This window comes from Mycobacterium aquaticum (assembly GCF_002086485.1).
In the GTDB taxonomy this organism is placed as follows: Bacteria; Actinomycetota; Actinomycetes; order Mycobacteriales; family Mycobacteriaceae; genus Mycobacterium; species Mycobacterium aquaticum.
Map to the genome: position 1 here is coordinate 1 of NZ_MVHF01000055.1, position 51,683 is coordinate 51,683.

82 protein-coding genes (1 of these 82 running past the window's edge) are annotated in these 51,683 nt (G+C 67.0%); 13 read left to right on the plus strand and 69 right to left on the minus strand.

Translation table 11 applies throughout. The features are described from left to right. Window positions 1-190 precede the first annotated feature (190 nt). The 3 genes from BST13_RS39990 to BST13_RS33425 are packed head-to-tail and all read left to right on the plus strand — an operon-like array spanning window position 191 to window position 2,090. The gene (locus tag BST13_RS39990) at window positions 191-1,126 is read left to right on the plus strand and encodes a tyrosine-type recombinase/integrase (protein ID WP_245839910.1); all 936 of its coding nucleotides are present in this window, start codon (window positions 191-193) and stop codon (window positions 1,124-1,126) included. Window positions 1,127-1,185: 59 nt separating this feature from the next. After that, window positions 1,186-1,413 carry a hypothetical protein gene (locus BST13_RS33420; protein ID WP_245839911.1) on the plus strand — a complete coding sequence of 76 codons (228 nt, stop codon included), beginning with the start codon at window positions 1,186-1,188 and terminating at the stop codon, window positions 1,411-1,413. Window positions 1,414-1,454: 41 nt separating this feature from the next. After that, a complete protein-coding gene (locus tag BST13_RS33425; protein WP_083169847.1) occupies window positions 1,455-2,090 on the plus strand; it encodes a hypothetical protein in 636 nt (211 codons plus the stop codon). A 55-nt stretch (window positions 2,091-2,145) separates the two neighbouring features. On the opposite strand, the gene BST13_RS39195 is transcribed toward BST13_RS33425, so the two are convergent. After that, the gene (locus BST13_RS39195; protein ID WP_158087245.1) at window positions 2,146-2,289 is read right to left on the minus strand and encodes a hypothetical protein; all 144 of its coding nucleotides are present in this window, start codon (window positions 2,287-2,289) and stop codon (window positions 2,146-2,148) included. Window positions 2,290-2,666: 377 nt separating this feature from the next. On the opposite strand from BST13_RS39195, the gene BST13_RS40270 reads away from it, so the two are divergent. From BST13_RS40270 to BST13_RS33465, 8 genes are all read left to right on the plus strand, one after another. After that, window positions 2,667-2,798 (plus strand): hypothetical protein, encoded by a 132-nt coding sequence (locus tag BST13_RS40270; protein WP_281254785.1) that lies wholly within the window; start codon window positions 2,667-2,669, stop codon window positions 2,796-2,798. Continuing rightward, complete coding sequence (locus tag BST13_RS33430) at window positions 2,791-3,063, plus strand: hypothetical protein (RefSeq protein WP_083169849.1); 273 nt, start codon at window positions 2,791-2,793, stop codon at window positions 3,061-3,063. The genes BST13_RS40270 and BST13_RS33430 overlap by 8 nt, the downstream gene beginning before the upstream one ends. Window positions 3,064-3,481: 418 nt before the next feature. After that, on the plus strand, window positions 3,482-3,895 hold the full coding sequence (locus BST13_RS33440; protein ID WP_083169851.1) for a hypothetical protein: 414 nt from the start codon (window positions 3,482-3,484) through the stop codon (window positions 3,893-3,895). Beyond that, complete coding sequence (locus BST13_RS33445) at window positions 3,882-4,136, plus strand: hypothetical protein (protein ID WP_083169853.1); 255 nt, start codon at window positions 3,882-3,884, stop codon at window positions 4,134-4,136. The genes BST13_RS33440 and BST13_RS33445 overlap by 14 nt, the downstream gene beginning before the upstream one ends. Next, the gene (locus BST13_RS33450; RefSeq protein WP_083169854.1) at window positions 4,133-4,318 is read left to right on the plus strand and encodes a hypothetical protein; all 186 of its coding nucleotides are present in this window, start codon (window positions 4,133-4,135) and stop codon (window positions 4,316-4,318) included. The genes BST13_RS33445 and BST13_RS33450 overlap by 4 nt, the downstream gene beginning before the upstream one ends. Beyond that, entirely contained in the window at window positions 4,311-4,496 is a 186-nt protein-coding gene (locus tag BST13_RS33455; protein ID WP_083169856.1) for a hypothetical protein, read from the plus strand. Before BST13_RS33450 ends, BST13_RS33455 begins: the two co-directional genes overlap by 8 nt. Continuing rightward, window positions 4,493-4,837 (plus strand): hypothetical protein, encoded by a 345-nt coding sequence (locus tag BST13_RS33460; RefSeq protein ID WP_083169858.1) that lies wholly within the window; start codon window positions 4,493-4,495, stop codon window positions 4,835-4,837. The genes BST13_RS33455 and BST13_RS33460 overlap by 4 nt, the downstream gene beginning before the upstream one ends. Beyond that, window positions 4,834-5,181 carry a hypothetical protein gene (locus tag BST13_RS33465; protein WP_083169860.1) on the plus strand — a complete coding sequence of 116 codons (348 nt, stop codon included), beginning with the start codon at window positions 4,834-4,836 and terminating at the stop codon, window positions 5,179-5,181. Before BST13_RS33460 ends, BST13_RS33465 begins: the two co-directional genes overlap by 4 nt. 311 nt (window positions 5,182-5,492) lie before the next feature. Here BST13_RS33465 and BST13_RS33470 read toward each other — a convergent pair whose 3' ends face one another. The 38 genes from BST13_RS33470 to BST13_RS33645 form a co-directional block, all read right to left on the minus strand. Then, window positions 5,493-6,053: a hypothetical protein gene (locus BST13_RS33470; protein ID WP_083169862.1), complete on the minus strand. Its 561-nt coding sequence runs from the start codon at window positions 6,051-6,053 to the stop codon at window positions 5,493-5,495. Window positions 6,054-6,071: 18 nt separating this feature from the next. Continuing rightward, window positions 6,072-6,581 carry a hypothetical protein gene (locus BST13_RS33475; RefSeq protein WP_142282898.1) on the minus strand — a complete coding sequence of 170 codons (510 nt, stop codon included), beginning with the start codon at window positions 6,579-6,581 and terminating at the stop codon, window positions 6,072-6,074. Window positions 6,582-6,681: 100 nt separating this feature from the next. After that, the gene (locus BST13_RS33480) at window positions 6,682-7,104 is read right to left on the minus strand and encodes a hypothetical protein (RefSeq protein WP_083169866.1); all 423 of its coding nucleotides are present in this window, start codon (window positions 7,102-7,104) and stop codon (window positions 6,682-6,684) included. 2 nt (window positions 7,105-7,106) lie between these two features. Further along, window positions 7,107-8,696, minus strand: a complete 1,590-nt coding sequence (locus tag BST13_RS33485) for a M15 family metallopeptidase (RefSeq protein ID WP_083169868.1) — start codon at window positions 8,694-8,696, stop codon at window positions 7,107-7,109. 3 nt (window positions 8,697-8,699) lie between these two features. Then, the gene (locus tag BST13_RS33490; protein ID WP_083169870.1) at window positions 8,700-9,056 is read right to left on the minus strand and encodes a phage tail fiber protein; all 357 of its coding nucleotides are present in this window, start codon (window positions 9,054-9,056) and stop codon (window positions 8,700-8,702) included. A gap of 85 nt (window positions 9,057-9,141) precedes the next feature. Then, entirely contained in the window at window positions 9,142-10,356 is a 1,215-nt protein-coding gene (locus BST13_RS33495) for a glycine-rich domain-containing protein (RefSeq protein WP_142282899.1), read from the minus strand. Continuing rightward, window positions 10,356-10,685, minus strand: coding sequence for a DUF7572 family protein (locus tag BST13_RS33500; protein WP_142282900.1), 330 nt, complete (start codon window positions 10,683-10,685; stop codon window positions 10,356-10,358). Before BST13_RS33500 ends, BST13_RS33495 begins: the two co-directional genes overlap by 1 nt. A gap of 15 nt (window positions 10,686-10,700) precedes the next feature. After that, window positions 10,701-13,112, minus strand: a complete 2,412-nt coding sequence (locus BST13_RS40275) for a hypothetical protein (protein WP_083169876.1) — start codon at window positions 13,110-13,112, stop codon at window positions 10,701-10,703. 3 nt (window positions 13,113-13,115) lie between these two features. Beyond that, window positions 13,116-14,255 carry a hypothetical protein gene (locus BST13_RS33510; RefSeq protein ID WP_245839912.1) on the minus strand — a complete coding sequence of 380 codons (1,140 nt, stop codon included), beginning with the start codon at window positions 14,253-14,255 and terminating at the stop codon, window positions 13,116-13,118. Continuing rightward, window positions 14,252-14,818, minus strand: coding sequence for a phage gene 29 protein family protein (locus BST13_RS33515; protein WP_083169878.1), 567 nt, complete (start codon window positions 14,816-14,818; stop codon window positions 14,252-14,254). Before BST13_RS33515 ends, BST13_RS33510 begins: the two co-directional genes overlap by 4 nt. Window positions 14,819-14,834: 16 nt before the next feature. Further along, window positions 14,835-16,577, minus strand: coding sequence for a Gp37-like protein (locus tag BST13_RS33520; RefSeq protein ID WP_083169880.1), 1,743 nt, complete (start codon window positions 16,575-16,577; stop codon window positions 14,835-14,837). Continuing rightward, window positions 16,574-17,680 carry a hypothetical protein gene (locus BST13_RS33525; RefSeq protein WP_083169882.1) on the minus strand — a complete coding sequence of 369 codons (1,107 nt, stop codon included), beginning with the start codon at window positions 17,678-17,680 and terminating at the stop codon, window positions 16,574-16,576. The genes BST13_RS33520 and BST13_RS33525 overlap by 4 nt, the downstream gene beginning before the upstream one ends. Next, window positions 17,677-21,801 carry a phage tail tape measure protein gene (locus BST13_RS33530; protein ID WP_083169884.1) on the minus strand — a complete coding sequence of 1,375 codons (4,125 nt, stop codon included), beginning with the start codon at window positions 21,799-21,801 and terminating at the stop codon, window positions 17,677-17,679. Before BST13_RS33530 ends, BST13_RS33525 begins: the two co-directional genes overlap by 4 nt. Before the next feature lie 101 nt (window positions 21,802-21,902). Then, the gene (locus BST13_RS33535; protein WP_083169886.1) at window positions 21,903-22,247 is read right to left on the minus strand and encodes a hypothetical protein; all 345 of its coding nucleotides are present in this window, start codon (window positions 22,245-22,247) and stop codon (window positions 21,903-21,905) included. Beyond that, the gene (locus BST13_RS33540; RefSeq protein ID WP_095533813.1) at window positions 22,240-22,986 is read right to left on the minus strand and encodes a hypothetical protein; all 747 of its coding nucleotides are present in this window, start codon (window positions 22,984-22,986) and stop codon (window positions 22,240-22,242) included. Before BST13_RS33540 ends, BST13_RS33535 begins: the two co-directional genes overlap by 8 nt. 3 nt (window positions 22,987-22,989) lie before the next feature. Next, window positions 22,990-23,445: a hypothetical protein gene (locus tag BST13_RS38495; protein ID WP_095533814.1), complete on the minus strand. Its 456-nt coding sequence runs from the start codon at window positions 23,443-23,445 to the stop codon at window positions 22,990-22,992. A 47-nt stretch (window positions 23,446-23,492) separates the two neighbouring features. Continuing rightward, on the minus strand, window positions 23,493-24,035 hold the full coding sequence (locus tag BST13_RS33545; protein ID WP_083169888.1) for a hypothetical protein: 543 nt from the start codon (window positions 24,033-24,035) through the stop codon (window positions 23,493-23,495). 20 nt (window positions 24,036-24,055) lie between these two features. After that, window positions 24,056-24,478 (minus strand): hypothetical protein, encoded by a 423-nt coding sequence (locus BST13_RS33550; protein WP_083169890.1) that lies wholly within the window; start codon window positions 24,476-24,478, stop codon window positions 24,056-24,058. Next, the gene (locus tag BST13_RS33555) at window positions 24,475-24,729 is read right to left on the minus strand and encodes a hypothetical protein (protein ID WP_083169892.1); all 255 of its coding nucleotides are present in this window, start codon (window positions 24,727-24,729) and stop codon (window positions 24,475-24,477) included. The genes BST13_RS33550 and BST13_RS33555 overlap by 4 nt, the downstream gene beginning before the upstream one ends. Next, window positions 24,729-25,424: a hypothetical protein gene (locus tag BST13_RS33560; protein WP_095533815.1), complete on the minus strand. Its 696-nt coding sequence runs from the start codon at window positions 25,422-25,424 to the stop codon at window positions 24,729-24,731. Before BST13_RS33560 ends, BST13_RS33555 begins: the two co-directional genes overlap by 1 nt. Before the next feature lie 3 nt (window positions 25,425-25,427). Then, window positions 25,428-25,856, minus strand: a complete 429-nt coding sequence (locus tag BST13_RS33565) for a hypothetical protein (RefSeq protein WP_245839913.1) — start codon at window positions 25,854-25,856, stop codon at window positions 25,428-25,430. Between the two features lie 21 nt (window positions 25,857-25,877). Further along, entirely contained in the window at window positions 25,878-26,393 is a 516-nt protein-coding gene (locus tag BST13_RS33570; protein ID WP_083169894.1) for a hypothetical protein, read from the minus strand. Further along, window positions 26,390-27,331 carry a phage major capsid protein gene (locus tag BST13_RS33575; protein WP_083169896.1) on the minus strand — a complete coding sequence of 314 codons (942 nt, stop codon included), beginning with the start codon at window positions 27,329-27,331 and terminating at the stop codon, window positions 26,390-26,392. Before BST13_RS33575 ends, BST13_RS33570 begins: the two co-directional genes overlap by 4 nt. Before the next feature lie 34 nt (window positions 27,332-27,365). Continuing rightward, window positions 27,366-27,821: a hypothetical protein gene (locus BST13_RS33580; RefSeq protein ID WP_083169898.1), complete on the minus strand. Its 456-nt coding sequence runs from the start codon at window positions 27,819-27,821 to the stop codon at window positions 27,366-27,368. Between the two features lie 32 nt (window positions 27,822-27,853). Then, window positions 27,854-29,095, minus strand: a complete 1,242-nt coding sequence (locus BST13_RS33585) for a head maturation protease, ClpP-related (RefSeq protein ID WP_142282901.1) — start codon at window positions 29,093-29,095, stop codon at window positions 27,854-27,856. Beyond that, window positions 29,088-30,428, minus strand: a complete 1,341-nt coding sequence (locus BST13_RS33590) for a DUF935 domain-containing protein (RefSeq protein WP_245839914.1) — start codon at window positions 30,426-30,428, stop codon at window positions 29,088-29,090. Before BST13_RS33590 ends, BST13_RS33585 begins: the two co-directional genes overlap by 8 nt. 135 nt (window positions 30,429-30,563) lie before the next feature. Then, entirely contained in the window at window positions 30,564-32,327 is a 1,764-nt protein-coding gene (locus tag BST13_RS33595; protein WP_211296251.1) for a hypothetical protein, read from the minus strand. After that, the gene (locus tag BST13_RS33600; protein WP_083169904.1) at window positions 32,290-32,640 is read right to left on the minus strand and encodes a hypothetical protein; all 351 of its coding nucleotides are present in this window, start codon (window positions 32,638-32,640) and stop codon (window positions 32,290-32,292) included. Before BST13_RS33600 ends, BST13_RS33595 begins: the two co-directional genes overlap by 38 nt. A 347-nt stretch (window positions 32,641-32,987) precedes the next feature. Then, on the minus strand, window positions 32,988-33,155 hold the full coding sequence (locus tag BST13_RS39205) for a hypothetical protein (protein WP_158087246.1): 168 nt from the start codon (window positions 33,153-33,155) through the stop codon (window positions 32,988-32,990). Window positions 33,156-33,379: 224 nt separating this feature from the next. Next, window positions 33,380-33,913 carry a hypothetical protein gene (locus BST13_RS33605; protein WP_083169906.1) on the minus strand — a complete coding sequence of 178 codons (534 nt, stop codon included), beginning with the start codon at window positions 33,911-33,913 and terminating at the stop codon, window positions 33,380-33,382. After that, complete coding sequence (locus BST13_RS33610) at window positions 33,910-34,374, minus strand: ASCH domain-containing protein (protein ID WP_083169908.1); 465 nt, start codon at window positions 34,372-34,374, stop codon at window positions 33,910-33,912. The genes BST13_RS33605 and BST13_RS33610 overlap by 4 nt, the downstream gene beginning before the upstream one ends. Next, window positions 34,374-34,820: a hypothetical protein gene (locus BST13_RS33615; RefSeq protein WP_083169910.1), complete on the minus strand. Its 447-nt coding sequence runs from the start codon at window positions 34,818-34,820 to the stop codon at window positions 34,374-34,376. Before BST13_RS33615 ends, BST13_RS33610 begins: the two co-directional genes overlap by 1 nt. Next, window positions 34,817-35,041, minus strand: a complete 225-nt coding sequence (locus tag BST13_RS33620) for a hypothetical protein (protein WP_083169912.1) — start codon at window positions 35,039-35,041, stop codon at window positions 34,817-34,819. Before BST13_RS33620 ends, BST13_RS33615 begins: the two co-directional genes overlap by 4 nt. Then, complete coding sequence (locus BST13_RS33625) at window positions 35,038-35,457, minus strand: hypothetical protein (RefSeq protein WP_083169914.1); 420 nt, start codon at window positions 35,455-35,457, stop codon at window positions 35,038-35,040. Before BST13_RS33625 ends, BST13_RS33620 begins: the two co-directional genes overlap by 4 nt. Next, complete coding sequence (locus BST13_RS33630) at window positions 35,457-35,774, minus strand: hypothetical protein (RefSeq protein ID WP_142282902.1); 318 nt, start codon at window positions 35,772-35,774, stop codon at window positions 35,457-35,459. The genes BST13_RS33625 and BST13_RS33630 overlap by 1 nt, the downstream gene beginning before the upstream one ends. 146 nt (window positions 35,775-35,920) lie before the next feature. Beyond that, the gene (locus BST13_RS33635) at window positions 35,921-36,304 is read right to left on the minus strand and encodes a hypothetical protein (protein ID WP_083169918.1); all 384 of its coding nucleotides are present in this window, start codon (window positions 36,302-36,304) and stop codon (window positions 35,921-35,923) included. Beyond that, window positions 36,301-36,501 carry a hypothetical protein gene (locus BST13_RS33640; RefSeq protein WP_083169920.1) on the minus strand — a complete coding sequence of 67 codons (201 nt, stop codon included), beginning with the start codon at window positions 36,499-36,501 and terminating at the stop codon, window positions 36,301-36,303. The genes BST13_RS33635 and BST13_RS33640 overlap by 4 nt, the downstream gene beginning before the upstream one ends. Window positions 36,502-36,505: 4 nt before the next feature. Then, complete coding sequence (locus BST13_RS33645; RefSeq protein WP_245839915.1) at window positions 36,506-36,796, minus strand: hypothetical protein; 291 nt, start codon at window positions 36,794-36,796, stop codon at window positions 36,506-36,508. A 246-nt stretch (window positions 36,797-37,042) separates the two neighbouring features. Between BST13_RS33645 and BST13_RS33650 the strand changes: the two genes are divergently transcribed. Continuing rightward, a complete protein-coding gene (locus tag BST13_RS33650) occupies window positions 37,043-37,273 on the plus strand; it encodes a hypothetical protein (RefSeq protein ID WP_083169924.1) in 231 nt (76 codons plus the stop codon). Between the two features lie 14 nt (window positions 37,274-37,287). Further along, the gene (locus tag BST13_RS33655; protein ID WP_083169926.1) at window positions 37,288-37,545 is read left to right on the plus strand and encodes a hypothetical protein; all 258 of its coding nucleotides are present in this window, start codon (window positions 37,288-37,290) and stop codon (window positions 37,543-37,545) included. Between the two features lie 45 nt (window positions 37,546-37,590). Here BST13_RS33655 and BST13_RS33660 read toward each other — a convergent pair whose 3' ends face one another. The 30 genes from BST13_RS33660 to BST13_RS33805 all read right to left on the minus strand — a co-directional run. Next, entirely contained in the window at window positions 37,591-38,004 is a 414-nt protein-coding gene (locus BST13_RS33660; RefSeq protein ID WP_142282903.1) for a hypothetical protein, read from the minus strand. Between the two features lie 91 nt (window positions 38,005-38,095). Continuing rightward, window positions 38,096-38,293 (minus strand): hypothetical protein, encoded by a 198-nt coding sequence (locus BST13_RS33665; protein ID WP_083169930.1) that lies wholly within the window; start codon window positions 38,291-38,293, stop codon window positions 38,096-38,098. Further along, a complete protein-coding gene (locus tag BST13_RS33670; RefSeq protein WP_083169932.1) occupies window positions 38,290-38,481 on the minus strand; it encodes a hypothetical protein in 192 nt (63 codons plus the stop codon). Before BST13_RS33670 ends, BST13_RS33665 begins: the two co-directional genes overlap by 4 nt. Beyond that, window positions 38,478-39,590, minus strand: a complete 1,113-nt coding sequence (locus BST13_RS33675) for a hypothetical protein (protein ID WP_142282904.1) — start codon at window positions 39,588-39,590, stop codon at window positions 38,478-38,480. Before BST13_RS33675 ends, BST13_RS33670 begins: the two co-directional genes overlap by 4 nt. Next, complete coding sequence (locus tag BST13_RS33680) at window positions 39,583-39,909, minus strand: hypothetical protein (protein WP_142282905.1); 327 nt, start codon at window positions 39,907-39,909, stop codon at window positions 39,583-39,585. Before BST13_RS33680 ends, BST13_RS33675 begins: the two co-directional genes overlap by 8 nt. Next, the gene (locus tag BST13_RS33685; RefSeq protein WP_083169938.1) at window positions 39,906-40,229 is read right to left on the minus strand and encodes a hypothetical protein; all 324 of its coding nucleotides are present in this window, start codon (window positions 40,227-40,229) and stop codon (window positions 39,906-39,908) included. Before BST13_RS33685 ends, BST13_RS33680 begins: the two co-directional genes overlap by 4 nt. A 162-nt stretch (window positions 40,230-40,391) precedes the next feature. After that, the gene (locus tag BST13_RS33690; protein ID WP_142282906.1) at window positions 40,392-40,952 is read right to left on the minus strand and encodes a hypothetical protein; all 561 of its coding nucleotides are present in this window, start codon (window positions 40,950-40,952) and stop codon (window positions 40,392-40,394) included. Further along, window positions 40,949-41,512: a DnaJ-like cysteine-rich domain-containing protein gene (locus BST13_RS33695; RefSeq protein ID WP_083169942.1), complete on the minus strand. Its 564-nt coding sequence runs from the start codon at window positions 41,510-41,512 to the stop codon at window positions 40,949-40,951. The genes BST13_RS33690 and BST13_RS33695 overlap by 4 nt, the downstream gene beginning before the upstream one ends. Further along, a complete protein-coding gene (locus BST13_RS33700; protein WP_083169944.1) occupies window positions 41,505-41,825 on the minus strand; it encodes a hypothetical protein in 321 nt (106 codons plus the stop codon). Before BST13_RS33700 ends, BST13_RS33695 begins: the two co-directional genes overlap by 8 nt. Window positions 41,826-41,848: 23 nt before the next feature. Further along, window positions 41,849-42,034: a hypothetical protein gene (locus BST13_RS33705; RefSeq protein ID WP_083169946.1), complete on the minus strand. Its 186-nt coding sequence runs from the start codon at window positions 42,032-42,034 to the stop codon at window positions 41,849-41,851. A gap of 50 nt (window positions 42,035-42,084) precedes the next feature. After that, window positions 42,085-42,486, minus strand: coding sequence for a WhiB family transcriptional regulator (locus BST13_RS33710; RefSeq protein ID WP_095533816.1), 402 nt, complete (start codon window positions 42,484-42,486; stop codon window positions 42,085-42,087). Beyond that, on the minus strand, window positions 42,486-42,806 hold the full coding sequence (locus tag BST13_RS33715) for a hypothetical protein (protein WP_083169948.1): 321 nt from the start codon (window positions 42,804-42,806) through the stop codon (window positions 42,486-42,488). Before BST13_RS33715 ends, BST13_RS33710 begins: the two co-directional genes overlap by 1 nt. Before the next feature lie 15 nt (window positions 42,807-42,821). After that, a complete protein-coding gene (locus BST13_RS33720) occupies window positions 42,822-43,637 on the minus strand; it encodes a hypothetical protein (protein ID WP_083169950.1) in 816 nt (271 codons plus the stop codon). Next, on the minus strand, window positions 43,634-44,008 hold the full coding sequence (locus BST13_RS33725; RefSeq protein ID WP_142282907.1) for a hypothetical protein: 375 nt from the start codon (window positions 44,006-44,008) through the stop codon (window positions 43,634-43,636). Before BST13_RS33725 ends, BST13_RS33720 begins: the two co-directional genes overlap by 4 nt. Then, window positions 44,001-44,279, minus strand: coding sequence for a hypothetical protein (locus BST13_RS33730; RefSeq protein ID WP_083169954.1), 279 nt, complete (start codon window positions 44,277-44,279; stop codon window positions 44,001-44,003). Before BST13_RS33730 ends, BST13_RS33725 begins: the two co-directional genes overlap by 8 nt. After that, entirely contained in the window at window positions 44,279-44,713 is a 435-nt protein-coding gene (locus BST13_RS33735) for a hypothetical protein (protein WP_083169956.1), read from the minus strand. The genes BST13_RS33730 and BST13_RS33735 overlap by 1 nt, the downstream gene beginning before the upstream one ends. Next, window positions 44,710-44,940 (minus strand): zinc finger domain-containing protein, encoded by a 231-nt coding sequence (locus tag BST13_RS33740; protein ID WP_083169958.1) that lies wholly within the window; start codon window positions 44,938-44,940, stop codon window positions 44,710-44,712. Before BST13_RS33740 ends, BST13_RS33735 begins: the two co-directional genes overlap by 4 nt. 481 nt (window positions 44,941-45,421) lie before the next feature. Beyond that, a complete protein-coding gene (locus BST13_RS33745; RefSeq protein WP_083169960.1) occupies window positions 45,422-46,006 on the minus strand; it encodes a hypothetical protein in 585 nt (194 codons plus the stop codon). After that, a complete protein-coding gene (locus tag BST13_RS33750; protein WP_142282908.1) occupies window positions 46,003-46,251 on the minus strand; it encodes a hypothetical protein in 249 nt (82 codons plus the stop codon). The genes BST13_RS33745 and BST13_RS33750 overlap by 4 nt, the downstream gene beginning before the upstream one ends. Window positions 46,252-46,348: 97 nt before the next feature. Next, window positions 46,349-46,681, minus strand: coding sequence for a hypothetical protein (locus BST13_RS33755; protein ID WP_083169964.1), 333 nt, complete (start codon window positions 46,679-46,681; stop codon window positions 46,349-46,351). Further along, window positions 46,678-46,899, minus strand: coding sequence for a hypothetical protein (locus BST13_RS33760; RefSeq protein WP_083169966.1), 222 nt, complete (start codon window positions 46,897-46,899; stop codon window positions 46,678-46,680). The genes BST13_RS33755 and BST13_RS33760 overlap by 4 nt, the downstream gene beginning before the upstream one ends. Next, window positions 46,896-47,384 (minus strand): hypothetical protein, encoded by a 489-nt coding sequence (locus BST13_RS33765; protein ID WP_083169968.1) that lies wholly within the window; start codon window positions 47,382-47,384, stop codon window positions 46,896-46,898. Before BST13_RS33765 ends, BST13_RS33760 begins: the two co-directional genes overlap by 4 nt. Further along, entirely contained in the window at window positions 47,381-47,755 is a 375-nt protein-coding gene (locus tag BST13_RS33770; protein ID WP_142282909.1) for a hypothetical protein, read from the minus strand. Before BST13_RS33770 ends, BST13_RS33765 begins: the two co-directional genes overlap by 4 nt. Continuing rightward, window positions 47,752-48,456, minus strand: a complete 705-nt coding sequence (locus BST13_RS33775; protein WP_142282910.1) for a hypothetical protein — start codon at window positions 48,454-48,456, stop codon at window positions 47,752-47,754. Before BST13_RS33775 ends, BST13_RS33770 begins: the two co-directional genes overlap by 4 nt. 29 nt (window positions 48,457-48,485) lie before the next feature. Then, the gene (locus BST13_RS33780) at window positions 48,486-48,845 is read right to left on the minus strand and encodes a hypothetical protein (RefSeq protein WP_083169974.1); all 360 of its coding nucleotides are present in this window, start codon (window positions 48,843-48,845) and stop codon (window positions 48,486-48,488) included. Beyond that, complete coding sequence (locus tag BST13_RS33785; RefSeq protein ID WP_083169976.1) at window positions 48,846-49,043, minus strand: hypothetical protein; 198 nt, start codon at window positions 49,041-49,043, stop codon at window positions 48,846-48,848. Next, window positions 49,040-50,227: a recombinase RecT gene (locus BST13_RS33790; RefSeq protein WP_083169978.1), complete on the minus strand. Its 1,188-nt coding sequence runs from the start codon at window positions 50,225-50,227 to the stop codon at window positions 49,040-49,042. The genes BST13_RS33785 and BST13_RS33790 overlap by 4 nt, the downstream gene beginning before the upstream one ends. A 9-nt stretch (window positions 50,228-50,236) precedes the next feature. Further along, a complete protein-coding gene (locus tag BST13_RS33795) occupies window positions 50,237-51,214 on the minus strand; it encodes a YqaJ viral recombinase family protein (RefSeq protein WP_083169980.1) in 978 nt (325 codons plus the stop codon). Then, the gene (locus BST13_RS33800; protein ID WP_083169982.1) at window positions 51,211-51,438 is read right to left on the minus strand and encodes a hypothetical protein; all 228 of its coding nucleotides are present in this window, start codon (window positions 51,436-51,438) and stop codon (window positions 51,211-51,213) included. Before BST13_RS33800 ends, BST13_RS33795 begins: the two co-directional genes overlap by 4 nt. Further along, window positions 51,435-51,683, minus strand: the end of a protein-coding gene (locus BST13_RS33805; RefSeq protein ID WP_083169984.1) for a hypothetical protein. It continues 615 nt past the right edge of the window; 249 of the gene's 864 nt are visible here — the last part of the coding sequence; its start codon lies off the right edge, out of view — the gene reads right to left on this strand; it ends in the stop codon at window positions 51,435-51,437. Before BST13_RS33805 ends, BST13_RS33800 begins: the two co-directional genes overlap by 4 nt.

Genomic DNA, 51,683 nt, shown 5'->3' on the forward strand with positions numbered 1-51,683 from the left:
CTCGAACCTACGACCTGCGGATTATCAGATCCGATGATTCGCCGGAGATCACCAAGGTCGTCGAACCCGAGCCCACCGACGACGTCGACGGCGACGAAGCGATGCCGGACGCAGCATGACAGTCGATGCCGGGCGGAGCATGACAGCGGACGCCCCATGGCGTCGGACAGTTGACGGGAATGTGTCTACCGTGGCCGAAGCGACGCAGGGCCGTGACGCGACTGTGTTCACATTCCCAGCCGCCACGGAGGCTCCTGGTGGTGTTATCCCAGCCATGCAGGTTACGCACCCGTTAATCATCGAATGGGAGATGTGGCACGTCGCCGCACGCAAGTCGCCTAACACGACCGTCGAGCGGATCCGCGTCATCAACCAGTTCGGCGACGAAGCTCGATGCGACCCGGCGACGGCAAGCTCGCTGATCATCATGCGGTGGCTACAGAGCCACGTCGACGACTGGTCTGACTCGACCGCGGCCACCTACCACAGCTACCTACGGTCATGGTTCAAGTGGCTCATCCTCCAGGACCATCGGGTTGATAACCCGATGCTGAAACTCGGGTCGCCCAAGTACCCGGATCGGGTGCCGCGGCCCGTGCCCGACGACGAGCTCATGCAACTCCTGACGACGCGAATGCATCACCGGACCCGCGTGATGATCCTGCTCGCGGCGCTGGCCGGCATGCGGGTGTCGGAGATCGCTCGCGTTCGCGGCGAGGACATCAACGTGAGCGCCGGCCTGATCTACATGATTGGCAAGGGGAAGAAACGCGACGCGTTGCCGCTGCACCCCCTGTTGATCGAGGCTGCACAGACTATGCCGATCAAAGGGTGGTGGTTCCCGTCGAATAGCCGTCGGCCCGGGCAGCACGTTCGAGGCAAAGCGGTCTCGGACATCATCGGGCGGACCATGAAACGGGCCGGTGTGAGGGGCACACCGCACTCGTTGCGACACTGGTTTGGAACGACGTTGCTCGACGAGGGCACCGACGTCCGCGTGGTGCAAACACTCCTGCGGCATCGTTCGCTCGCGACGACGGCGATTTACACCAAGGTTCCCGACCGCCACCGCCACGAGGCGGTCCGTCAGCTTGATCCGTTCCGCGCGAGGCGTCCCATCGAGTAGCGTCCGATGCCATGCCGGCTCGCCGTTCGCCTTGGTTAGACGACAGGTCAGCTCTCCTCGTGCGTTTGCTGGGCGAGGTGCACGGTCTCAAGGTTACCGAGGACTGTGTGCGCGACGACATCTCAGACCACCTCGACTACGTGGCGAAGCGGATGCGGATCGGCCGCCAGGCCGCCAAGGTCTACGTCACCGACGAGGCGATTGCTCAAATGGCCGATCGGATCGCGTTCGAGGTGTTCCACCGGTCGGAGCCCAATGGCCCGCCCTCGTTGCGTGTCGTGAAGTAGGCTCCCCGCTCACAGCAATGTGACAGCGAGGGGACAGCCAAATGCAGCCGACACCGACCGACCAGCCCGCGCCGCCTGCGAAGAAACGACGCAAGCCGTGGGTGATCGTGTTGGCCAGCATCGGCGGTGCGTTCGTGTTCCTGGTCATCCTCGGCATGATCGTCGGCCCGCAGGACCACCCGAAGGACACCGGTGCCTCGGCGGCGAGCACCACTGCCGCGCCGTCGAGCTCGTCGTCGGCAAGCCCGGCCCCCGCAGCGGCACCCGCCGAGCCCGCGCCGGTTGAGGAGCCCCCTGCCGCCCCGTCGGCACCGAAGACCTTCACGGGCGAACAGGTAACCGTCCACGTGGAGCCGGGCACCGCCGGCGACGTCGTGTTCGCAGAGTTCAATATCCACGACGGGTTCACCAAGAGCATGATCGCCCGCAACGCCCAACGCGATACCGTCGACATTCTCAAATGGGCCCACGAGGCGTACCCACAGGCATCCAAAGTCGTTGTGCAAGGCCGCTTCCCAATGCAGGACGATTACGGCAACGAGTCGAACTCGATCATCCTGAACGTCAACTACAGCGCGGCCACACTCGACAAGATCAATTTCGACAACGTCAGCTACGGCAAGATCTGGGATATCCGCGACGGCGGCATGGTGCACCCCGAGTTGCAACAGGGGTAGTCACCCCGGCATACGCAGGCCCCGAGGCGATTTCGCCTCGGGGCCTTCTGCGTTCTCAGGCCAGTTCGGACCACTCGGCCCAACTGGGATAGGGCCAGTCGTCGAACTGCACGATCGCGATGGGTGCGGTCTCGGCGTTGAGCAGGTTGCCCTTGCGTCCGGTGGCGCGTTCCTGGACTCGGGTCTCGGTGTTTGTCATGCCGCAAGCGTATCAAGAAACAGTAGCGTGCGCTACTGATTAACTGTTGCGTTCTCTACCAATATCGCTGTAGCGTGTGCATCGTTCAAGAGATGCGCACGCTACCGATAGGGGTTGGCCGGATGTTCGAGACAGTCCGCTTTGGAGCCGCCCGGGCCACCCACTACGGCATGCCCGACGGACGCGGAAACATCTGGCCCGCTTGCGGTCAACGCGTAAGCAGCTTCTCACTGCCCATGCCCGCCGAGGGCACGCCGACCTGCCGCAAGTGCCAGGCCCTATGAAGCGGCGCGCAGCCCGGGGGCTTGTCCCATGCCCTATGTAGCGTCCGCGACATGGCGGCAATAGCAACCACATCAACGCCTGAGAGGTGCACCGTGATCGCCGCAACCTGGGAACCCGACGCCGCCCACCGGCGGCTCGCCCGCTGGCAAGTGCGCGTGCTCGAACGGTGGGCCGACGAGGACGCCGCCGAGTTCGGCGACAACGAGGCCGAGCCGGATGCCTGACAGCGATACCGGATCCGTGACCGATCGGCTCATCGCCTGGGCGCGCAAATACGGCTGGCGGGTCGACGACCGCCGACCAACCGCCGGCGTCGTGTGGTTCAAGCGCGGCCTCGAATACGCCCACCTCGGCACCGACCGCGAGGGCGCTCGAGTCCTATCCGCATACGGAGGCGTGCAAGGCCGCCCGGTCCTGCACTGGGCCGCCAGCCGCGACCACGCGCGCGAGCTCGCCAACCATCTCCGAGCCGAGCCGCACCGCTACTGAGTTACCCCTCGCCCGTCCGAAATGCCGGTCGGCGGAACGCAATCGAGGGCACAGCCATTACCGGCACCAATGAGGAGAACCGTGTTTCGTAACGCGATTTCAAAGTGGGGGGTGCAACGCATCCTGTGGGCCATGGCCTCGGGCGGCGTCCTGGCCCTCACCGGCCTCGGGTGGGCGGCGCACGCCGACGCCCTGCCCGATCCGCGAGTGCCGTTGCCGCCGGTGTGGTGCCCGGGCAATGCTCCGGGTATCAGCTCGACCGGCTACGGCGCGTACTGCGAGGGCAGGAGCTTCCCGGATGGCAGCCGCCTGAATATCTATCGCATCGGATGGGCTTGGCAGCCGATGCGCTGCATCGTCCCGAACGGCACGCCGTTCCCAATCGACGTGGGGCCAACGGATGCGGCGGGGTGCTCGGATGACCGGCCGGGATCGAATCTGGCTGCACGCCGAACGGCTCCGCTGGCGCAAATCGACCGAGAGCACCCGCGAACACCACACCTACACGCATCCGGCGCATGGGTGGCGGATCGAGGTGTGGTTCACGCCAGCCGGCGCGATCACGCGGGCGATCCTGGTGGGGCCCGTGGGCACCTCGATCGGCATCAACGGCCGCAAGGCCGACAAAGCCAACACGGTGATCGACTGGCTCGAACGGCCTCACGAGTTCATCAAGCCGCCGGCCAGCGGCGCCGTCAACATGGTCGATGACCAGCAGCACGCGACCAGCGATGTACCCGAGGAGTGGCAGGGCCTGCCCGACTACCTGATTGATGAGCTGGACGGCAACGTGGTCGACCTCGACGCGGGGGGACGCGATGAGCGCCCTTGACCATCTGTGGTGCCCGGCGTGCGGGTGGTTCGGCCGGCGGAAGCGTCGCCGCGCCCGTGACGCTGCCGACGCGGCGCTCGTCGCGTTCCACGCTCGGCTCGCCGCTGAGGTCCGCGCCGAGCGGGAGGCTGAGCGGCGACGCAACGGGCCACTCATCACCCTGCTTGATCGAAACGGCGTCAAGATCGCCGGCCCGCTCACAGCGCGCGAGTTCGCCGAGGCCGGGGTGATGTTCGGATGACCGCCACCGCGTGGACGCTCGTCTCCGGGGTTGCGCTCGGGTTCGCCATGGCCTCGCTCGTCCTCGGCACGCCGACGATGTTCGGCGTCTCGCTGGCAATCGGCATGGTCGCCGTCATCGCCGCCGACCTCACCCGCATCTGCACCACCACACCCCCACGAGAGGACGTCGAACATGCCTAACGACAAGCGCCAACGCTCGGCGATCTGCGGGACCTGCAAGGGTGAGTTGCGCTATTACCCGCAACCGGCCGTCGACGGCGTCGAGACTGACACCGAGAGCAACTGGGCTCACCTCGACCCGCACGATTGGCTGACCAACCCACACCCGCCCACCCCGCAGGAGAGCAACCCCGAATGAGAATCACGACCAATCGCACCGAGGTCGTCGTGGAGGTGTACGAACTTCCCGATGAGATGCGCACCGGTACCGACGCCGAGCTCCTGGCCGAGGCCGACAAACGGGTACCGATCGAGGGCCGGCGCGAACCGCAGGGTGATTGGGTGGTCGTCGACCGCGGCGAGGACGACATCGAGCTCGCCGCGGCGGCCTACCGCGAGGCCAAGGCCGCCGTCGAGCGCGCCGAGGCCCGCGCCAAGGCCCTAGTCGTCGCAGACGATGGCACCCGCAGCGAGGCCAAGCTCGCCTCACTGCTCGGCGTCGACCGAATGACCATCCGACGGTGGAGGGGCAAGGCATGAGCGAGAACCCGCTCGACGGTCCCGAGGCCACGCCTCGCGAGGTCATAAGCGACGCACTCGGCGGGGGATGGTCGATGGCCGATGCCGCACTCGATGCGCTCGACCGCGCTGGATTCTCGGTCGTCTCGCGCGTATGGGTCGCACAGCTCGACCTCGCCGACGGCGATGCCGGTTATGTTGCCGTGCACACCACTCCCGAGGGCGCGGTCTCCGCGGTGATCAGGTGGGCTGGCCAGCTCGGCATCGTGGTCGATGACCTCACAACGGAATCCGGCTCGCAAACCCTTGACGCCCACCCCGAGGTCGCGAGCTATGGCGTGTACAACGTGCCGGTGGAGCGGTGAATTGGTGATTAGGTCGGGCCCGACCCGGCAATAGGCTCGATCTCGGCTGCCCCGCACCTCTCCAGCGGGGCGGCCGATCTGTTTGGTGGTCCCGAACGCGAGGCCCCTGTCGCCGCACGCTGGCGATGGGGGCCTCGTTGGTGTCAGCGCACCGGGGAATCGGCAGGGGGCCGCTCAGCCGGTTTCGGCCATCGGGCGGCCAGCCGCACGCAGAGGAGCACGACGCCGAGGACGCCCGGCCGAGGCGAGGAGCGTCGTGCCGATCACGAGGGCGGCGAGCTCACTGCTCGTCCACACCTCGCACACCTCGATCACGATGCCGGTACGAACCTTCCCACGGTCGTCAGATCAACCGAGGGCGGCGACCAGTCCGGGTCGTCCGGGTCGTACGACGTGACGGTCGGGCCGAGGAAGTAGAACCCGCTGAATCGGTATTGCTTGCCGAGGATCGTCATGGGTCCGAACTCGATGCGCCAGGCGATCCGGTTGGTGCCGAGTTCGAGGGTGTCGGCCGCATCGTTGGCGAGCAGCGGCACGCCCTCGGCGGCGAGCTGCTCGTCGATCTCGCCCTGAGTCGGCGGAACGGTTTCGCCGGCTGGCGCGGGTACTCGCGGCAACCGCAGCACGCCGGTTTCGATCCGCGCGGTGGTCGGAGTCAGCAGCACGGTCGTCGGCGGAACGAGTTCGGCGAGCTTGAGTTCGACCTCGCCCGTGATGATTCGGTTATCGGTGCCGACGAGATGCGGTGTCATCGTCACCTCGGCCCACGGCCGATATTGGTCGGGCCGGATCCCGACGTCGAGGGTGTCGGGAACGATCCCGCGGTAGTTGCCCTTGCAGAGGAACCACGGGAGCTCGGCGAGGTCGGCCATGGGGTTTCTCCTGTTCGGTTACAGCGGGTCCGCGTGCGGGTGCTCGCGGCGAATGAACGCGTTGAGCCGGCGCACGAGGTCGGTGTGCTCGCGCTTGATATCGCGGTCCTCGCCACGGAGGACGCCCATGTCAGTGCGCAGGCCACGAATGTCGCGGCCGTGGTCGTCCTGCCGCTCCTGAACCTCTTGCAGGATGACGCCTTGGCTCTCGACCAGCTGCACGAGGAGCTTGTTCTGTTGCTCCATGCGGTCGAGCTGGTCGCGCATGTTCTCGTCGTCGGGGTGGTCATTTTTCACCTCACCGCGGACGACCTTGACGTCCGCGGTGACGGTGTCCACTTTCTTGCTCACTGCCTCAACCTTGTTGGCCGTGGCGGTGAGCTGTTCGCGATCCTCAGACCGCCGCTCGCGGCCCTTTCGCTGGCCGATGATGGTGATCACCAGGTTGCTCGCGACGAACGCGATGACGCCGAGGAACGCCCACATGTTGTCGATCTCTCCCCAGTTCATTGCCCGGTCCACCACCATTTGATGAACGCGGCCAGGCGATTACCGGCGCGGGTGGCGATGGCAGCGGATACGCCGCACACGGCGGCGAATCCACACATCTGCCAGAACGTCACGCCTATCAGATCCGGGGTAGCACGGAGTCGATGACCTGTTCGGCCAGCGAACCGAGCGCGCTCTTGGCGACGTCGTGAATCTTGGCGAGATCCGCGCCGGCGTCCGCGTCGCGCTGTGCCGCCTCGGCTTTCGCGTTGACGGCAGCTTGCACTCCGTTGATCACCTGTTCGACGGGGGAGAGCGGTGCGGGTGTCGGTTCGAGCATGCCGGGTACCTTGGCCTGTCGGCCGAGGATCACGGCCGCGGTGGTCACGCCGGCCGTCGGAACGAACTGCAAGATCGCCTGAATCAGGTCATTGATGTTGTCGACCGTTCCGGCGTCGACGAGGTGGAACGCCTGGGCGATCACGCCGATCGCGCCGACCAGTGCGGTGCCGCCGTAGAGCGCCTTGCGGAAGTCAACCTTTTCCGAGCTCGCGAGTTTCATGGTCAGTTGGCCCCTTTCTGGGCAGCGACAAATGCTTGTAGGACAGCAGGATTGGTGTTCTGTAGATCGGTTATGACGCCGAGGGCTGCCACGTCGCCAGCTTTGGCGGCCCTCGCCACGTAGAGCAGCGCTGGCGGGTTGGCGGCCGCGATCTTGGCGAGCTTCGCCTTGGCGTGGTTGACGGGTCCGGGCAGGGTGCCGTACTGGCCCTTGCCGGCCGCGGTGCGCAGCATGCGATCTATCGCGTCGGGGTCGCCGAGCTCTGCGTCCGGTTCCACGATGGCGGTGCGGTGCAACGCCGCGTCGATCGCGCGCAGCAGCTCGACGAGCGGGATATCCTCCTCGCCGGGCGTGGCGTAGATCGACGCAGACGGAACTTTCCGATCGGACATGAGCAACTCCTCCAACGGGTCAACGGGTTCGGGATCGAGTAGGTCGGCGTTGGCGGCCAGGGCGCGGGCGTAGAACGTCTTGCGGGAGTCGAGCCCGTTATAGCCGCCGTTGACCATGAGGGTCGCGCCGTCGATGTTGCGGGCGTCGGCCATGTCGTTGAGCGACTGGCCGGCCTTGTTGCGGCGCGTCGTCCAGTACCAGGCGAACCCGAGGAACGCGAACCGATCGGTGGCCAGCAGCTCGGGGCGATCGACGAAAAACGTTGGGCTGTCGGCGCCGGGGATCTTGCGCGCGAACGCCCACGCCGAGAGCGCGGTGTAATTCGACCGGCCGGTGATCTGTAGAAAATCGCGGCCCTTGTACCGCTTCCCGTCGCCTCGCTGCGTGTTGCCGAGATCGGTGCGGCCCTCGTAGGCCGAGCCGTCGGCGATCTCCTCCTGGTAACGCAGCGCCCCGCTCTCGTGGAACAACTGCGCGATGCCCATCGCCCGCCGGTCGATCGTGTTGAGGTCTGCGAAGTGGAACGCGTCAATCAACTCCGGGAGCAGTGCTTGATACCGCGCGAGGGTCATGTCCTTGCGGTAGCCGCCGATCGACTGCAACAGGTTGGCGGTGAGGCCGGTCTGAACAGGCACCGCGACGGGGGGAACGACACCCCCGCCGCGAGCCGTCCCGCCGCGCCGCCACGTGCTGTACCCGTCGGCGCGGATCTTGCGGTCGATGAAGTTCTGCACCCGGGCCGCGTTGGCGGGCCCGTACGTGTCGTAGCCCATCTGAAAGTGCATGCTGTCCTTGGGGCTTGACCAGTTGTTGCCCCAAAACACCATGCCCTCGTACCAGGCGAGGAGCTCTTGCACCGCGGGCACCTGGTCGCCGGCGATGAGCACCGAGCCGTCCCAACCGGCACCGGCGCGGCCCATCGGGTGATCGTCCCAGTTGTAGTCGAACGCGGTCGCGCCCTTGTGGTTCGACGTATAGACGCTGTTGTCCTCGGTCCACGAGCCCTCGTCGGTGATACCGCGGGCATTCATCACCGGCTCGATGTACTGGTCAAGGTCCCGGAGGAACGCCTGCAAGATGATGAACGGGTGGCCCTTTTGGAACGGCAACCGCAGCGGCGTGCCCGGGATCGTGGCGTAGTCGCAGTCCACCAGATCGCACTCCGGCCAGCCGTTTTCGAGAATCATGCCGAGTGCCATGGGTCAGGTCTGCGCGTAGGTGTAGGTGGGGATGACGTCGACCTTGCCGTTACCGGCCGCGTTGATGGTCACACCCGGGGTCAGCGGGCGGCCGTAGCGGAACGTTGCACCGTTCCACACGCCGTACCAGAGGGCCGCGTCGCCGGCCTCGACATCGAATTGCACTGTCGAGCCGGTGATCACCGCGTTGCCGCCCACGATGGCCGCGGCACCCCACGCGGTGGTTTTCCGGGCGTAGCCGCCACCGGCGATCTCGTTGGCCCCGGTGGTGCCGGGATCGGCCCCGTGCAGGGAAATATCTGCGCCGAGCGTGCCAACGTAGTTGGCGACAGCCTGTTTCATCGCGTCGGTTGCGGCCATCGAATTCGTCAGCTCCTCGGGTCGAAAGCAGTGGGGCGGTTAGCCCGAATGGAATCAGCGATCGCGGGCGATAGATAGCCTGGTGTCACTGGTAGGCCCGCATCCACGCCTGACCGCGCGCGCCCGCACCGCCGCTTTGGGTGGATACCTGCGCGCCCGCCCCGCCGCCGCCGGGCGTGTTTCCGGCACTGCCCGCGGAGTTCTGTTGCGCGCCGCCGGTGTACGGCTGGCCGTTGTAGTTCTGGGTTCCGGGTGACTTGCCCGCAACGCTCGTGGCGTCCGAGACGGTGCCGCCCGCACCGCCGGTGGCGAGTAGCCCGGCCCACCCCGAGGCAGATGCCGAGGTGTTGCCGCCCGGGCCGCCGTTGCCAGCACTGCCGAAGCTGCCCGCGCCTGCGGTGCCGCCAGTGCCGATCAGCAGGGGGATAGGGCCGACGAGCATCGAGATGTCGACGCCGCGCTCGATCGTTCCCGTCGCCCAACCGCCGGCGTCGCCGCCCTTGCCCCACACGCTCGCGAAAGACATACCTTTGCCGCCGCCCCCGCCGCCGAGCAACACGACGTCGATGTAGCGGCACCAATATGGGATGAGCCAGTTGCCGTTTGCCGTGACGATGGTCGTGACCGGCGCGGTTGTCGGGAATGCCGCCGATGCGTCGGCGGTGCCCGTGCCGGCCGCCTGGGCGACGACCGCCCGCACGAGCGCGGTGGCCTGCACGGTGCCGATACCCGCAGCGGCCGCAACGATGTAGGGGACGATTGCCGAGGCTGTTCCTGAACCCGTTGCGTCGCCGCGCAATACCGGTTTGATAATCGCCGAGGCGGCGCCGAGACCCGCGCCGTCGGCCAGGACCGCGCGCACCCGCGTCGCTGCGTCGCCGATGCCGTTGCCCACCGCGGCCGCAGTCGCCAGGACCGACACAGCGGCCGCGGTGGTGCCGATACCGAACGCGTCGGCGAGGGCCGCGTAGGCGGCCGAGGCTGAGGCCGTGCCCTCGCCGGCGGCCGCGGCGACCACCTCGGCGACGATGGTGGCCCCGGGGATGCCCGCGCCGATCGCTGAGGCGAGGAGGTGCACCGCGGCTTCGCCCTGTGGGCCGCCTGTACCGGCGGCTGCCGCGGCGAGCTCGACGATCAACGAGCCCTCGGGAGTGCCGAATCCGACCGCGCTGGCGCTGAGGTGAAGCACGGTGATCCACCCGCGCACAGGGCCACGCAACACCGGTGGGGTGTGCGTGTCGGTCCACCCGGGCCGGTTGGCTCGCAGTGGGATCACAGGGCTCGGTGACCAGGAGGCCATCAGGTCACCGCGTAGCCGATCTGGGCGAGGGCGTCCTCGTGGCTTGTGCCCGGGGCGCACTCGTGCAGTCGATCGAGTGATCCGGCCGGTTCGCCGGTCGGAGTGCACGCCATGATGACGGTCGGTTCCATGAGGATCCGGTGCACGCCGCTGGTGATCACCGGTTGCCCGAGCTCGCTGAGCGTCTCGTCGAGGTGTGCCTTGGCGTGCTCGGTCATGCCGGCGTCGACGCTGACCGCCAGGTCGAGGCCATCACTGGTGCGGTAGTGCACGACGCCGAGGCCCCAGATAGCCATGTCGGTATCCATGCGGGTTGCGGTCAGAGTCATTGCAGCTCAGCGCCTTTACTTGTAGAGGATCGCGACCAGGCCCGTGCCCGGGGTGCCGGATTGTCCGGGGTTGCGGGTACCGCCGCCGGAGTTGACACAGCCGCCACCGCCGCCGGATCCACCGCCGGGGTGGCCACCGTTGCCGCCGGGGCCGCCGGTGACCGACTGGAGGACGTTGCCGGTGCCCTTGCCGCCGCCACCGCCGCCGCCCGCACCGCCGCACAGCGGGAGCGCGTTGGCGATGCCCGCGCCGCCGGCCTGGCCTGCGTTGCCGGTGCCTGCGCCGGCCGCCGAGCCGGGGCCGCCAAGTCCGCCCAATGCCACACCGGTGTCCTCGCCGGGCTGGCCCGCGTCACTGTTGGCCGAGTCGCGGCCGGTACCGCCGTTGCCACCCTTGCCGGGCTGCGAGGTTGTCTTGACGAACCCTTGGTCGACGCCGAGGCCGTTGGCCCCGGCCGCGCCGGCGAGTAGCACCGTCGCGCCTAGCTTGATCGAGGACTGTCCGCCGTCGGTTCCGGCGACCGAGGCGGGTGGGCCGACGGTGATATTGAGTGCGGTTGTGCCGGGGGTGATCCCGGTCATGTCGAGCTCGGCCGACAGGTAACCGCCGTCGGATCCGCCGACACCGCCGGGTGCCGAGGCAGCGTTCGATGCGGTTCCGTTCGCGCCCTTGCCGCCACCGTTGACGACGCAGCCGATCATCTGGCGCGTGCCCGCCGGGACGATCCAGTTCGGATTGTTCGATGTGAAGTAGGCGACGTTCCACCCGGCCGCTACCGCCGTGCGGATCTGGGCCATGGTGTCGCGGACCTCGGTGGCCGTGCCGGTGGCGGTAGTGGTGTTGTTCCACCCGTTGAAGATCGATTTGAACCCGTCATCGACCAGTCCGCCGAGCGCTGGCAATCCCTCGACGATGGCCTTAGGCACGGTGCCGGTGAGCTTGTCCGCTGCGAAAAACCCGTCGAGGCCGAGATAGCGGACCTTGTTCGCGATGTCGGCGATCGTGCCGCCGCTCGCGCCCTTGGCCGAGTCGAGGAACAGTTGCCATGTCGACAGCGGCAACAGGGCATCGAGGAGCGCGGCGAGCCCGGTGATCTTGCCGACGGCGATGTTGCCGATGTTGGCCAGGTTGAACAGTTGCGCGGCGTCGAATTTCCCGTCGAGGCCGATGTGGGTGAATCTGTTGATGACGTCGGCGATTCCGCCGCTGCCACCGGCGAGAGCGGCGAGCAGGTCGGCGAAGTTGGCGGCCCCGCTCGCGGCCGAGGCAAAGAGGTTGTTGAGGTTGTCGGGTAGGTCGAGTGTGAACGCCTCCTCTAGGAGCTGCGTCTTGTGCACGTCGCCGTCGTCAAAGCGGACATCGCCTGCTGTCGCCTGCGCGGTGACCACCAACTGTTGCCGAACGTATTTCACCCCGGCGGGCACGGTGTAGGTGCCCGACAGTGCCGCGGAGAACGGTGCGGACGTGCCGCCACCGCTGCCCACCGCGGCGAGCTCGGTGCTCGAAATCCAGTTGTGCGCAGCGTCGTACGCCTCGACCGTCATGCGCACCGGTGAGCCGCCGGTGGTGACCAGGCCGGTCCATCCGGCGTGAATGAGGAAACTGAGCTTCTGCCCGGTTGAGACCTCAATTTCGGGGTCGGACAACAGTTCGTGCAATGTGCCGTCGGCGGTGACTTTCGCGCAGCCGAGGGTGGTGCGGCCGGTTGTGCCGTCCCACGACCAGCCCTCGAACGCGTTGATCGAGTCGGCGTCTTGAAACTGTGGGTCGTCGAGCAGGTTCGGCGAATCGAGGCCGATCGAGGTCAGCGGGACGAAGCGCAGCAGGGCCGCGGGCAATTGGCCGTAGAGCTGCCAGGCCGGGAGCGCGCTCGTAATGTCGAGCACACCCTTGGGTTTGAGCACGCCGTTGATGAACTCGATCGCCGCGGTGTCGGGGTGAAAGAGGGCGTCGTTGAAGTCGAACGGGAAGAACGACCTCGAGTTGGTGAAATACCGGGTGATTGCGTCGAGGGGGTTGGTCCCGCCGCCCGCGATGCCGGTGACGGCCTGGGCGAGGGTCTCAAGGGACAGGCCGTGCGTCAGAAAGTAGGCGATGATGCCGCCGGGATCGTCGAGGTCGATGCCGTCGAACCCGCCGAGGATCTTGGGCAGGATCTCGGCGAGATCGCCGATGCCGATCGCGTTGGACAGAACTGCCAGCAGCGATGCCGGGTCGTGCAGGTCGATGCCGGTCGTGTTCTTGATGAACTCGATGACGGATTCGATCTTGTCGCGGATATCGCCGCCGGCGCGCTCCATGGTGTCGGCCATCGCCGATTGCCAATCGAGCTGCGAGCGCAGCGGATTGTGTAGCGACGTCTCGCCGGCCCCACGCGCGGTGTTGGGGTCGGCGAGTGTGTATTGGCCGGGGCGCGTTACGACCACGCGTCAGCTCACGGGGTAGAGCTTGCACGCGAGGTGCGAGCCGGGCGTCGCGTAGACGATCGAGCCGGTGCCGCCGACGCGCACGAGCAGCACGTAATAGACCATCGCCTGCCCTGCGGGGACGCGGCCTACAGCGCTGTCCGGGGCCACCGCGCGGCTCGGATCGCTGGTGTCCGACCAGTGTTCGCGAATGTGGGCGATCGTCTCGGCGTCGAGCGTCGACGGGTCATAGAGCGCGCGGGCGCAGAGCTGGCCGGTCTCGGGTGCGTTCGTCGAGCCCTGCGGCAGTGCCCGTATCTGCACCTCGACCTGAGCGTTGTTGAACAGACCCGAACGCTTCCAACGGATATGGCCGTCAAAGCTCGGGTAGTAGGCCTGGTCTTGAGGCGGGATGATGACCGTCCCGATCTGGTTGTAGGTCGAACCGTATGTCGACGCAGGCCCGAACGATCCCTCGGGAAGCGAGAACATCTTCGCGGCCCACGGCGAGGTGTCCGAGGGCCGGAAACCGGGCTTTCCTGCCCCGCCGGCGGTCGCCGAGTATGCGACGCCCTGGCCCTCAAGGAACGGGCCGTAGACGTCGGGCGCGCCGAGCATCGAGGTAGCCGGGCCAGCGGGCCCCGGGATCAACGGAACGTCGACCGTGAAGATCGGGTTGAGTGTGTCGCCGCTCTCGGCGACGTTGAGGGTGAGCGGGTAGCTGATGCCGCCGGCGGGCGGCTGGACACCGCGCGCGTGGATCGTGAGATCCGGTGTGGGCCCGGGCGGGCCGGGGATCGCGCCGAGCAGCACGCGGTACCCGGTGCCAGTCCAGATGTGCCAGTAACCGGCGATGTACCAGGCGCGGCCAGCGTCGGCCGGGCCGAGCGCGCCGGGCCCGGAGGCCGGCGGGAGGTCGACATCGCTGGTGATCGTCGAGTTCCACTCAGGCCGCCAGAACGGGGCCGGATCGCCCTTGTCGCCCTTGTCGCCCTTGATCGCGTCGAGAACGATGTTGTCCTCGCCGGGCATGAGGGTGAACGTGCCGACGATCGTCTGTGGGTCGCCGGGGTTGCGCGGCGCAATGTAGAACAGCACGCGGATAAACCGCTCGCCGACGAACAGGGGCTCGGTGGGGATGATCCCCAAGGTGGGGGCCGTCACTGCTGGCTCCTATCTCGCTCGATCTTTTCCGCCCACGGCTCGGGTTCGACCGCCGGCTTGCTCTCCTCTTCGGCCCACTCGGTGCCCGCGGCGAACATCTCGGCCATCGCCGCGCGCACCTCGTCGCTGACACCACGCATCGCGTTCTCCTGCATGGCCTTGATGCGGGCTTTGGCCTCGGCCTGCGCATCTCGCGCGCGGTCGCCGGCCTTGTCGTTCTTGGTCAGCACCCACTTGATCGAGTCGGTGTGCAGGCCATCGGGATTGCGCACGGGCCGGATGAACGCACCTCGGCCGGTGGCCGCATCGAACGGCGGGTAGTTCGGATCCGCGTCGACGCCGGCGAGCGCCTGGTGCAACGCGAGCTGTTGCAACATGTCCTCGGGCAGGCCCATGCCCCACCCCTGCGGACCGACCGCATCGCGCAAGGTTTCCTTGAGCCGATCCCACCGCGCGAACAACTCGTCGAGCTCCGCTTGGGTGAACTCACGCTCGTAGGGGAAGTTCGGAAATACCAGCTTGCCCTTGGTTTTCTTGCGTCGCAGCCGTGCCGCCTTGCTCACCTCAATACCTCTCTCATCAGAACAGGTCTCCCGAACCGGCCAGCAGCGCAGCGAAATTGGCGATGTTCGACATCGTTCGGAACCCGCGCGCTACCGGGTCCTCCTCGCGGGAGTCGTCGCCGAACGAGATGACCGGTCGACCAACCTCGGTGCGAGATCCCTCGGCGCGGATCGCCCACACGTTCTGCGTGTAGGTGATGCCCCGGATCTCGGCAGCGACGCGATCGCCAAGCCAGTAGTCCTCGCCGAGCACGTACGGTTGCCCGTCGCCGACGTCGAATTTCTGCGACCGGTAGGCCTTCATCGCAGCGTCGCCGGCGGCGAGGTCCTGAATCGCGTTTACGGTGTACGCCGACCCGCCGCCCTGGTGGAAATATTCTCGGAATGCGTAACTACCAGCTTTGCTAGAGCGCAGCGGATTTACATAGCGTTGGAACGCTAGAAATACGTCGTCAAGCTGGCCCTGATAAAGGTTGTCGAGGCCCTCAACGCCGTATGCCTCCTGGCCCAAAATGACCTGTGCCAGCTGAGATATGCCGTATCTGATGGCAAATGTAATTGCCTGATTTACCCACTGGGGCGATTTACCGCCAACGATAATGTCGGTGGCTTGTGACTTATGAATAACGAACTTTGATTTGCGGACATTGCCATAGCCGACGTCGCGATAAACGAATGGCGTTGGCTTCGGCGCGACAAGCAGTAGCTTGCGGATCAGGGGGTCGACCTCGCCGTCATGGTCGGCGTCGACCGGGATGAACGTCTCGGTGATCAGGTCGTCGAGCGTCGCGGCGAACAGGTTGAGCGCGCCGTCGGCCATGGTGCCCGTGGGCCCCGTGACACCGCTGACGTTCTCGAACGACAGGATCACGCACGCCCTGGTCGGCTTGAGCAGTTCGGCCAGCTCGGGCCCAAACATGGTGTAGGGGGCGGGGTCTCCCGGGAGCCATGTGTACGCGCGGCAGATCACGCCGGCGTCCTTCATCACCGGTGAGAGCACGGTGTGCGCGTCTTTCCAGCGGGCCGCGACTGTGCACCAACGAGATTGGTCGAACAGTGTCGCAATCGGCATCACCTGAACGGGCCAATTGAGCGGCGACGCGTTCTGGATCAGAGTCTCGGGCGCGAAGATGTTGCGCGGGATCGGCGAGAACCCGTTGAGCGAGAACAGGCGGAAACAGTTGACCCACGTCGACATTGCGCAGGTAGAGGCGGTGGGGCCACCCCACAGGAACATCTTGGGGAGCTGTACCTCGGCCGGGGTGATGGGGTTGGCTGCGAGGTAAATTCCCTTGAGGTGCCGTCGATTTGAGATGCAATTGAGCGTCGTGATCGACGCCTCGCCGGGGTTGTCCTCGCCCTCGATCGTGACGACCTTGCCGCCCCAACGCATCCGCCAGTCGTGCGGCTTGTCGGGATCGGGGTCGATCGTGACGTGAATGTCCTCGTCGTCATCGATCTGGTACGTGAGAATCTCACGCAGCCAATCCATGTCCTTGCCCGAGAACGTGATGTGAGCCTCGCCGTCATCGGTGGCGAGCTCTTCCCAGTCCCACCGATCGAGGTTTTCGACGCGGGCGATGAACCGCATCTCTTTGTCCCACACCCGGATTAGTGGGGCCTTGGTGCGCCGGTTCATGTAGGCAAACCGGCGTTCCATGAGGTGCATGCGCAGCTCGGGGGAGAACTCGCCCGACTCGGTGCGCGGGTCGAGCGCGCCGCCGATGGCCGATACGAACCGATCGAGTAGCGCGGTCATGCGAGTGCGCTCTCGAACCGCTGCGGGAGCTGGCACCAGATCTTGCCGCCGGGCTGCTCATGGCGCACGGGCAGCGTCGCAACGCTCTTGGGTGGAATCGGCACCGAGAACCCTTGGCCGCGGAACCGTTGCAGCAAGGGCAATCCGCTGTCGCCGTACTGGCCGACGAGCCAGTCGAGCAGCTCGTTTTTGCGGATGAACTTCTTGACGATGTTGTCGACCGGATCCTTGGCCGAGATCGCGATCCGGTGGTTCGGGTCGGTGTCGATGATCGCGTGCTCGCCCGGTTGGAGCTCGGGGATCTCGATCATGTTCGCGTCGCGGGTGCGGGTGAACGTGCCGAGGATCTCGTCGACGAACGGGATCCCGAAGAGCTTGCCGACGCGAGGCCAGTCGTCGAGCGGGTTGCGCTCGCCCGAGGTGAACGCGTTGGGCCCGTCGGGCAGCCAGATCCGGCCTGGCGCACTGACGAAAAAGATGGGCCAGGCCGGTTCCGTGCCGCGGTTCGCGACCCGGATGGTGCCGACGCTGGGCACGCCCGCCGAGCGGATGAACGGCTTGGGGCAGGCGTCAGGTCGCCGCCAACGCGGTTCGCCGTCGGCGGCGAGGATCACCTCGTGCAGCGCGACGCGCTGATATGCCGGGTCATCGGGCAGCGCGCACTTGGGCGCTTCGAGGAGCTGCATCGGGATCCACAGCTGCCCGTGTCGGCGGGTGGTGACCGAAAACCATCCGGTCGCATCCTTTTTGCAGCCAGCCCAGAACCGAGACTCGGTGTCGTACCAACCCAATTTGGTCGACGACATCAGCCCGAGGGTGAACGAGATCTCGCGGCGACCGTCGACGGTGCGCTCGAACTTGGGCGGCCCGTAAGCCGGTGTGGTCCAAACGCCCTCAAACGGGACGTGCACCATGCCGTCGATGGCACCGGTGATGAATGCGCCCTCAGTGCCGGCCATCGTCCCTGTGAGGGGCCAGTAGCGGCCGTCGGCACCGATCCATGCGCACGACACGCCCTCGGCCCGCGCAGCGGGCGAGAGCTGCGACCACGGCACCACGCGGCGCTGTCCGCTGATGGCAGGCGGGATCTCTGTGGTGGTCACGTGCCCATCACCCCGGGAGCCGCGGTGTAGGTCCCATACCGCGGCGTCTTGAGCAGCGTGCGGCGGATGAGTTGCGCGTTGCTCGCCTCGGTCATCTGCGGGTTCTGGATCGTGACGTTGGTGCTCGCATCGATCGGTCCCGGTGGTGCGGCGGTGCCCTGGTGAACCGTCGGCAGGTCGGCCGGGTTGGGCAGCATCGACGAAACGTTCGGGATCATGCCGAACGGCAGCGCCGAACCGGTCGGGCCCGCATCAGCGGCCGCGCCCGGCTGCGTCATCTCCAATGCACCCGGAATGCCTTGCAGCAGACCGCCGGCGAACCCGGATCCCTGCGGGGTCCACTTGATCCCAAGAATCGCCTGGGCCAGCTTGACGACACCGAGCTCGCCCGGATCGGGGAACAGGTCGCCGAGTCCGAATGTGTCCTTGAGGAACTGCGACGCGATCGAACCGACCTCGCCGAGCGGCGAGTCGCCGCCGTCCTGGCCGCCGTCCTTGCCTTTGCGGGGCTTACCGCGTTTCGTCTCGGCGAGGTCGTCCTTGGCCTGGTCGCGTTCACGCTCCGCTTTGGCCAGCTCGGTCTTTGCGTCGTCGAGCAGACGTTGCGCGGTCGCGCGCTGTGCCGGCTTGGCCTCGTCGAGCTTGCGTTGCCGCTCCTCGACGAGTGCCCGTTTCTTGTCGACGGTGGCCTCGCGGTCGTCGACTCGATCCTGTGCCTCGCGAAGCTGTTTCGGTGTGCTCGGCTCGTAGCCGTACCCGCCGCCACCGCTGAGGCCGGACATGCCGCTCGCGGTGCCGCCGCCGAGCCCGCTGAGGCCGCCACCACCCGATGCGCCCTCGGCGTAGAGATTCTCGAGCGGTAAGAACATGTGTTTGTCGAACCCGGAGTCGTCGCCGCCCTTGGCATCCGAGCCGATCGTGAATACACCGTTGCTGCCGCCGGCCTCGGCGTGCTGGCCGTTCGTCAGCGTCATCGCCATGTGGCCGTCGTTGGGTGCGGGCCCTCGGTCGTACCACCCGACCGTCATCGCGCCGGGGCCGCCGATGCCCTCGCGGAACCCGAGCTTGCTGAGCCACTCGCCGGCGTTCTTGGTCGTCATCAGACCGCCGCCGCTGTCCATGCCGAGCGCCTTGAGGATGACCCGGGCGACCATGCCCGAGCAGTCGGTGCGGTTGCCCTGGCTGTAGCCGGTGCCGGCCATCGAGAGTGCGGCCTCGACGTCGGGCCCGTCGCCGACCACACCGCCACCGCGGTAGCCGGGCAGCATCGCGTGCAGCAGGGCCGCGGGGGGCACCCATCCGGCGTTGAGAGCGGCGACGACGGGTGCCCCGCCCTTGTCCATCGCGCCGGCCTTGACGACGCCCTCGCCGGTCGATACGAGCGCGGTCGGTCGGCCCTTGGTGTCGATGCCGAGGATCGAGTCGCTCGTGCCGGTCCCGGGCCCCCAGAGGACACCAGCGGAGGTGCGGCCGGCGACACCGCCGTCGCGCAGCCCGGCGAGGGTGGTACCGAGATCCTTGGCGACCTGCGCGCCGGGGATCTCGACGGGACCGATCTTGAGCGGAACCTTTTGCAGGACACCGCCCATCCACCGCAGCGGGCCCTTGACTGCGTTGATCACCGCGTCGAGCGCGCCCTTGACCACGCCAGCCAGGCCCGACCACACGCTCGACACGAAGTCGGAGACGCCCTTGAATGCGTTCTTGATCAGGTCGAATATCGGTTGCAGCGCAGACCATCCCGCCGAGAACGCTGACTTGATGCCCTCCCATGCGGGCACGATCGCGTTGTTCCATAGCCAGGTCGCACCGTCACCGATCGCGGAGAAACCGGCTTTCCACGCGTCCCAGATCGGCGCGACCACCGCGGCGGCGAGGCCGACGGCGAGCTGAAAGTCGTGCCAGATAGGCAGGAGCACGGTGTCGAACACGTACTTGCCGACGTCGGCGAGTGCGCCGAATGCAGACTTGATCGCATCGATCACCGGGGAGATCACCGACCAGGCCACAGAGATCGCGCCCTTGAGTAGGTCCCACGCGCCGACGAACACGTCCTTGATGAAGCTGGCGACGCCGACGAGGATCTCGGCGCCAATCTTGATGCCTTGGAACGCGATCTGTGCGGCCCGCTGGCTCGCGGTGAACGCGCGGATCATGATCGGCACGGTCACGCCGAGGGTCTTGATCGCGCCAAGGAGCACGCCGCCGATGACCATGCCGACGGCCTTGAGGATCGGCAGCGACTCGCGGAACGTCGCGCCGATCTGGCGGCCGAGGTCCGACAGCGGGCCCTTGAGCTTGCCGAGGTATTCCGAGAGCGCCGGCATGATGTACGTGCGGAACGCCTCGCCGATCGAGCCGAGCACGTCCTTGACCGGGCCGATCGAGGCACCCACATCGGCGAACATCGCCTTGAACGTGTCGCCGTACTGCTGTAGCCACTGTGGTCCCTCGCCGTCGACGATGCTGGTGAACCAATTGCCGATCGCGATGAGCGGACCGTCGATGACGTCGAACAGCTTGAGCTTGAACGCCTCCCACGTGTTCGAGAGGGCCTCGACGACACCGGGTAGCCCTTGCATTTGCGCGGCGGCCATCTCAGCGGCCGCGCCCTGGCGGTTGACCGCGGCCGCTGAGTCGTCCCACATCTGAGCGCCGCCCTTGGCCGCGATCATCGAGGCGCGCATCGCGTCGGATCCGAACAGAACCGCGGTGGCAGCTTGGAATTGCTCATCGGTCATGCGTTGCGACGCCGCGGCAACCTGTTTCATCATCGACTCGACGCCGACGAACTTGCCCTGGGCGTCGTAGAGCGAGAGACCGAGTTCCTCGATCGCGCCCTGCGCGGGCTTGCCTTGGTCGGTGATCGCCAGCAGCGATGTCTTGAGCATCGTTCCGGCGTCCGAGCCGTTGATGCCCATACGCGAGAACATCGTGAGCGCGGTGAGGGTGTCCTCGATCGAAACGCCGAAACCGGCTGCGGCAGAGCCGCCGGCCTGCATCGCGATACCGAGGTCGTGCACGTCGGCCGAGCTCGCGTTCGCTGAGGCGGCCAACAGGTCGGCGACGTGCGTCGCGTCAGTCGCTTTGAGCGAGAACATGTTGATCGCAGCGGATTGGATTTTCGCGGCCTCTGCGGCGTCGAGCTGGCCGGCGGTGGCGAGTTGCAGGGTGCCACGCGCGGCGTCCATTGCCTGTTGCGCGGTCATGCCGCCCTTGGCGAGTTCGAGCATCGCCTCGCCGGCGTCTTTCGTTGACACGCCTGCGAGGTGGACGTCGGAGCCGAGCGCCTTGGCTGCGTCGCGCATCGCGTTCATGCGTGCCGCGGTCATGTCCGCGGTATCGCCGGCCTGGGCGGTGACACCCGAGAACGCGTTGACGGTGCGCTCGAAATCGATGCCGGTGTCGAGTGCGCTCTTGAACAGTGAGCCGACCGCGGCGACGCTCACGACCCCGGCGATGCCGCCCATGAATGCGCCGCCGATCTTGCCGCCGATCCCGCCGGCGAGCGACGTGAGACCGCCGCTCTCGCCTTGCATTCCGGCGCGGAACCCGCTGAACAGGCCGCCGCCCTTGCCGCCGGCTCCACTGGCTCGGCGACGCGCGTCGGCGAGCTCCTGCTCGGCGGCCTTGGCTTCGCGGGTGGCCGCGGCCTCCTGGCGGCGGGTGGTCGCCACCTTGGCCTCGGCGCTCATCGCGTTCGTGGCGGCAGTGCGGGCCCGCTCGCGGGCCGTGCTTACTTGCCGCTCAGCCGTTTCGAGTTGCTTACTCGTGGCCTTGCCGCCGTCGCGAAGCTCTTTGAGTCGACGCTCGGCAGTGCCGACGGCCGATGCCCGCGATCCCGCAGTTTTCCGTAGGTCGTCGAGTTTCTTCTCGGCGATGCGGGCTTGATTCGCCGCGTCGGCGACCTTTTCGAGGGCGGCCTCGTGGCTCTTGGCGGCCGAGGCCACAGCGTTCGCCGACGCCTTGAGGCCTGCGCCGACGTTGTTGCCGATGTCGAGGCCGAGGCTCTTACCGAACCCGCCGAACGACTTTCGCATCGAGGCGTTGACCTTGCGGTCGATGCCGTCGAACGACGGGATCACCGGTAGCGCGTAATAGCCGATCGAATCGATCGCCACCGGTCACCGCCTTACGAGGTCGCAAACGACGTGTCTGCTCTCTCGGGCGGGTGTGGTGGGTGAAGTGGGGGAGTGTCAGGTGATGGTGCGCGGCGCGCGGTCTATGAGACGCACTCGCTTTGGATCTTCTCGCCGGCGTAGTCGGCGAACTCGTTGAGATCGTCGACGACCGGGCACAGTTCTTCAAGGCGTGCGTAGGCCTCGTCGCCGAGGATTACGGCGATCCCCTCCAAGTGGTTACCGCGGGCGAATTCGCGCGCTGCCTTGGTGGGCCAGCGACCGCGGCGCTTGGGGAGTGTGAATGTCTGGCCTTTCCATTCGAGCGTGACAACGGCCTTGTTGAGCGCTTCACGCTCGGCGGCCGCCGCTGCGGCATCGTCGGCGTCCAGGTCCTCGCCGACGATGGGCGTGAGGTGGTCGACAGTTGCGGTGCTGTTCTTAGCCATTCGGGTCGGTCACTCCTAGTTCGCGTTGACGGTTTGCGATCGCCTCTTGCATTGCCGCGGGCAACCCTGGCGCGTTCGCCGGTGGTGGGGTTTCCTCCGGCGTGTAGTGGGCCGCTCGATCCCTCAACTTAGCCACATGAGCCGCTTTCGCTTGCATAGCTTCGATGGCCTGCTGGCGCTCTTCGGGTTTGAGGGGACGGCCGGGGTAGATCTGGCCCGTTAGTGCCTGATAGACCGATGCGCCAATGTAATCGGGCTCGGTCCATACATGCCGGCCATGGTTGTTGGCGATCGCGACGGCCGAGGTCGCTTGGGCCCGGCGTAGATACACCCAAACCTGTCTGAGAGTGAGCTCGCCGCGGAACCGATCGAGGTAGTTCACCCCGAGTCGTTTGAGGTCGAGCTCGACGTCGGCCTCGTGGTCGTCGAGGAGGTGCAACAGGTCTGGGATTCCGCCGAACCACCGGTCGACTGAGGTCGGTGTCTCAGGCAGCGGGGACACGCCGACCGCGTCGGCCATCGCGTCGGAGAGTTCTCGGTAGTCGTCGAGGATCGGGTCGGTGCTACCGATCGACTGGCCGGCGAGTAGCTCGTCGACCGCGGCGACCCATTGCTCGTTGCGAATGAGCCTGAGCGGCCAGCGTTCTAGCGCCAGCGGTACGCGGATCTTGTTGCCGCGGAACCAAACCGTCGCATCGGTAGCACCGAGTGCCTCTAACCGAGCGGCTTCGCTCGGCACTGCCTACAGGCCGAGCTTGTCGACTAGCTCGGGCTTGGTCAACGATTCGAGCTCGGCCTCGGTGTAGCCGGTGCCGTCATCGTGCTTGACCTTGCCGTGCGCGTACGCATACGCGACCAGGTCGGACTTGTTGGCGTTGCGGGTCGGCACCGCGGACTCGACGGGGAGCTCGCCGAGCACTTTACCGTCGCCGTCGACGACCTCGGCGGCGTCGCCCTCCTGGCCCTCGGCCGGCTCGCCGACGACCTGCTCGGGGTAGTCGGCCGGGGCGACCTGGGTCACCGCGGCACCCGATCGGCGTGTGGTCGAGGGTACGAACAGGCCGTCGGATTCGGCTGTCTCGTCGACGAACTCGACGTCGCCGCGTTCCTTGAGCACCTTGGCCGATGCCTCGTCGACCTTGAACACCGATCCCTCTTGCCGGCCCGGGAGTGCCTTTTTTGCCTTGACTGTCTGCACTGTCGTTCTCCTGTTCTGGTGGTTACGCGATGTGCGTAATGTGCTGGTCAGGCGGCCTTTTGGGCGGCGTAGAGTTCGCGGTCCGAGTTCGGGAACACGTCGACCTCGATCTCGCGCGGCGATGCGTTGCCCTCCTGATCGGTGACCGTCTCGCACCAGAACCGGCCGGGCATCTTGGAGATGAGCCGATTGACACCTCCGGCGGCTGTGCGCTTCTCGACTGCGAACCACGCGTAGAGCGCATGGGGCACAACGATCGAGGTGTCGGTCGAGCCGGGCCAGATGATTGCCTGGGTGGCCGGGTTGTCTTCCAGCGCAGAGACCTTGGTCGTGTGGGAGAAATCCTTGTCGGCCACGATGATCGTGCCGTAGCCCCACGCGGGGATCTTCTGAGAGTCCCACTGGCGACTCTGCTCGATACCGGCATCACCGACCAGCAGGCCGAGGAATTCCCACTTGCCGGTCGTGGTCACGAACGGATCCGTCACCGTGGCAGGGATATCGGCGGTGGGCAGCGTAGCGGCCCGGTAGATCAGGACATCGGCCTCGGCCCACAGGCGAGAGGCCACATTGGCGGGGTTGCCGGCCATTGGCGTTGCTCCTAGCTGGTCTAGTGATCGATCATCGGGACAACGGCCGGCAAGGTGAACGAGGCCAGGTCTGCACCTGTGTCCGAGTCCCGTGCTGACACGAACGCCGCGCCACCGCGCCGGATTGTTGCCATTCCATCGGGCAAGTGCGAGCGAAGATAGCCATCCGCGAGCGCTGCGACCCGCTTGGCGAGTCGAGAACCGCGGGCACGCACCAGGATCCGAATGGTTGGGTCGCGTTTGATGGGGTATTGCACGGGTCCCCCGTCATCGCTCACGGTGACGAGGGGCGGGTCGGTTCGTAGGGACCAATCATCAGGTATCCCGTCCTCGGCATCCTCGACGCGGCATTGCCCGCCGAGTTCGGCGACCGTGGACGGAAGAATGAAAAACTCGCGCAGCGACGCCATTACGGCGGGCACCGGGTCAGCGTGAACTCTCATCGGATATCCCAACCGAGTTCGCCTGCCGCCTTGGTGGCCGCGCCGTTCTTCGCTTGGTCCTCAGCGCCGACGACGACGGCCGACACGGTGCGGTCGGTGGTGTAGTCCTCGACGTGGCCACCGGCGCGCGAGGCACCTTTCTCGGCGATGCCGTGGATGAACGCCTTGAGGCCGGGATCGTTCTTCATGATTCGGCCGATCGCCTTGCGGTCGGCGACAAAACCCTCTTTGCGGGACCGGCGCGGTGGCATTATGTGCGCCCTCCGCCGTGGAATTCGGCCAGCACGACGAGCTGGCGACGCTCAACCCACTGCGACTCTTGCCGTTTGACCAGCGCGCGGCACTCGCGATCGCGCACGATCAGCCAGTCGCCGTCACGGATCGGTGCGTCGAGGGCGTCGAGGTCCAGGACCACAGTGAAGTCGGCCTCGACGCTCGGGCCGGTACCGCCGAACCTCACGCGGGCATCGCCGGGCAGCACGGCGCGGGCGGTGAGCGGGATCGGGTCGCCGTCGGGCTCAACGATGCCGTCGTGCCGACGTCCGGCGGGCACCACGACGACCTGTTCGCCGAGGCTCACGTCGGCGGCCCAACGTCCGAACACGCGGACGTGGCTGGCCCGGCCGAAGTCGTCGTAGTGGGTCACACCCGGGGTGGTGAGCTCGAATAGGCGGCCCTCGTGGCGTACCGCGGCGGTCGACTCGAGTGCCTTGGTGTCGTCGTCGACGGGCAGCGCCCCGCGGGCCTCAAGGGTCGCGATCGTTGCGCCGGCGAGTTCCTCAGTGCCGCCGGTGACTTGCCAGGACGCGTCGGTCTTGGTGACGGTGCGCTCGGTCAGCACCGGTCGGCCCCATCGGTCGAGTGCAGGCGGGTCGGCGGGTTCGCGGATGACCAGCTCGACGGTGTCGGGGCCGAGGGTGGAAAGCAGTTGCGCGACGCTACGCATCGGTTACCACCGCCTTGGGCCGCAGTCAGTGAATGCGACATCGAACGGCTCGAATGTGGCTTGCGGGAGCGCAGACGTCGACAGGCCGAGCGCGATCAGATGCCGGTCATCGAAATCGAGGAGCTTGGCCGCGTCGGCGTAGGTGATCGAGGTGGTTCGGCTGTCGGTCTGCGTCATCACCTGGCGCACCCGCGGGTCGTCGAGGCCAGCCGGGGACAGTACCGACGAAACTACGTCGTAGGTGATGAGTCTCGCCTGAACGGCGAGCGGGTCGTTGGTCGACAGGCCAGGCAAGCGCGCAGGGTCGCGAATCCAGTCGGCCGCGGCCTGCACCAGGAGCTCGACGAGGGATCGTTCGCCGGCCGTGAGCACGCGCGGTGCGATCATCGCCGCGAACTCATCGACCGTCAGGAACGGTTGCGTGGGGTCCACTCGTCGAGCTCCTCGGTGTGGCTATTCGCTGGTGCTGTCGTGCGGGCGGGCGACGGCTTCCTGTAGCTGGCTCTTGGTCATCTCGCCGGCCTGCTCCTCGGTCACCGCGCCGACCTTGACCGCGTAGGCCTTCCAGACGTCGAGCGTTGCGCTCTTGGCGGGCCGACCGTCGCCGAGTTCGGCACCACTGGCCTGTCCTGCGTCCCCGTTGACGCCGGGGATCGCCTGGCCCTCTGCGAGATTCGCCCCGCCGCCTCCGCCCACGACTGGGTCGCCAACGGTGACGATCGGCCCATCGACAGGGAGGCCGGCGGCCAGGTCGTCGCCGGGCGGCACGTCGGCGGCCTTGGCGAACGGTGCTGGCACCGCGCGGCCCCCGATGTACGTGGGGACAGCGAGGCGTGCGGCCTCCGATTTGGACAGCGCGACCTTGTCGCCCCGCTTGTACCGGCGACGCACAGCGTCGTCGCCGTCGCCCTCGATGCGGTGGAACGCCGAGGCGACTAGGACGTAGGTGCCTGCCTTGGCGGCGCTCACGGGGTCACCAGTCCCGTCAGCCAGAGGCCGGCCTTGGGCTGGTCGAGCGCCATGACGCGCTTGTGCGTCATGTCGGCGCGCCAGGTCTCGGTGGGGCCACCGTTGGGGCCGTTGCCTTCCGGGTAGAGGCCGGTCATTTCCAGCGGGCGCGTGTCGGAGTAGAACCCGATTACCTTGGTCTGGCAGAGCAACAGGCGATCCTCAGGGAATGACATCGATCCGATGATCTTGCGACCGAGGATCGTGCCCGGAAGCTGGCCGGTCAGCAGTGGGGTGTCCCCGGCGATGTTCCCGTTGTAGACCTTGAGGAACTTCTCGTTGTCCAGCAACACCGGCAGGATGCCAGGGTTGAGAATCACCGCGTCCGGGTCGAACCCGGCCCATTCCTCGGCGCTGGCGACGTCACCGTTCGGCGTGGCGAACGTGATTTCCTTGATGCCGAGCGCCAGATCGATTCGCGGGTTGCCGTTGGCGGTATCCCACGCCGCAGCGACCGGCATCGTCGGCACCGCGTTCGACAGCAGCAGGGCCCGCAGAGCGCGATCGTTGGCACGCTTGAACGTGTTGCGCAGCTGAGTCATTTGCGTGTTGACTCGACCGATCCTGTTCTCGTCGCGCATTTCGCGCGAGATCCGAACGGCGAGACCCTTCTTGTTCGCCACGGCGACGCGGGGCACGCCCATCTCGCCGTAGGTGACGGGGATCTCGGCGAACTCGGCCACATCTTCGACGTCGCCAACGAGGAATGTCGGCTCGCCCTCGGTGTAGCCGACCAGGCCCGACGGGTTAGGGCCCTCGTCACGAAACACGGTGTCGGTGATGAAGATGTTCTTCATCAACTCCATCTGCTTAGTGGGCACCATCATCGGCGACCCGATCAGGTCGGCTACGGTCGTGCGCGGACCGTCCGAGATGCTCACAACTCCGGTCTTAGCCATCTTGGCGCTATCTCCTTTATCTCGACCGCGGTCGCTAGATCGCCAGCCGAACGAGGCCGAGCGGATTGGTGGCGACGACAACGCCGCCAGGCTGAGTGCACCGGCCGACGATCGTCCGGGCGTCCGGGGTGGCACCCGCGGGGGTCACGGTGCCGTTGGCCGCTGCGATCAGGAGATCACCCTGATTCGCGTTGGCGGCGTACACCATTGGCACCTCGTCGCCGTCGTAGGCGACAGCGACGGTCTGCGGGAGCACGACGGTGTTGAGCACCGGCCGCCCCTGGCCGTCGGTGGTTGCCTGAGTGTTGACGTCCTCGGGGGCGATCGCGTCGGTCAGCGCGACGCCCGCGGGGCGCATGGTGGCGGCTGCCCACTCTTGAATGCGGCCGCCGGCGACGTATTCGACGCCGCGGCCGCCTCGAACGAACTTGCCCGCGGCCGGCGAGTATGTCCGCGGCCCCGTCTTGGTGACCTGAATAGTTCCGGGCATTGTGCTGTCTCCTCCTCAGATTCCGTGTGGGCCTACAGGTCCCACGCCTTGTATGCGGGGAGATCAGTAACCTCGCCGCCCTGGCCGCCGCTACCGGCCAATGCGACCGGGTCAAGTGAGTGACCGAGCTCGGTCATCGGCACCGCGGTCTCGGGCGGAATGTCGGCGAGGAGCTTGGTGGTGCCGACCTCGTCGGCCCGCATGAGAGCCACGAAATGGTCCTTGCGTGCCGGCGGAATCTTGCCCAGGCTGATCGCGGCATCGACAGCGGCAGAGATCCGCTGAGTTTCGAGCGCTGCGTGCGCCTGTGCGCCGAGCTCGGAATTGGTGCGCATCGTCGCCAGGGTGCCGGGGTCGACGAGCGTGAGCCCGACCGCTGCCGCGGCCTTGGTGGCTGCCTCTACGGCGGCTGCATCCGGTTCGGTCGGCTTGCCGTCGGGCGGTGCGCCCTCACCGGAGCCCTTGCCCTCGTTGATCTTTGCGATCACGTCCTCATCGCTCGCATCCTCGGGGAGCCCGAGAGCGTCGAGGACTGCCTTGTTGGTCGCCACGGCGGCCTCCTCCTTCGGTACGGGGCCACCTTCGGGCCCGTCATCAGCCCGCGCCGACGGCGCGGGAGCGGCCTGGCGGCCGGGGTACTTGAACATCGCTGCGACCTTGGTGATCGCCGCCGTCGCGGCGGCCTCGACCTCTTCACGCTTGCCCGACTCGTCGATCTCGGTAGCGAGGCCAGCGTCTTTCGCTTCGGCTGCGGTGTACCAGGTTTCGCGCTTCATGGCCCGGGCCCAATCGGAGACCTCCCCGCCGGCCCGGTCTGCATAGAACGCGGCCATCGAGCCGTTGAGCTTTTCCAGCGTCTTACCTGCGGCGATGAGCTCCTCGGCGGTTCCCATCAGCCCGCCGCGCGCGTTATGCACCATCATCTGGCCGTATTTGGACATGACGACCTTGTCGCCGGCCAACGCGACGAGCGACGCGGCACTCGCCGCCGCGCCGTCGACGTAGGTCGTGGTGCGCCCGGGGTGGCGAATGATCGCGTTCGCCAACGTGATCCCGTCCCACGCTGAACCGCCCGGCGAGTTGATCCGCACGGCGAGCTCGGTGTCGTCAGCGAGCGCCTCGATCTGGCCGACGAGGTCATTGACATCAACACCGCCGAAAAACGGGTCGGCACCGATGACGTCGTAGATGTGCAACGTGATCTGTTCGGTTCCGGTGTCTGCCTTGGCGGTCGGCTGCGACCACTTGAACCATGCTCGGCTGCTCTCAGGCACCGGTGTCCTCCTGTGATGGGTCGGGGGCCGGCGCAATCGAGTGCGCCGGGTCGGCCGGGGGTAGAGCGGGCTTCGGCTTGCCGGCGGGCGGCTCGGCGTCGGGGTCGCCCTCGTCAGGCTTGGCGGGGAGGTCGAGCACCTGTCGCAAGGATCGCTCGATGCGCAGATCGGGTGCCAGGAGCCCGGCCTCGACGAGCATCTTGAGCGCTGCCGCGGTGGCGTCCTGCTGTGAGCCGATGGGCGAGAACACGATCCGCGGGCAACGGGTGTCTACGCCGAAATTCAGGTCGACGAGATCCTCGATGATGTGCGCTTGGATGATCTCGGCGTAGTAGGCCGCCGCGGCGTTGAGTGCCTGCACGAACGGGCGCTCTTGGACAGCGGCCAGGGCGTAGGAGCCACCGCCGTCGAGGTTCAAGAAATGAGCCAGGCCAGAGAGCGCGATGGCCTTGTCGTGGTAGACGATCGATGCGCGAATGTCGGGGAGGTTGCCCTGCACACCGAGCAGTGAGAGCGACTGGCCTTGTGCAAGGCCGACACCCGAGTGCAGGCCGCCGCGGAATCCGCTCGCGATCCGCTGCATCGCCGCGACCTCTTTGGGATCGTTCGGCTTGCTCGCGATACCGACCGGCACACCCATGCCGTTGCGTCGGGCGACGGCAACCTCGATCTTGAGGAGTTCGTTCTTGAGCAACCAATGCTTGTAGCTCGATCGGAGGACCGAGCGCCCCTGCCAGTGACCAGGGCGCTTGTTGCGCGAGTAGACAACGAGCCGGTTGATCGGGATCTCGGTCGGATTGATCCCGTAGAGAATGTGTTTCGTCGCCGCTGGCGCGAATTGGGTGATCGAGTCGAGACCGCCGTCGAGGGCCGTGTCGAAACTCTTGATCGTCCATTGCGGTCGGGGGCCGAGCTTGCGCAGCACCGCGCGGCCGTCGGCCTCGCGGCGGTAAACCTGTTCAAACACAGCATGACCGAACTGGGGGACCGGGCTGGCGACCTCGCGCAGATGCGCCATGAGGGAGAACCGGCCCTTGCTGCGGCCCGCATCGTCGACGGCATCCTCGCCCACAACCGGTATGCGCAGGCACCGCGAGATGAGCTGAACCGCTTCCGGTGGCGCGCCGTTCGGGTCAATTCGCCACTTCGCCGAAACGATGGGTAACGAGATCGATTCGAGCAGGGACGTCACCCGAGAGTCGTCGTTGTCCATTTCGAGGTAGACGTTGACGGCTTCGGGCCATTGGAGCTGGGGGACCTTTTCGAACGGATCCCAATCGATCCACGAGTTGCCCGCCGCGCCATTGCCGTTGACGTATCCGCGTTCGCCCATGGGCATCGCGGTTTCGACACGAGCGGTCGCCGCGGGCCGGCGCAACCCGGTTGTGGGCGCGCCAGCAACGACCCGCCGCGCGACAACGTGCCGCGGCCGGGTAATTACAACCGTGTCATTCGCACCCATCGGTGCCTAGGTTGACAGGTCCCAATCCGCAAAGTGGCTACTTGTCGTCGCGAATTCTGCGAGCTCATCGTGCGGTCCAACGTCGTTACCGGCCACCGGAAGCGCCGCGGGCACGTCCTCCTCTGCGAATTCGAGCACGCCCCACAGCGCCAACATGAACGCCACGACCTGCGCAACCGAACCCTCTTGGGTGTCAATCACCTCGTCGCCGCGCGGCAATTTGCGCATCGCGGCCTGCTCGATTCCCTCGCGGATGATGGGCTGATCTGTGTGGCAGATATCCCCCGAGAACGCGTGATCGATGAATAGCGTTGACGCGGTCGCGAACTCGTTGAGCGACGTAACCCGCAGGTCGAACCCGAGCCGGCGCATCGTGGGCACGAGGTCGACACCGGGATCGTGGCCCTCGATGATGATCTCGACGGGGTCGAGCATCTGAATCACAGTCAGCAGGTAGCGGGCGGCCTGGCCGATGTTCATCTTGGCGTATTTGCCGAGCTCTAGCGCCACGTGGCCATCGGTGGTGCGCTGGCCGGCGGCGAACGCCCACCATTGTTTGTCCTGCGTTCTGCTGATTGCGATCACGACCTGACCGACGAGCACGGCATCGAGGCGCGTGAGCGGCACCCACACCTCCTCGATCGGAATGATCGGCTCTCGGCTCTCCTGAGTGGTCGGCCACTCACCCCAACCGAGATAGTCCGCCTCCCACAGTGCGACGCCGGCCGCGTTGATGCACAACACCTTGCGGATTGCGTCGATATCGCGGTCTTTCGAGATGACACCATGCGACGGCGATGCCAGCCGCCACAGCTCCCGGTCGAGTCGGGCCTCGGCACGCTCGCGCTCATCTTTCGGCGGCGGCGGCGCACAGTACTCCGAATACCAGAGATCAGGGTCGACTTTGGCGGGGTCCTGGTGGCCGGCCATACCGCGATCACGAACACCGGTGAAGATGTGGCAGTAGGGATGAATCGATGCGACCGGTGCCGTGCTCGTGTAAATCGTCTGCGCGTTCGGGCTCGCGATCTGCGCACCGGCCAGCGCGGCGACCTCGGCTTCGGTGAGGTTGTAAGCCTCGTCGAACACCACGAGGTCGATGCGGTCCATACCGCGACCGAGGTCGGTTGACCGGACACCGCAACGGAAATGCGCGATCTTGCCGCCGCGCGCACGGATTTCTAGATCGCCGCGGCCCTGCGTCCCACCGGTTTTCGCGATGATCCGCCCGAGCAGATCGGGCCGGCGCTCCCCGTTGTCGTCGAGCTGGCCGAAGTTCTTCTCGATGATCTCGACGACTCGCGCGAACACCTTGTCGGCCGTCTTGCCACGCTGCGCTGAATAGACGACGTCTTCGCCGAGATAGACCAGCCCGTACAAGATCCGCCAGATCATGATCTCGGTCTTGCCCTGCTGGCGGGTGTCCACGAGACACCCATCGCGGTGCAGCCAGAGACCGTCGTCGCGGCGGGCCGTTATCCCACGGAGCTCGAACCATTGCCACGGCATGACGCGCGAGCCGGTAACTCGCGATGCGAATTTCGCGGCCTCGACGGACACACTGAAGTCGGCACGCTCGAACTCAGGGTGTGCCGAGTGATACCTCGGGTCCTGGGGGCCGTCGAGCCGAGGCCAGTACCCCACCCACAGTGGCGGATCGGCGTGGTCGTCGCGGTTCGCGGGCCCGGAACTCGCCGGCTTGGTCTCCGGTTTCTTCCGAGCCCGGCGCGGCTTAGTCGAGGTCGAGGTCTGCGTCGGGGTCCGGCTCATCGTCCGATCCATTGGAGGGGCTCGGCGGCAATTGCGCACGCTGCCTGGCGATGTCCGCGAGCAGCGACGCGAATAGCTTGGCCTGTTGCCGTTCCTCGGAGACCGCAGCGTCGACCTTGAGCGTGAGCTCGATGTAGAACGCTTTGCGATCGCCCGGAGGTGTCTCCCCGGCCAGTATCCGGCCGAGACCGAGGCTCATCATCGCGCCGGCGTCTCCGCGCAACGTGCGGTCGAGTGTTTCCAGGCGATCGGCTACACGACAGGCTTGCTCGACGAGGAGCTTGATCCCGCTGGGATCCGTTTCGCGCCACAAATCTGCCCGCAGATTGGCCCCGGCGGTCGGTTTCCACCGTTTTGCCGCCGATGTGCGCCGTGAGGGTGCCGAAACAGCCTGTCGTGCACCGGATTTCGCCCGCTTCCGCGGGCTCGTTTTGGCTTGTGGCGCAACGTTTTTCGGCTCGGGCGGACTACTCGAGTTCGATCGGGCTGCCATCTAGGCCGCCCGCCGCGCGAAAAATCCGGCCCCGCAAAAAAAATGACTACCGCGCCGGCAGTCAGGCCACCCCGCCCCCTCAGGAAAATCGGGGGTGGGGGGGTGTGACCGCGCCCACGCCGCGAGCCGACCGCATAACCGCAGGTCAGAGGCTTGCGCGGTGGTCCTCATGGTATGCCTGGCGAGCGGTCGGTCGGGTTGACCTCGCCGCGATCGTTGATGAGCACCACCTCGGGCGCACCGATGAACCTCGACCACCGCACAAGCGGGACGTCGCAGGGCTCGTATCCAGGCGGAACCGTGTAACCCTGCGACTTGGCCCATTGCGGATGCATGGTGATCCGACCGTGGCAGCCTGTTGTGCCCGAGCCACATACGAGCATCAGGTTGCCGAGTGTGCCTCGGCCACGCTGGCTCGCGTTCACTCGGTGGTGTGCGTTGTTGGCCCCGTACTTGCCGCATACCTCGCAACAGTGCAGTGCTCTCTCCCGAAGGTCACGCCGAACGGCTTGCGTCACAGTCGAGGATGACGATTGACGTTGTCTCACTGGTCGTGTCATCACGGACCCGGAAGTTCGCCGATGATCACACAGCGGTGACCACATGCGGAGCACTCGAACTCGGTGTGCCATCCGCAGATATGCCCCTCGATGTCGATGACTACCTGGGCTGTCCACCACTGGCCCCCGCACTTGGAGCACGTTTCGTTGGTCGACGAGGTCTGATCGGCGTGCGGTGTCCCGATGGGTATGACCTGCGCGAGTTCCGGTTTCGCGCACGGATGTGAGGGGTTGTCGTTCACAAGACCACCACCCGCGCGGGGGCCCATCTCGCATAGCTCGCACAGGATTTGGCTGTGCTTGGTGGTGAGTTGCGCGCCGCCGACCCATGCCGGGCTCTCGCCGCATCGTGCGCACTTCAGGCAGTCCGGGCACGTGAGCAGCGTGTGACGTTCACGCAGCCAGCCGCACGACTCGGCAACCCCCAACGCGTCGTTGGCGTCCTCGAACGCGCTGGCCTCGTCGTCGCCGTCGTAGAGCTGGCCGCAGACATCGCATTTCGCCTGGTAGAAGGTCACTGGCATTGCGGTCATGGGATCACCGCTGCGTTGATGGTCTCGACGATGTCTGTGGGGACGTTCCACAGGCCGAGTGCGCCCTTGCAGGGGATCGGTTCGGCCAGTGCCCGAGGGTTTTCGAGCACGAGGTGGGTGATGCGTCGACGCTCGCGGCCGCCGTGCTCGACGTAGCCGGATTCGCCCCACGGTGGGCAGCAGCGTTTCCCGTCGGGATGGACGTCGACCAGGTCCACGACGCCGATGATTGCGCCCATCTCGAACGGGTCGCGAGGCAGCGTGGTTCGGCCGTCCCACCATCGGTTGTGCTCCCGGAACGCGCTGCGCACCAGGAACGAATCCTCGCCGCGGTCAGACCAGCGGGCGCCAGCGTGGATGGCCAACGGGCCGCGGTAGGACCACAGTTGCGTACGGTTCTCGACACGCTTGCCGTGGAAGATCGCCCATGCCCACGGCTGTTGCACGGTCAACGCCTTCATCAGACGCCCACCCCGACCCACCAGTCGAGCGTGCCGAGGCGGTGAGCGTGCTGGTCGGGCCAGTAGGCCGGCGCGAGTCGCCAGCTCCACGTGCCGTTGAGCGCCTCGATCGTCATCACCCGCGGGCCTGTCTGCCCTAGCCGCCGTATGGACGTCTTGACGCCGCTGTAGGGCCATGGCTGTTGGCGTTGACTCTGCCACTCGACGATCTGATCGAACGTGTCGCCAGCGACGAGGATGATTCCCGGCACAGGGGTCCGCAGTCGGCCTGTGTAGCCGTATCCGGCGTTCTCCGGGTCAGGCTGGTCGGGCAGCCAGTCGGCCGGGATGCGCGGGTCACGTTCGGGCTGTAGCGTGCCGAGCTCGCCGAGCGACGTCACATAGCGAGCCTCACCGGTCAGCGGGTGACGCCGAATCTCGATCAACACACGGTCTCGTTCGGTCATCGTCTGACCTCGATACCGCGGCTGCCGTTGCAGGGGTTGGCGGGGTTCGCGCTGCACGGTGTGCCGACAGGCTCAGCGTGGAATCCGTACGGCTCGACTGCGCACGTGTGCTTGCCGGCCTGGTGTCCTTCGACGTGAACGTAATCTCGGCTGAACGCCAGGATCGCGATCCGGTCGTCACAGTGCTTGCAGGGTTCGGGTTCTGCGCCTCGGATGGTCACTCGTCCGCCTCCTGTGTCTCCTCGCCGATCTCGCCGTCGGTGTCGACGTGCTCGGCGACGAACGTCAGCGCCAGGTGGCCGCTGTACTGCTCGTACGCGGCGTAGCTGTAGACCGCGGGCCCGGTGATCACCCAAGGGAACTCGCGCCCTCCGATGAGCGGCTGTGAGCCGGGGGCATGGTGGAACTCGGCCGGGTACGCCTCCAGATCGAGCACGAGGATCGTCACCTCGACGAGATACAAGCCCGACGGGGTGCGCGTGAACTTCGCGCCCTGCTCGGTGATGAGCCACGGGAACGGTTCGCCGTCGACGTCGAACCGGTGCTCATCGATCTCGCCCTCGACGGGAACTACGTTGGCGTTGTCGCAATGGCACCGGTGCCGATACACCACGGTTCGAGCGATCGGCGTGATCATCAGCCGAGCACCTCGCGGATAGCGGTGTTCAAGCGGTCGGCCAGCGTGCGATCGTTGAGGTCGCCCTCGACGATGCGGTCGGCCACCGCGACGAGCTTCGCGGGGACTTTCGTGCCGGGTGGGACCACCGCAACGATCGGCTTGTCGAGCATGATCGAAAGGCCAAGCTCCACAGCGAATTTCACGTCTGTCGGGCCATTGGGTACCAAGCTGATCGAGGCGGCCGAGTCGCGCAGCTTCGGAATCAGCTCGGTGCGCACGCGTCGGGCGTAGTCGCGAAACTCCGGGGTGTCGAACGGATCGTCGGTGTCGGGCACGGGGTTACCTCCTAGTGGTGGGAATAGCGGGAAGCGGGCGACGAAGGCCTCGGCGAGTACCCGGGCGATCGCGAGACGGTTGGGGCCGGGGTACGGACCGGCAAAGCCCCGAGTGAGCGCCACGAGCTCCTCGGTGCGCGTGAGCATCATGATGTCCCCGTGGGGAACGAGAGCAGATGTCGCGGTAGCGGTATCGCCTCACCATTGGTGCCGAACAGCAACGGCGGCTCGCCGAGGCGAACCACCTCGTGAAACTCGTAGAGCTCGCGCACGGTGTCCGGTTTCGAGCGGATCGTGGCGGCGTCGACGTTGCCGGTGCGCGCGGTGGTCTGCGTCCAGCACGGGCGGCCGGGGAGGGCGTAGTGCCAGCCGCCGGCGTCGACGCCGAACCATGCGTAGTAGGCGTGCCAGCATCCGGGCCCGTCGCATCGCCAGATCGCGCCCCGTTCCTGCGGGCCGAGCACGCGCACCATGCGGGGTGTGGGCAGCTCGACGGCGGCCATGGGCACGCCGATCCCGTTGCGCCTCACTGGTTGAGCGCCTTGTCGAGCGCCGCGAGTGCCTCGTGGTAGCCGTCCATGAACGGGTAGCCACACACGATCTCGTCGCGATCGAGGAGGAGGATCTCGGGGCTGTTCTCGACGTCCTTGAGCGCCTGGGCGTAACCCTCGGTCCGCTTGTCGATCACCAGGACGTGCGCGGCCAGCTCGCGGGCCTTGGCGCTCACGCGGTCAAGCTGGCCAGGTGAAATAGACGAGGTCGCCGAGGAGTGCTCGGGTGTCGGTGTACTCGTCGAGCCCGTTGAGGTGGTCGGGGTTGAGTGCTGGTCGCTGGTCGTCACGTGAGCCATCTCCTCGTTGTTGGTTACAGGTGCGGTGCAACAGGCGGTTTGCGGTGTTGCCTGCCGTGCCGTGTTGCGCTCGGGGCCGTTCGTGATCGGCGCACAGAACGCCGCTTGTGCGGTCCCCGCGGGCTACTGCCTCGGCGTTGTAGTCCCAATTCCGCGTGGGATCGCGGAACATCTTGCGGGCGCACCACCAACACGGAGTGCCGTCAATGTGCCTGAGTAGCAGGCGATCTCGGTGCACTTGGTGGTCGTAGCCGAGGCCCTTTTGCGTGGTGCTCTTTCGAGGCCTCGGGGTGGTGTTGGGCACAGGGTGAGTGTGCAAACGCGAGGGGACAGGCCCGGGGTTGTCGCGCCGAGTCGGCCTCGAGCGTTGTAAACGAATACTTGACAAGATCGAGCGTGTAAACGTATCATTTACAACATGCAGATCGAGGACAGCGCCCGCAAGCACGGCATTACCGAAGCCGCCATGCTGCACGCGGTCGCCAACGCGCTCCGCATCATCGAGCAGGAATACGACGGCGAAATCCGTCAGCTCGTCATCGGCCCGGACCAGTCCGCCCGCCTGCTCGAAATCGTCGTCGTCACCGATGAGCCCGTGCGGATCATCCACGCCGACGTATGCCGCCCGAAGTTCTACGACTACCTGTAAGAGGGGTGATACCTATGGCTACCAAGCACACTGAGAAGACCGACGTTGAAAACTGGCTCGACAACCTCGAAGTCGATCCGGCCAAGGCGCGCGACGCTCGACACATGCGCCGCATCGCCGCCGCTGCCAAGGCACTCGACGGTGCAGAGGCTGAACTGAACGAGGCGGTGACCGAGGCACGCGAGGCCGGCGACACCTGGGCGATGATCGGCACCGCGCTCGGCATCAGCCGACAGGCTGCCTACCAGCGATTCGGCAAAGTCGCACCGTGACAGTGCGAGAGGCGGCGGTCCGCCGAAGCGCCGCCAGTAACGGCCTTACGTCAGCTTGATTTGGCCGCGCTGTAGTTCGGCGTTGGCCTTCACCGGCACGCTGAACACAGTTCTACCCTCGCGTGGGGCTGATAGATCCCGGACGGGCTTTCGTTCGTCGGTGTCGTCGATCCATGTCGCCGTGGCCACTACGGCGTCGTAATCGCCGTCCGACAGTTCAATGAGACTCGGCTCGCGCTCGTAGGTGAGCCGATAGCGCGTGATTTGGTCGTTGATAAGGCGCATCGTGTTGTCGTAGATGCTCATGCCAGCCATCCTCTCATCGGCCACCACCGGGATCGCGACGATTGGGCCGCGGCTGCACTGGCCGATGTGCATCGACGAATCGCGGCGCAGCTCGGCGAGCCGGGCGGCGGTGACGTGCAATGCGCCGTCGGGGCCGAGCTCGTCGAGCCGCACCGGTGAGTGCTCGGCGCACACCGATAACGCGCTCACCATGCGCTGCGACGGTATCGGCGTCGGTTCCGGTACCACAGCATGGATTCAGCGGTCATCGGCCGAACGCCGATCGTCGTAGCTCGATGTACTCGCGCAGCGAGCTCACCTCGTCGAGGCCGACCGAGTGATCGACGCATACCGCGTACCCGGCCACGATGGTCTCGGCCTTGCGGGTCTGGTCGCCGATGTTGACGCACACGCAGCAGTGCACCGGGTTGAGGTCACGCGCATCGAGACCGGGCAGCCTCATGACTCGACCCGCACGAGCTCGTCGGGCTTGTACGAACGGAACTCGTCAGGAACGCGCTTGGCGGCGTCCGGGTGTTTCGCGTCGGCCTCCACCTTGACCTCGCCTGTGGGGAACACGTGCCGCACCCGGTAGACGCGCTTGCCGCGGCCGATCCGCACGAGGTCGTTGATTCGGTACCGGCGGCTCATGCTGGCTCGTCTGGGGCAGCGTGGCGGCCGACCTCGGGGGCCGGTTGCGGGGTCACGACCCACGCGTAGCCGCCGCCGGTCATCGCGACGCGCTTGAGGCTCTCGACGGGCACGCCGAGCTCCTGGGCGAGCTGCTCGGGCATGACGTCGGCGTGGTGCACCGCGCCACCGAGGTCCTCGGGTGCCTTGCCGAGCTCCTGGGCGACCTCGGCGCGGGTCTGACCGGGCAGCATGCTCGCGATCTCGTCGCGGGTGAACTCCTGGCCCTCGGCGACCCAGTCGCGGCCGTGCATCTGCGGGGGCCCATTGGGGATCTCGACCTTGCCGTTGGCCGGTGGGAGCGTGAACCCGTTACGGGCATCGGCGCGGGCCCGCATCTCGCGCACCGCGGCGAGCTCCTCGGCGGTGGCCGGCCGCTCATGAGTGGCGATCGGCGTCTCCTGAGCGGCCGCGACGCAATGTTCACACGGCTCGTCGGGCTCGGTGCGCTCGCGCGCGGCGTCGGCTCGCCGCACGATCGCCTCGCCGACCTCGGGAGGAACACTCTCGCGATACGCCTTGGCCGCGGGTGTGCCGAGCGATGACCGCTCGATCAGGTCGTCGATATCCCGATTGCGCGCACGATCACGCGCCATGCGATGAATCCGGGTCACACCATCCGGTGAGGTGGTCGTCACGCGGGCGGCGGGCCCGGCGACGCGACGATCCTCGACGTTGGGCTCGGCCGGCGTGAGCGTGATGCGGCACCGTGCGCCGAGTGCACCGCGGACCTGGCGCAGCACCTCGACGAGGTAGGGCAATTGGTCGTCGTCGGCCTTGAGTGTCGTTGTAGTGCTGAGCTTCTGGCCGAGGGCCTCGTCGTCGAGCGGTATCTCGATCTGCGCGACGTAGAACCGGCCGGGCCGGTTGAGGAACGCGGCCCACTGGTCAGCGTGCGACACGTCGGGTGTGTCGAGGTTCGCCAGGTCGACGCGGGGTGTGAAGTGCTCGCGGTAGGCGTATTCGCCGGCGGGGTGTGCCGCGCGCCGGCGGGCCCGCTCGAGTTGTGCCTCGGCCTCGGCCACGGTGATCGGGCGGGGGCGTGCCTTGTGCTTGTTCGATTTACCCACGGGGGTCTCCTGATTGGTTGGGTTGGTGAGTGGTGACCGGGTTCGTGGGTGCGGTGGGCGCAGGTACGGGCTCCGTGCGACCCATCGCCATCATGGCCCGTCCTTGCCGGTCGAGAGCAGACACCGAGGTATCCGTGAAACCGGTTTGACGCCCACCGCGTTCGTCACCGTAGGGATCGCCGTCGGCGTTAGATAGCGCGTTGTCGAGCTCGAATTGCGGGCAGGCGCAATAGACGTGGCGTTCGTGCACCTCGACGATCGCCACGCAGACCGGTTGGTGCTCGTCGCGTGCGTGCCCGCACACGCACGGGTCGCTCACCTCCATTGGCGTTCGCGTCGGAGATCTTCGCGGAGGTTCCGCAGGCTGCCCCGAAGGTCATTGATGGTGTAGGCCGACTGCTTGAGGTAGCCGTTGCCGTTGTCAGCTACCGATCGCAGCCACCGGGCGACCTCGGTGTGTGGGTTCGGTCCGGTCTCAAGGATGTTCGCGCACTCGTGGAGCATCTTCGCTGTGGTGTCTGGCCATCCGATGTACAGGAATCGGGATAACCGGTGGTACTCAGGATCATGCGATCGCAGCTCGCGTGCGAGCGTCGTGATCGGGTGCCGCAAGTCGTGCAACAGGTCTCGGATCTTCATCGGTGGTGGTCTCCTCGGGATCGAATTCGGTGCACTCGCAGCGGGTCATGGTGTGGGGCCCTTCGCCTGGCTGGCAGCGAGTGCATGCGAGGCAGGCTTGCGTGGGGCTCCACCGTGAGTGTTGCTCGCGCGTATGACCGCACCAGCACGCTCGGCCGGCGCTCACAGCAGGCGGAGCGCGGCGGCGATGATGACCGCGGGCACGATCACGCATGCCGACGCGATCAGCCACAGGAGCAGGAGCCGCGGCCAATGTCGTTGGGGCTCGGGCTCGGGCATGATCGCGGCGTCGAACCGCTCGGCGGCCGCGTTCCACTCGCGCTGTAGCCTCTCCGCGTCGTCGTAGACGATGGTGCTGGCGACGTAGCCCCCACCTCGGCCACCGGCACCGCCCTGTGCGGTGATCTCGGCGGGGCGGCCACCACCGCCGCCAATGGTCACGAGCGTTCCGTTGATCAGGTAGCCGATCCGCTCCCGGCCCGGCGCTCCCAGCGCTGCCATGACCACGAAGGCATCGCGCCGGCGACGCTCGGCCTCGTCGTGATCGCGGCCGAGCCAGAGCATCCGACGGGCTACAAACATCTCGCGGTGGCCGGGCTTGAGCATTGCAGCGGGCCAGCATCCGCACGACAGGCGGTAGCCGAGATCCATGCAGCCACAGGGCCCGTCGCCGTGCTCACGGTGACCGCACAGGCCGCACCGGCGGATATCGATCGCGTTCACTCTTGAGCCATCCCTTGATGCTGACCCGAGCCGAGGCATGCCGGGCATGTGATCGAGTGATTGCCGACCTCGCGCGAGCCGAATTGGCCTGTCACACCGCGGCCCTGGCACGTCGGGCACGGCCGCACGTCTAGGAGCTCGCCCGTGGTTGGGTCGACGCCGGCGAGCCGCAGGATCTCGGCGTCGGTGCGCTGCGAGAGCCGGAACCATGACACGAGCGGCACGCACTCGATCGTCCACATGCCCACGAGCTCGTCGCGGTGCGCGGCGACCGGCAGCCAGAGGAGCTCGGTGGTGCGATCGACCTTGATGATCACCTGGCCGACCTGGCGGGCGAGCGCCTCGACCGACAGCTTGCCGGCGTGCTGGTCGTTCTCGCCGATGAGCGCCAGGCCGTCGAGCGTCGACTCGCCACGCTGGCCGTTACCGCGGTGAGTGCGGAACGTTACGGGCCGCCGGATCGCTTGGTGGGCAATGGTGTAGCCAACCTCCTCCCAAGCGAGCTGGGAGAGCACCCGCACGAGCACGAGGCGCAGATCATCGGGGGCTGTGTCACTCATCGGCCGAACCTGTCTCGGGGAACACGGGGTTTGCGGCGACAACCACGCCCTCGATGAAATCCCACTCGGGGCGCGCCTCGACGTCGCCGTTGTCGCCGAGACGCACTCGGCCGGCCCACACGCGGCCTCGGCCCGGCCAGTCGAACGTGGCCGATGTCCACCCGTTGCGCTCGGCGAGCACATCGAGGAGAGGCCGGCGACTCTCGGGCGGCTCGGTGCTGTTGCTCCACAGGAGCGTGAGAGTGGCGCTGTCCCAGAGGCGTAGGTGCCCCTGCGTGGTGGCCAGGGTGTCAGCGACAGGGGTGTCGGTCATCGTGGTTTGGTTCCTCTCGGGGGTTAGGTGGCGTCGACGGTGATCGTGATGGTTGTGCCGTCGCGCTGGTCGCTGTGAACCTTGATGTCCACGCGGCCGTTGCGCCAGGATTCGGGCACCTGGCCGAGGGCATCAACGAGTTCGTCGACCGTCGGCCGGCCGTAGAGCGTGATCGTGGTGCGTTTGGTGATCGTGACGTTGGCGCCCATTGGTGTGTTCTCCTGTCTCGGTTTATAGGGTTTTCTGACCGTCTATAGGGCTATCGTTCATCGCGTTTTCGGCCTCGTTCGCGGGCGGTGAGGCCGCCCCATATGCCGTTGTAATCGCCGATGGCATCGGCGAATTCGAGACATTGGCCTGTGCCACCCGGTGGTATTCCGAACTTGGTCTCGTCGAACTTGGCGCGGACCGGGCACATTCGGCACACGCTCTTGGCCTCGGCGACGATAATTCGGCGGCGACGCTCGGACTGTGAGCGTTTGATATCGGCGTCGGCCCGGGCCGCCGGCGGGTAGAAGATGTCGGGCCGCTCGTGGTTTCGGCACGCAGCTCGGCGCATCCAATCCTGGCCCAGATCGCCGAGGATGAGTCGCACCAGCCGCGCTCGGGCACCGCCGGCGGTAGCCAAGGCGGGCGGGCGGGCGTGGTTGGTGTGGCCCACTAGGTGAGTACCTCCTCGAATAGGTTGAGCTGAGCGCCGATCGGGGGACCGGCGGTGTGGCATTCGCAGGGGCAGTGCCACACGTGCGAGGGCCGGATCACCGCGACGCCGCGGCCCGGGATGACGAGCGCGTTGTCGAGGCCGTCGGCGGGGATCGGCTCGGTGCCGCGGTGTCCTCGTTTCGGTGGGATCGTGAGGTAGCACTCGGGTTGCCACGAACCGCGTTCCATCGGCCCGCCGACCCGGTGCGCGCACTTGTCGTGCGAGCCGTTGGAGCACCAGCCGCTCGGCCCGTATTCGCATGCCGGGGGCCGCGTCACGAGGGCGGTTCCGTGTCAGTCATCGAGACCTCGCACAGTCGGCCAGGTGACGAGTGCGACGTTTTCGACGTGGCGGCGGCGCACCTGCCAGGGCACCGCCCACTTGGCCCCGAGGACGCCCATCTCGCACAGGCCGAGCGCGTCGGCCTGGTCGTGGTTGGCGATGAACCGCATTGGGTTGTTCATGATCTCGGTGGTGCGGGGAGTAGACCAGCGGGCCCGGGTCTCGTCGAGCACCAGGCGCTTGCCGCGGTCACTGGGGGGCGGTTTCACGCCACAGATGAACTTGCCGCGGTGGTCGGGGGTGACAGTCGCGACGGGGATCCGACGAGACCGCAGCGCGGCGTACACGGGCCACCAAAGGCCGGCGCGGTCGTAGTACCCGGGCATGTGCGCATGGCCGTACGACGGGCCCTCGATCACGCCGAGGCGGATATCAGCACCGACGCGGATCGCTGCGTCGATGTAGCCGACGACGGCCTTGAGTTGGCGCACGAGCCGGTCGCACCGTTCGTCCCACGTGGCATCTTGCGAGCCGCTCTCGCCGACGTGGGTGAGCAGCGACGGGCAGAACGCTTCGCGCTGCGGATCGAGCGACGAGACGGCGATACCGGCCCGGGTGAGTGAGAGATCGAGGCCGAGCACCGAGGGCCGTGCCGCGTCGTGCACGGTGCGAATGTGGCTGCGGGCCCACGCGGCGAGCTCTGCGCGGGTGCCGTCGCTCCACTCGCCGCACAGCTCGCACTTGGCCGAGCGGTCCTCGATGACCGTGATCCCGCCGGCCTCGGCGAGCGCCTGGGCGTCGGGTGCGATCGGGGCGACTGTCCTCACCGGCCGGCCTCGATGTCGGCCTTGAGCGCCTTGAGTTCCTCTGAGACGGCGAGTATCTCGGCGGCGGCCCGGGCCCTGTCGCGCTCGCCGATGTAGATCCGCTCGACGGCGTAGGCGACCAACGCGTAGGCCAGGTGCGTCGGGAGTGGATGGTGACCGGCTGGCTCGATTGACGCGGTCTCGGCGTTGACCCGCATCCCCATGTAGTCGAACACGAGCAGGCTTTGCGAGCACACGTTCGGCTCGCCCTCGTGGTCGAGCTCGGCGTGTTCTCGATAGGTGGCCATCGCCTTGTTGAGCAGGTCACGCAGCATCGCCTCTTGCTGGTCGACCGCGGAACGCATGGCCGGCGGCATCTCCATGTCAGGCATTGCGGGCGGCCCTTTCGTTTTCGAGTTCGACGATCCGATCGACGCAGCCGACGACGAGGTCGGCCAACTGGACCGGTTCGCCCTTCAAGTCGTGCAGCACAATGCGACCGAGACTTGCCCACGCACAGAGCTTGTCGCCGTCGTGCTCAGCGACGTGCTCGCGGTAGAAGTCGACCGCACGACGCACGTTTTCCGCCGTGGCCGCTTGCTGCTGGTCGGCCTTGGCGATGACCGCGGTCGAGGCGGGCTCAAAGTGCGGCATCTCGGGCATTACCGGCCACCTCCGTTGATCGAGAACAGGTGAGCGCGCACCGCCGAGGCCGAGACCACACCGCGGTTGATCCGCCGCATCAGGTCGTCGACGCTGGCCATGTTGTGCGCGAGGCTCAGCGCGCCGAGGTGCGTGCTCATGGCTTGGAATCGCTCACCGCTCGGGGTGAGCACGGCCCACGGGTGCAGTGAGCGCACCGCGGGCGGTCGCAACACCACGCGCCACGGTGTCGGGCGACGCTCGAACCGCTGGCACTCGCACCGTGTGCACGGCGGCAGCACGAACGCGTCCTCGGGCACCGCGAGCTGCATCATGAGCTCAGGGGTTCGCGGAGGTTGGTGTGCGCGCTGCGAGTGCCGGCACGTGCACCGGATGAGTCGGTCGTCGAACACGTTGTCGTCGAGCAGATTCGGCGGCTTGCTCTCAGTTCTCATAGTTCCTTGGGTCCTCTCTTCGCGTCGGTCTCTCGGATCGGGTGAGCCGGGAGGTTGACGAGCTCCTCGTGGGTGTCGTTGCCGTGCTCGTCGAGGCGGTGGCACGGCGTTCCGGGGGGTTGCTTGCAGTGGCGGCATGCGACGGTGAGGGCCATGCGGTGGCGCTGCACCATCTCGGAGTCGTTGCGCCAGTTCCTCGGCCGGTGCCGGTAGTCGCCGCGGGCCATCACGCCACCACCCGCGGGTTTTTGCTGCTCGGGAACCCGAGCTGGGGGGAGACAGAGTTGCCCTTGCGGACAAGGGCAACGAGGCGTCGGTTTACCGTCGCAGTACGGTCAACGTCATTGCCGGTCACGGGTATTACTCGCTCACCGCAGGGCCGGGGTACTCCGCCGGGTGCCTTTTCATTGGCGCGCTCGGGCCTGCCTTTACCGCGCGGCCCCGACGGATCGAGAAAGCAATCCCGCTCTGACCGGGGACGACCACGCTTTTGGGAGTTCCGCGTGTCCCCCGAGTGACCTAGAGTCGGGGGTAGCTCGGTTGCCCTGTGTCGCCGTGGAATGCGAGGGGTCGGGCTGTTGAGGGCCTCACCGTTGGCGCGGTGGGGCCTTCTCTCGTAGGTGTAGAGACCCGATGGGACAAGGTCGGGGGTTGCGCGCCGAGTGCCCTGAACGGAACGGCGTTGACCTGCAACGACATTGCGGGTGATCACAGGTACACACCTCTCGCCGAGACCGTGCGGATCCGATTGACGCGCAGCCGGTAACCGCGGCGCTGAGTCACAGGCCGGCCCATGTCGCCGAGCGGCATGTCGACGCCGAGGGCGGCGATCCCCTCGGCGGTCATCAGCTGTCCGCACGCTTCGTACGCATCGCAGCCGCACCACGCGATGCAGAACTCGCCTTGACGGTGCAGGCCCCACGCGTGGCCACATGTGCAGTCGGCGAAGTACCGCCGATCCCACCGATCGTTGAGGTCGCTCTCAGTGAGCTGGCCGTGAGGGTCCGGGTAACCCTCGACACCTCGGAAACCGGGCGCAGCCTCGCATTTCGACCAGGTCGGATCGAACTCAGTCGGGCACCCGAGATAGCCGAGGTCGTGGTTGATCGTCATCTCGTAGGCCGGCACGGTTTTGCCGCAGCGGCCGCACCAGGACTCGCGCGGCCCGAGCGGATGACCGTCGGGCCGGACCGCTCGACGTGCGTTGTACTCGGACCGCCGCCGCGATGCGGCTTCTCGGCTGTCGAGTGCGCCTGACAGCACGTCGAAAAGGTCCGGCTCGTCGGCACTCATCGCGGCCGCACCCTGTCCTTGATGCGCTCCCGCGTAGGAGGTACGGGCTCGTCGGGGTCGCGGCCGCCGTAGTAGCGCAAGTTCTCGCCTGGCGGGGCCATCTGCACGACCTCGGCCTCGACGTAGGTGTGACGGTCGATCTCGTCGAACCACACGTCGGTGACCTGGCGAAAGAACCCGTCAGGGCCCGGGCCCATCACCTGACCGACGTGAATCGTCGCTGTCTTGTCGCCCTTGAACCTCACGGCCGCCACCCCTGCGGTGGCGCCTCAACGGTCGGGCGCGCCGATGCGGACTCCTCGCACGCGGTGACCATCGAGTAGTCGGTCCTCGGCGGGCAGCTCACGAGGCCACCTCGAGTGGTGTCAACGAGAGCTCAGTGCCGTGCACGCGCTCCTGGGCGGCCAGCCACGAAAGCACCGCTGTATCAGTCGCGTTGACCGTCGGCGGCTGCACCACCATCAGATCGGGGTGCTGCTTGAGCACCTCGGGACGGCACCGCTCGATCGCCGCGGGTAGGTGGTCGGCGAGGGGAACGTCGCTGAGCATGAACCCGACCACGGCGAGGAGATCGCCGTAGGAGCAGAACATCTGGTCGGCCTCGGTGCTCGCACAGGCGAGCGTGAGGACCTGGCCGATAGTGAACGGACGACTGACGTCGGAGGCCTGTGTCATCGGACACCAGCCAGGGCGATCTCACGCCGTACGCGGTACTCCTCAACGCTCACGCCGAGCAGCCGAGCTGCGAGCGCCTCGCGTTGGCGCGCTCGCGACGCGTTGATGGTCGCGAGCACGGTGTCGAGCGCGACGTCGGGATCATTCGGCAGGCTCGCGAGGATCGCCATCGCCGCGGTGCGCTCCTCGTCGGTGAGCTGGATCGCCGCGCGCGTCACTCGACGCGCCCCAACCGGTAGACCTGGCCGCCCTCGGCGAGGCATGGCCGTACGTCATCGATCGCCTCGGCCGGCAGAGTGTCGGCGGTGTCGTCGATCAGGATCGCGCTGACACCGGTATGCCCGCGGCCAGCGTCGGGGAGCATGCGCCGGCCGAGATGAATCGACCGTTCGAGGCCGAGCTCGGTCGCGAGGTGGCTGGCGCGGTATCTCGACTTGGCGATGACGATCACCTTGGGGTCGGTGATCGTCGGCACGGGATCGTGCAGCATCTCGCGCCGGATCACACGATCGGGCACGTCCTTGATGACCAGCTCGACCGCCTCGTCACCGCGCGGTGCGATGCGCCGGGCGATCTCCTCGGCGCGTGAGAGTCGGTCGTAGCCTTGGCTCGTCGAGCTGACGAACACCTTGCCGTTGCGGCCGTCGGCCATGTTGACGGTCCATTTCCGGTCGACGCCGGGCTTGATGATGATGCGGATCACGGTGCGGTTTCCTCCTCGGTGGTGGGTTGTTCGATTGCTGCCCGGAGTTGGGCGGCGTGAGCGTTCCTGAGTGCCTCGACCGCTGACGGGCCGCGCGGTTCGGCTGGCTCGGCAGCGCGGGCGGCCTTGGCGGCGGCCTGCTGTTCGGCGATCGCGGTGAGCTTGGCGGCGAGATCCCGGTTCGCGCGCCATGCGGTGAACCCGTCACGCAGCACCCACCCGAGGGTGACGCCGGCGATGCACGCGACGGGCATGGCGAGCGGCCCGAAGTTGGCTGTGAGCCAGGTGATCCCGAGGAACGCGGCGACTGCGAGGGCGAGCTCGGCGGTGACGAGCTTGGCGGCCAGCGACATTGGTCCCGGCCGCTTCATGCTGCGGCCGATCGGTTGTGCGCGAACCGCGCTCGTGACCGTTTGACGCGGGCTCGGCGCATCGCCCGGCGGGCCCGGTTCGCGTCGCGGTTGCGCAGGCGGCGACGCTCGATCTCGTCGGTCTGCACGGTGCCCTGGTAGATGGGCTTGTGCTGTAGGCCGGCCATGATGCCGCGGGCGAACTCGGTGTCGTATGGGTCGCCGTCGACGCGGGGAGGCCGGCGCCGGTGTGCTGCATGGGCCTCCGCGGACTCGCGGGCGATGGCCTCGCCGATCTGCTCGCGTTCCTCGAATGGTGTTGCCTCGGCGAGGTCCTGGGCGAGACCATCGTCGGCGGTGAGATCCTCGAACGCCTCGTCGAGCACGGGGTCGCCGACATACCAGTCGGGCGGGGTAGCGACGCCGCGATTGCCAGCGCAGCGGACGAGTTTCGTGGCGTGGTGCTGCCACTCATCGACCTCGCCCGACCACTCGATCGCCTGACCGCAGCCGGTCACCGCGCATGGGATGCCCTCGAACGCGCCGGCCTCGTAGAGGTAGACCGCGTCATTGAGGGTGAGGCCGTGCAGATGTGCGTGCACCTTGACCGCGCCGCGTGGTTGTTCGGCCTGGCGGTTGCGCTGGTATTCGGTCATGCGCGTCGGCTGTCGGTGGCCGAATCGCATTGCGCGCCGCTGACGGCGGCCCGGGTTACTGCCCATGGTGTGCTCCTGTCGGGGTGGGGTGTGTGCTACTTGCCGGCGTCTGAGAACGGGACGACGTTCGACTCGTCGCCGTCGCCGCTGTCGATGAGCTCGCCGCCGCTTTCGGGTTCCTGGCCGGCGGCCTCAGGCGTGACGTTGCCGTTGTGGTCGACCATCGCCGGTTGATTCGCAGCGTCGGGCCGCTTGGTGCCCTTGGGCCACGCGGCCTCGACGTCGACACTGACCGTGGTGCGGGTCTCGCCGTCGTCGCGGATCGCCTCGGCGACACGGCTGACCGTGCCGAACACGGTGTACTCAACCTGCTGGCCAAGGGCGGGCTCGTCGACGCCGCTCTGACCGTGGTTGCCGCCGAAACTGACGTAGAAATCGGCCTGTTGCTTTGTCACTCATCTCTCCTGTTCGCCGTTGCGGCTGCTACCCGCCGGCTGATTGCCGCGGGAGTCATCGGGGGCGCTGTAGTCGGTGATCTCGAAAACCACGTCGACGCGCGCGTTGGGGCCGTAGCCGAGGTCACGGCAGCGGTCGATCATGTCGGCGAGCTGGCCGAGGGTGAGACGGCCGAGCTTGTACTTGCCAGATCTCACGAGTCGGTCTCGTCGACGCCGTTGGTCCATCGGGTGATCACGTCGTGCAGCGAGGCGACCATCGCCTCGGACGCATCGCCGCCCTTCGAGCCGGTGGCCTCGGCCTTGGCGGCAAGCTCGGCGAGCTTGCGCACCACGAGATGCAAGGTGGCGTCGTCGATCCCGTCACGGTGGTCGGGCAGCACGTCGAGGCTGCCGAGCTGGGCGATCACGCGTAGCTGGTCGTCACGCTCGGTCACCTGGCCCTGGCTGAGGAACCCGAACATCGAGTCGAGGAACTGTCTCCGTTTCTTGTCGCTCATCGGCGGCAAGGTCGATGGGGCCGGATCCGGCTCGGAGTCAACGACTGTCGCGGCCTGGGCCCGGGCCGCGCGCTCGCGGTTGCGTGCCGCACCGGCCGCCTTGCGTGGCGCGGTCTTCGCCGCGGCGACCGGTGCGCCGTCCTCGACAACCTCGCCGTCGATCACCTCGTGCGGTTGGGCGGCATCCTCGAACACAATGCCCGAGTAGTCGGCCGGGAACGCCTTGCGCCAGGCGAGGGCCTCGGCGCACTTGGCGAGCTGGTTGGCCGGCATCTTGGCCCACATCGAGTTGGGCCGCCACTGCCCATCGACCTTGACCAGCTGCACATACTCGGCGTAGGAGCACGTCGCCGAGATGCGCACGCCGTTGACGGTGAGGGCGTACTTGCAGGCCACGGGTAGGCCGTCGTCGGCGTCCCAATAGTCGCGCCACTCGGTGCCTTTGCCGCGATAGAGCACGTCCTCGTGACCGACCCGGACGCTCTCGCGGCGCGCGGCCCGGGTGCCGATCACGCGCCAGCCGTCGATGCCCACCTGAACGGTGAACTTGTCGACCTCGCGCTCCTCGATCCGCTCGTTCCCGTTCGCGGGATTGGTAACGCGCACCTTGACTTTCGTCTTGCGCGACACCATGTAGACCTGTTTCGTGAACGGGTCGAGACCGGTGCGAGCGGTGTAGTGATAGAGCAACCGGAGGTCAGCCTCGGTGGCGTGTTCGAGGCCGAGTGCGCGGAGCTGTACACGTTGGTCCTCAGTCCAATCGTTCTGCCCGGCATGCAATGCGAGCCTGCTCGACGCGTGCACAGCGGGGACCTGAGCGCGTGTGGGATCTGGCCCGATGGTTGGGCCTGCGGTGCGCTCGGTGGTCGTCGGGTCGGGCATGGTGTCCTCTCAGGCGGGGATGGGCAGATCGGCCGGGCCGACCGACTTGACGGGGTAGAACGCGGGTTTCTTGTTCGTGCCTTGCGAGCGGCGCTCGGCGATGCGGATCGGTTCGGCACCTTCGCCTTGGTCGACGACGGCGTATTGCGCCTGCTCCATCCGCTGAAGGATCACGTTCTTGTGGTAGGCGAACGTCTCGGCGGCGGCGTCGAGACGCTTACGCGCTGCGGCGAATTCGCGCGCCTCGTCGGCCGGGACGATGGCATTCACGCCGCGGTCGATTTCGGGGTGCAGCGCGCGGAGGCACTCGTAGGTAGCGGTGGTGTTGTCGAGCGCGGGCGGGGTATCGCTGCTGAGCGATTCATAGAACCGGCGGCACTTTTGGATGATCCACGCGGCGAAATTGCGGTCGTAGTCGACGGTGTAGATCCGGTGTTGCAAGTAGGGCCCGACGGCGAGGAGCTCGCCGGGGATCCGGGTCCATCCGGTGAACAACATGAGCGCGATCACCTGGGCGTGGTAGTCGTCGGGCAGCTCGCCCTTGAGGTCGTCGCCCCACACGTCGAGGTCGGTGAGGTTGCGCGCGAGCTTGAACTCGACGACGCGACGACTCGACCCGCACACGCCGCGGCGATCCAACGTGGCGATCGCCGGGAACCCGAACTTCTCCGGGTCGACGTGCGCCTGAACCTCGCCAGGGGACAGGAGCCAGCCGGGCCGGTCGTCGCGGTAGAGACCATCGGCGAGCGGCTCTACCCGGTGACCCATGCGGAATGCGTCTTTCGGCTCCTCGGGCTCGACGCGCCCGGTCATTCTGTGCCACAGGCGGAACGGCGACTCGTAGCGGCTCACCGGGTCGTCAGGCTCCCCGAGGATCGCGGCGACCTTGCTCGGTGTGATGACCTTGAGCCACTCGGGCGAGCCGGGCTTGATGAACTCGGGATCGCGCGGGGTGTAGAACCGCACCCCATCGGTGCGCCTCGTCATCCAGCACCGCCGTTGCGGGTGTCGATGAAGCGCGTCACCGTGTGGAAGTCGACGCGGGCAATGGAAGCTGCACCGAGCTCGCGAACTACGACGGCGGGCCACTCGGCCACGGGCACCCCGACGAATGCCGCGGGATCGATCGACACGACGACCTGGGCGCTCACAGTGTCGTCGTCGGCGCGCCTGTCGCGGATCACCATGCGGTTGATCACTGAGTCGGTCATGATGCGATCCCCGCGAGCCGTGCTTGTGCGCCCTCGTGGTGTGGAGTTCGCAGCCGGAACCGCGCGCCGTAGAGCGGGCGAACGGTGGCGTGGTCACCGTTGCCGCGGCGGCGCTCGACGAGGCCGGCGCGGTGCAACCGCTTGGCGAAAGTGTTGAGCGCCAGGCCCATCGAGTCGGCGATCTCCTCGTCGAAACGACCGAGCTCGCGGTGCTCGGCGACTACCTCGGGGAAGTCCGCGGGAAC

Coding starts and splice junctions, on each gene's coding strand:
- BST13_RS33665 (WP_083169930.1), bottom strand. CDS start 38,293: ATGAGGCTGCCCGGTCTCGATGCGCGTGACCTCAACCCGGTGCACTGC.
- BST13_RS33425 (WP_083169847.1), top strand. CDS start 1,455: ATGCAGCCGACACCGACCGACCAGCCCGCGCCGCCTGCGAAGAAACGA.
- BST13_RS33625 (WP_083169914.1), bottom strand. CDS start 35,457: ATGATCACGCCGATCGCTCGAACCGTGGTGTATCGGCACCGGTGCCAT.
- BST13_RS33595 (WP_211296251.1), bottom strand. CDS start 32,327: ATGAGCCGGACCCCGACGCAGACCTCGACCTCGACTAAGCCGCGCCGG.
- BST13_RS33655 (WP_083169926.1), top strand. CDS start 37,288: ATGGCTACCAAGCACACTGAGAAGACCGACGTTGAAAACTGGCTCGAC.
- BST13_RS33450 (WP_083169854.1), top strand. CDS start 4,133: ATGACCGCCACCGCGTGGACGCTCGTCTCCGGGGTTGCGCTCGGGTTC.
- BST13_RS33485 (WP_083169868.1), bottom strand. CDS start 8,696: ATGGCACTCGGCATGATTCTCGAAAACGGCTGGCCGGAGTGCGATCTG.
- BST13_RS33790 (WP_083169978.1), bottom strand. CDS start 50,227: ATGCCCGACCCGACGACCACCGAGCGCACCGCAGGCCCAACCATCGGG.
- BST13_RS33430 (WP_083169849.1), top strand. CDS start 2,791: ATGCCTGACAGCGATACCGGATCCGTGACCGATCGGCTCATCGCCTGG.
- BST13_RS33610 (WP_083169908.1), bottom strand. CDS start 34,374: ATGAAGGCGTTGACCGTGCAACAGCCGTGGGCATGGGCGATCTTCCAC.
- BST13_RS33730 (WP_083169954.1), bottom strand. CDS start 44,279: ATGCCCGAGATGCCGCACTTTGAGCCCGCCTCGACCGCGGTCATCGCC.
- BST13_RS33470 (WP_083169862.1), bottom strand. CDS start 6,053: ATGGCCGACCTCGCCGAGCTCCCGTGGTTCCTCTGCAAGGGCAACTAC.
- BST13_RS33550 (WP_083169890.1), bottom strand. CDS start 24,478: ATGAGAGTTCACGCTGACCCGGTGCCCGCCGTAATGGCGTCGCTGCGC.
- BST13_RS33500 (WP_142282900.1), bottom strand. CDS start 10,685: ATGACTCTGACCGCAACCCGCATGGATACCGACATGGCTATCTGGGGC.
- BST13_RS33445 (WP_083169853.1), top strand. CDS start 3,882: ATGAGCGCCCTTGACCATCTGTGGTGCCCGGCGTGCGGGTGGTTCGGC.
- BST13_RS33490 (WP_083169870.1), bottom strand. CDS start 9,056: ATGGCCGCAACCGACGCGATGAAACAGGCTGTCGCCAACTACGTTGGC.
- BST13_RS33475 (WP_142282898.1), bottom strand. CDS start 6,581: ATGGTGGTGGACCGGGCAATGAACTGGGGAGAGATCGACAACATGTGG.
- BST13_RS33575 (WP_083169896.1), bottom strand. CDS start 27,331: ATGGCTAAGACCGGAGTTGTGAGCATCTCGGACGGTCCGCGCACGACC.
- BST13_RS33555 (WP_083169892.1), bottom strand. CDS start 24,729: ATGCCACCGCGCCGGTCCCGCAAAGAGGGTTTTGTCGCCGACCGCAAG.
- BST13_RS33495 (WP_142282899.1), bottom strand. CDS start 10,356: ATGGCCTCCTGGTCACCGAGCCCTGTGATCCCACTGCGAGCCAACCGG.
- BST13_RS33605 (WP_083169906.1), bottom strand. CDS start 33,913: ATGACCGCAATGCCAGTGACCTTCTACCAGGCGAAATGCGATGTCTGC.
- BST13_RS33520 (WP_083169880.1), bottom strand. CDS start 16,577: ATGACCGCGCTACTCGATCGGTTCGTATCGGCCATCGGCGGCGCGCTC.
- BST13_RS33695 (WP_083169942.1), bottom strand. CDS start 41,512: ATGAGTGACACAGCCCCCGATGATCTGCGCCTCGTGCTCGTGCGGGTG.
- BST13_RS33460 (WP_083169858.1), top strand. CDS start 4,493: ATGAGAATCACGACCAATCGCACCGAGGTCGTCGTGGAGGTGTACGAA.
- BST13_RS33705 (WP_083169946.1), bottom strand. CDS start 42,034: ATGGGCGCCAACGTCACGATCACCAAACGCACCACGATCACGCTCTAC.
- BST13_RS33685 (WP_083169938.1), bottom strand. CDS start 40,229: ATGAAGATCCGAGACCTGTTGCACGACTTGCGGCACCCGATCACGACG.
- BST13_RS33465 (WP_083169860.1), top strand. CDS start 4,834: ATGAGCGAGAACCCGCTCGACGGTCCCGAGGCCACGCCTCGCGAGGTC.
- BST13_RS33590 (WP_245839914.1), bottom strand. CDS start 30,428: ATGGGCGAACGCGGATACGTCAACGGCAATGGCGCGGCGGGCAACTCG.
- BST13_RS33745 (WP_083169960.1), bottom strand. CDS start 46,006: ATGAGTGCCGACGAGCCGGACCTTTTCGACGTGCTGTCAGGCGCACTC.
- BST13_RS33580 (WP_083169898.1), bottom strand. CDS start 27,821: ATGCCCGGAACTATTCAGGTCACCAAGACGGGGCCGCGGACATACTCG.
- BST13_RS33725 (WP_142282907.1), bottom strand. CDS start 44,008: ATGCCTGACATGGAGATGCCGCCGGCCATGCGTTCCGCGGTCGACCAG.
- BST13_RS33545 (WP_083169888.1), bottom strand. CDS start 24,035: ATGGCCGGCAACCCCGCCAATGTGGCCTCTCGCCTGTGGGCCGAGGCC.
- BST13_RS33800 (WP_083169982.1), bottom strand. CDS start 51,438: ATGACCGACTCAGTGATCAACCGCATGGTGATCCGCGACAGGCGCGCC.
- BST13_RS33740 (WP_083169958.1), bottom strand. CDS start 44,940: ATGGCCCGCGGCGACTACCGGCACCGGCCGAGGAACTGGCGCAACGAC.
- BST13_RS33670 (WP_083169932.1), bottom strand. CDS start 38,481: ATGAGCCGCCGGTACCGAATCAACGACCTCGTGCGGATCGGCCGCGGC.
- BST13_RS33795 (WP_083169980.1), bottom strand. CDS start 51,214: ATGACGAGGCGCACCGATGGGGTGCGGTTCTACACCCCGCGCGATCCC.
- BST13_RS33440 (WP_083169851.1), top strand. CDS start 3,482: ATGACCGGCCGGGATCGAATCTGGCTGCACGCCGAACGGCTCCGCTGG.
- BST13_RS33560 (WP_095533815.1), bottom strand. CDS start 25,424: ATGCGTAGCGTCGCGCAACTGCTTTCCACCCTCGGCCCCGACACCGTC.
- BST13_RS33650 (WP_083169924.1), top strand. CDS start 37,043: ATGCAGATCGAGGACAGCGCCCGCAAGCACGGCATTACCGAAGCCGCC.
- BST13_RS33535 (WP_083169886.1), bottom strand. CDS start 22,247: ATGGCTAAGAACAGCACCGCAACTGTCGACCACCTCACGCCCATCGTC.
- BST13_RS33615 (WP_083169910.1), bottom strand. CDS start 34,820: ATGACCGAACGAGACCGTGTGTTGATCGAGATTCGGCGTCACCCGCTG.
- BST13_RS33775 (WP_142282910.1), bottom strand. CDS start 48,456: ATGGGCAGTAACCCGGGCCGCCGTCAGCGGCGCGCAATGCGATTCGGC.
- BST13_RS33700 (WP_083169944.1), bottom strand. CDS start 41,825: ATGACCGACACCCCTGTCGCTGACACCCTGGCCACCACGCAGGGGCAC.
- BST13_RS39195 (WP_158087245.1), bottom strand. CDS start 2,289: ATGACAAACACCGAGACCCGAGTCCAGGAACGCGCCACCGGACGCAAG.
- BST13_RS33770 (WP_142282909.1), bottom strand. CDS start 47,755: ATGAAGCGGCCGGGACCAATGTCGCTGGCCGCCAAGCTCGTCACCGCC.
- BST13_RS33455 (WP_083169856.1), top strand. CDS start 4,311: ATGCCTAACGACAAGCGCCAACGCTCGGCGATCTGCGGGACCTGCAAG.
- BST13_RS33645 (WP_245839915.1), bottom strand. CDS start 36,796: ATGTTCCGCGATCCCACGCGGAATTGGGACTACAACGCCGAGGCAGTA.
- BST13_RS33735 (WP_083169956.1), bottom strand. CDS start 44,713: ATGAGAACTGAGAGCAAGCCGCCGAATCTGCTCGACGACAACGTGTTC.
- BST13_RS33480 (WP_083169866.1), bottom strand. CDS start 7,104: ATGAAACTCGCGAGCTCGGAAAAGGTTGACTTCCGCAAGGCGCTCTAC.
- BST13_RS33755 (WP_083169964.1), bottom strand. CDS start 46,681: ATGACACAGGCCTCCGACGTCAGTCGTCCGTTCACTATCGGCCAGGTC.
- BST13_RS39205 (WP_158087246.1), bottom strand. CDS start 33,155: ATGCATCCGCAATGGGCCAAGTCGCAGGGTTACACGGTTCCGCCTGGA.